This window comes from Eionea flava (assembly GCF_055393785.1).
On record NZ_AP036018.1, the window covers coordinates 1970800 to 2028470 of the forward strand.

Annotated in this window: 52 protein-coding genes and 1 pseudogene (2 of these 53 only partly in view); 17 read left to right on the forward strand and 36 right to left on the reverse strand. The window is 43.9% G+C overall.

Annotated elements, in window-relative coordinates; all coding sequences use genetic code 11:
• The 5 genes and pseudogenes from ACZ5O6_RS08605 to ACZ5O6_RS08625 all read right to left on the reverse strand — a co-directional run.
• Positions 1 to 98: the 5' end (the start) of a type I restriction endonuclease subunit R gene (locus tag ACZ5O6_RS08605; protein WP_447092573.1), read on the reverse strand. It extends 3160 nt beyond the left edge of the window; only the first 98 of its 3258 coding nucleotides appear in the window; it begins with the start codon at positions 96 to 98; its stop codon lies beyond the left edge, outside the window.
• A 34-nt stretch (positions 99 to 132) separates the two neighbouring features.
• Entirely contained in the window at positions 133 to 1140 is a 1008-nt protein-coding gene (gene rhuM, locus ACZ5O6_RS08610; RefSeq protein WP_447092574.1) for a RhuM family protein, read from the reverse strand.
• A gap of 37 nt (positions 1141 to 1177) precedes the next feature.
• Positions 1178 to 2554, reverse strand: a complete 1377-nt coding sequence (locus tag ACZ5O6_RS08615; RefSeq protein WP_447092575.1) for a restriction endonuclease subunit S — start codon at positions 2552 to 2554, stop codon at positions 1178 to 1180.
• Positions 2547 to 4277: a class I SAM-dependent DNA methyltransferase gene (locus ACZ5O6_RS08620; protein WP_447092576.1), complete on the reverse strand. Its 1731-nt coding sequence runs from the start codon at positions 4275 to 4277 to the stop codon at positions 2547 to 2549. Before ACZ5O6_RS08620 ends, ACZ5O6_RS08615 begins: the two co-directional genes overlap by 8 nt.
• A gap of 48 nt (positions 4278 to 4325) precedes the next feature.
• A pseudogene (locus ACZ5O6_RS08625) lies at positions 4326 to 4455 on the reverse strand (helix-turn-helix domain-containing protein).
• A 105-nt stretch (positions 4456 to 4560) separates the two neighbouring features.
• Here ACZ5O6_RS08625 and ACZ5O6_RS08630 point away from each other — a divergent pair.
• From ACZ5O6_RS08630 to ACZ5O6_RS08645, 4 genes are all read left to right on the forward strand, one after another.
• Positions 4561 to 4800, forward strand: coding sequence for a hypothetical protein (locus tag ACZ5O6_RS08630; protein ID WP_447092577.1), 240 nt, complete (start codon positions 4561 to 4563; stop codon positions 4798 to 4800).
• A 102-nt stretch (positions 4801 to 4902) separates the two neighbouring features.
• A complete protein-coding gene (trmB, locus tag ACZ5O6_RS08635) occupies positions 4903 to 5595 on the forward strand; it encodes a tRNA (guanine(46)-N(7))-methyltransferase TrmB (RefSeq protein WP_447092578.1) in 693 nt (230 codons plus the stop codon).
• The gene (locus tag ACZ5O6_RS08640; RefSeq protein ID WP_447092579.1) at positions 5595 to 5888 is read left to right on the forward strand and encodes a DUF3820 family protein; all 294 of its coding nucleotides are present in this window, start codon (positions 5595 to 5597) and stop codon (positions 5886 to 5888) included. Before trmB ends, ACZ5O6_RS08640 begins: the two co-directional genes overlap by 1 nt.
• Before the next feature lie 93 nt (positions 5889 to 5981).
• A complete protein-coding gene (locus ACZ5O6_RS08645; RefSeq protein WP_447092580.1) occupies positions 5982 to 6647 on the forward strand; it encodes an alpha/beta hydrolase in 666 nt (221 codons plus the stop codon).
• Between the two features lie 34 nt (positions 6648 to 6681).
• Here the strand turns inward: ACZ5O6_RS08645 and ACZ5O6_RS08650 are convergent, their stop codons facing one another.
• The 7 genes from ACZ5O6_RS08650 to ACZ5O6_RS08680 form a co-directional block, all read right to left on the reverse strand.
• Positions 6682 to 7998, reverse strand: a complete 1317-nt coding sequence (locus tag ACZ5O6_RS08650; protein ID WP_447092581.1) for a type II toxin-antitoxin system HipA family toxin — start codon at positions 7996 to 7998, stop codon at positions 6682 to 6684.
• Positions 7995 to 8405, reverse strand: coding sequence for a helix-turn-helix transcriptional regulator (locus ACZ5O6_RS08655; RefSeq protein ID WP_447092582.1), 411 nt, complete (start codon positions 8403 to 8405; stop codon positions 7995 to 7997). Before ACZ5O6_RS08655 ends, ACZ5O6_RS08650 begins: the two co-directional genes overlap by 4 nt.
• 167 nt (positions 8406 to 8572) lie before the next feature.
• Entirely contained in the window at positions 8573 to 9028 is a 456-nt protein-coding gene (locus ACZ5O6_RS08660; protein ID WP_447092583.1) for a YehS family protein, read from the reverse strand.
• Between the two features lie 61 nt (positions 9029 to 9089).
• Positions 9090 to 9980, reverse strand: a complete 891-nt coding sequence (locus ACZ5O6_RS08665) for a DMT family transporter (protein WP_447092584.1) — start codon at positions 9978 to 9980, stop codon at positions 9090 to 9092.
• 63 nt (positions 9981 to 10043) lie between these two features.
• Positions 10044 to 10583 carry a ribosomal protein S18-alanine N-acetyltransferase gene (gene rimI / locus ACZ5O6_RS08670; protein WP_447092585.1) on the reverse strand — a complete coding sequence of 180 codons (540 nt, stop codon included), beginning with the start codon at positions 10581 to 10583 and terminating at the stop codon, positions 10044 to 10046.
• Positions 10538 to 11500, reverse strand: a complete 963-nt coding sequence (locus tag ACZ5O6_RS08675) for a hypothetical protein (protein ID WP_447092586.1) — start codon at positions 11498 to 11500, stop codon at positions 10538 to 10540. The genes rimI and ACZ5O6_RS08675 overlap by 46 nt, the downstream gene beginning before the upstream one ends.
• Positions 11501 to 11528: 28 nt before the next feature.
• Complete coding sequence (locus ACZ5O6_RS08680; RefSeq protein WP_447092587.1) at positions 11529 to 12128, reverse strand: TIGR02444 family protein; 600 nt, start codon at positions 12126 to 12128, stop codon at positions 11529 to 11531.
• A gap of 98 nt (positions 12129 to 12226) precedes the next feature.
• Between ACZ5O6_RS08680 and ACZ5O6_RS08685 the strand changes: the two genes are divergently transcribed.
• On the forward strand, positions 12227 to 12718 hold the full coding sequence (locus tag ACZ5O6_RS08685) for a shikimate kinase (RefSeq protein WP_447092588.1): 492 nt from the start codon (positions 12227 to 12229) through the stop codon (positions 12716 to 12718).
• Between the two features lie 64 nt (positions 12719 to 12782).
• Positions 12783 to 14084, forward strand: a complete 1302-nt coding sequence (locus tag ACZ5O6_RS08690; RefSeq protein WP_447092589.1) for an OmpP1/FadL family transporter — start codon at positions 12783 to 12785, stop codon at positions 14082 to 14084.
• Here the strand turns inward: ACZ5O6_RS08690 and ACZ5O6_RS08695 are convergent, their stop codons facing one another.
• Complete coding sequence (locus ACZ5O6_RS08695) at positions 14085 to 16610, reverse strand: acyl-CoA dehydrogenase (RefSeq protein ID WP_447092590.1); 2526 nt, start codon at positions 16608 to 16610, stop codon at positions 14085 to 14087. It lies immediately after the preceding gene.
• A gap of 224 nt (positions 16611 to 16834) precedes the next feature.
• On the opposite strand from ACZ5O6_RS08695, the gene fadI reads away from it, so the two are divergent.
• The 3 genes from fadI to ACZ5O6_RS08710 all read left to right on the forward strand — a co-directional run bounded on the left by fadI (position 16835) and on the right by ACZ5O6_RS08710 (position 26127).
• The gene (gene fadI / locus ACZ5O6_RS08700) at positions 16835 to 18115 is read left to right on the forward strand and encodes an acetyl-CoA C-acyltransferase FadI (protein ID WP_447092591.1); all 1281 of its coding nucleotides are present in this window, start codon (positions 16835 to 16837) and stop codon (positions 18113 to 18115) included.
• A 69-nt stretch (positions 18116 to 18184) separates the two neighbouring features.
• Positions 18185 to 20233 carry a fatty acid oxidation complex subunit alpha FadJ gene (gene fadJ, locus ACZ5O6_RS08705; protein WP_447092592.1) on the forward strand — a complete coding sequence of 683 codons (2049 nt, stop codon included), beginning with the start codon at positions 18185 to 18187 and terminating at the stop codon, positions 20231 to 20233.
• Between the two features lie 161 nt (positions 20234 to 20394).
• Positions 20395 to 26127, forward strand: a complete 5733-nt coding sequence (locus ACZ5O6_RS08710) for a beta strand repeat-containing protein (protein ID WP_447092593.1) — start codon at positions 20395 to 20397, stop codon at positions 26125 to 26127.
• A gap of 30 nt (positions 26128 to 26157) precedes the next feature.
• Here the strand turns inward: ACZ5O6_RS08710 and arsN2 are convergent, their stop codons facing one another.
• The 3 genes from arsN2 to ACZ5O6_RS08725 all read right to left on the reverse strand — a co-directional run bounded on the left by arsN2 (position 26158) and on the right by ACZ5O6_RS08725 (position 27930).
• Positions 26158 to 26583: an arsenic resistance N-acetyltransferase ArsN2 gene (arsN2, locus tag ACZ5O6_RS08715; protein ID WP_447092594.1), complete on the reverse strand. Its 426-nt coding sequence runs from the start codon at positions 26581 to 26583 to the stop codon at positions 26158 to 26160.
• Positions 26584 to 26648: 65 nt separating this feature from the next.
• On the reverse strand, positions 26649 to 27455 hold the full coding sequence (gene nudC / locus ACZ5O6_RS08720) for an NAD(+) diphosphatase (RefSeq protein ID WP_447092595.1): 807 nt from the start codon (positions 27453 to 27455) through the stop codon (positions 26649 to 26651).
• Positions 27448 to 27930, reverse strand: coding sequence for an Lrp/AsnC family transcriptional regulator (locus ACZ5O6_RS08725; protein ID WP_447092596.1), 483 nt, complete (start codon positions 27928 to 27930; stop codon positions 27448 to 27450). The genes nudC and ACZ5O6_RS08725 overlap by 8 nt, the downstream gene beginning before the upstream one ends.
• A gap of 355 nt (positions 27931 to 28285) precedes the next feature.
• Here ACZ5O6_RS08725 and leuA point away from each other — a divergent pair, with 355 nt between their 5' ends.
• Complete coding sequence (gene leuA, locus ACZ5O6_RS08730) at positions 28286 to 29977, forward strand: 2-isopropylmalate synthase (protein WP_447092597.1); 1692 nt, start codon at positions 28286 to 28288, stop codon at positions 29975 to 29977.
• Between the two features lie 75 nt (positions 29978 to 30052).
• On the opposite strand, the gene ACZ5O6_RS08735 is transcribed toward leuA, so the two are convergent.
• The 10 genes from ACZ5O6_RS08735 to ACZ5O6_RS08780 all read right to left on the reverse strand — a co-directional run bounded on the left by ACZ5O6_RS08735 (position 30053) and on the right by ACZ5O6_RS08780 (position 40830).
• A complete protein-coding gene (locus ACZ5O6_RS08735) occupies positions 30053 to 30577 on the reverse strand; it encodes a GNAT family N-acetyltransferase (protein ID WP_447092598.1) in 525 nt (174 codons plus the stop codon).
• Between the two features lie 20 nt (positions 30578 to 30597).
• Entirely contained in the window at positions 30598 to 32259 is a 1662-nt protein-coding gene (locus ACZ5O6_RS08740; RefSeq protein ID WP_447092599.1) for a SulP family inorganic anion transporter, read from the reverse strand.
• 122 nt (positions 32260 to 32381) lie between these two features.
• Positions 32382 to 32771 (reverse strand): DoxX-like family protein, encoded by a 390-nt coding sequence (locus tag ACZ5O6_RS08745; protein ID WP_447092600.1) that lies wholly within the window; start codon positions 32769 to 32771, stop codon positions 32382 to 32384.
• Complete coding sequence (locus ACZ5O6_RS08750; protein ID WP_447092601.1) at positions 32761 to 33198, reverse strand: thiol-disulfide oxidoreductase DCC family protein; 438 nt, start codon at positions 33196 to 33198, stop codon at positions 32761 to 32763. The genes ACZ5O6_RS08745 and ACZ5O6_RS08750 overlap by 11 nt, the downstream gene beginning before the upstream one ends.
• Before the next feature lie 196 nt (positions 33199 to 33394).
• The gene (locus ACZ5O6_RS08755; RefSeq protein ID WP_447092602.1) at positions 33395 to 33592 is read right to left on the reverse strand and encodes a hypothetical protein; all 198 of its coding nucleotides are present in this window, start codon (positions 33590 to 33592) and stop codon (positions 33395 to 33397) included.
• A 153-nt stretch (positions 33593 to 33745) separates the two neighbouring features.
• Complete coding sequence (locus ACZ5O6_RS08760; RefSeq protein WP_447092603.1) at positions 33746 to 34444, reverse strand: hypothetical protein; 699 nt, start codon at positions 34442 to 34444, stop codon at positions 33746 to 33748.
• 288 nt (positions 34445 to 34732) lie between these two features.
• Positions 34733 to 35257, reverse strand: a complete 525-nt coding sequence (locus ACZ5O6_RS08765) for a hypothetical protein (protein ID WP_447092604.1) — start codon at positions 35255 to 35257, stop codon at positions 34733 to 34735.
• A 97-nt stretch (positions 35258 to 35354) separates the two neighbouring features.
• Complete coding sequence (locus tag ACZ5O6_RS08770) at positions 35355 to 36269, reverse strand: hypothetical protein (protein WP_447092605.1); 915 nt, start codon at positions 36267 to 36269, stop codon at positions 35355 to 35357.
• Between the two features lie 283 nt (positions 36270 to 36552).
• The gene (locus tag ACZ5O6_RS08775; protein ID WP_447092606.1) at positions 36553 to 36975 is read right to left on the reverse strand and encodes a hypothetical protein; all 423 of its coding nucleotides are present in this window, start codon (positions 36973 to 36975) and stop codon (positions 36553 to 36555) included.
• Positions 36976 to 37188: 213 nt separating this feature from the next.
• A complete protein-coding gene (locus ACZ5O6_RS08780; RefSeq protein WP_447092607.1) occupies positions 37189 to 40830 on the reverse strand; it encodes an acyl-[ACP]--phospholipid O-acyltransferase in 3642 nt (1213 codons plus the stop codon).
• A gap of 198 nt (positions 40831 to 41028) precedes the next feature.
• On the opposite strand from ACZ5O6_RS08780, the gene ACZ5O6_RS08785 reads away from it, so the two are divergent.
• Positions 41029 to 41766, forward strand: coding sequence for a helix-turn-helix domain-containing protein (locus tag ACZ5O6_RS08785; protein WP_447092608.1), 738 nt, complete (start codon positions 41029 to 41031; stop codon positions 41764 to 41766).
• A gap of 14 nt (positions 41767 to 41780) precedes the next feature.
• Here the strand turns inward: ACZ5O6_RS08785 and pdxH are convergent, their stop codons facing one another.
• The gene (gene pdxH / locus ACZ5O6_RS08790) at positions 41781 to 42422 is read right to left on the reverse strand and encodes a pyridoxamine 5'-phosphate oxidase (protein WP_447092609.1); all 642 of its coding nucleotides are present in this window, start codon (positions 42420 to 42422) and stop codon (positions 41781 to 41783) included.
• A gap of 293 nt (positions 42423 to 42715) precedes the next feature.
• On the opposite strand from pdxH, the gene ACZ5O6_RS08795 reads away from it, so the two are divergent.
• Genes ACZ5O6_RS08795 through ACZ5O6_RS08805 form a run of 3 tightly spaced genes read left to right on the forward strand, consistent with a single transcriptional unit; the run spans position 42716 to position 45921 of the window.
• Positions 42716 to 44446, forward strand: coding sequence for an ATP-binding protein (locus ACZ5O6_RS08795; RefSeq protein WP_447092610.1), 1731 nt, complete (start codon positions 42716 to 42718; stop codon positions 44444 to 44446).
• 24 nt (positions 44447 to 44470) lie between these two features.
• Positions 44471 to 45424, forward strand: a complete 954-nt coding sequence (locus tag ACZ5O6_RS08800) for a response regulator (RefSeq protein WP_447092611.1) — start codon at positions 44471 to 44473, stop codon at positions 45422 to 45424.
• A 41-nt stretch (positions 45425 to 45465) separates the two neighbouring features.
• On the forward strand, positions 45466 to 45921 hold the full coding sequence (locus tag ACZ5O6_RS08805; protein WP_447092612.1) for a YHS domain-containing (seleno)protein: 456 nt from the start codon (positions 45466 to 45468) through the stop codon (positions 45919 to 45921).
• Between the two features lie 433 nt (positions 45922 to 46354).
• On the opposite strand, the gene ACZ5O6_RS08810 is transcribed toward ACZ5O6_RS08805, so the two are convergent.
• The 9 genes from ACZ5O6_RS08810 to fabV form a co-directional block, all read right to left on the reverse strand.
• Positions 46355 to 47185: a class I SAM-dependent methyltransferase gene (locus tag ACZ5O6_RS08810; protein ID WP_447092613.1), complete on the reverse strand. Its 831-nt coding sequence runs from the start codon at positions 47183 to 47185 to the stop codon at positions 46355 to 46357.
• Positions 47186 to 47216: 31 nt separating this feature from the next.
• A complete protein-coding gene (locus tag ACZ5O6_RS08815) occupies positions 47217 to 47528 on the reverse strand; it encodes a PilZ domain-containing protein (protein WP_447092614.1) in 312 nt (103 codons plus the stop codon).
• Between the two features lie 125 nt (positions 47529 to 47653).
• On the reverse strand, positions 47654 to 48364 hold the full coding sequence (gene purC, locus ACZ5O6_RS08820) for a phosphoribosylaminoimidazolesuccinocarboxamide synthase (RefSeq protein WP_447092615.1): 711 nt from the start codon (positions 48362 to 48364) through the stop codon (positions 47654 to 47656).
• 58 nt (positions 48365 to 48422) lie between these two features.
• On the reverse strand, positions 48423 to 49262 hold the full coding sequence (locus ACZ5O6_RS08825; protein WP_447092616.1) for an MBL fold metallo-hydrolase: 840 nt from the start codon (positions 49260 to 49262) through the stop codon (positions 48423 to 48425).
• Positions 49263 to 49317: 55 nt separating this feature from the next.
• Entirely contained in the window at positions 49318 to 50481 is a 1164-nt protein-coding gene (bamC, locus tag ACZ5O6_RS08830; protein ID WP_464283502.1) for an outer membrane protein assembly factor BamC, read from the reverse strand.
• Positions 50482 to 50523: 42 nt separating this feature from the next.
• Positions 50524 to 51402, reverse strand: coding sequence for a 4-hydroxy-tetrahydrodipicolinate synthase (gene dapA, locus ACZ5O6_RS08835; RefSeq protein ID WP_447092618.1), 879 nt, complete (start codon positions 51400 to 51402; stop codon positions 50524 to 50526).
• A gap of 182 nt (positions 51403 to 51584) precedes the next feature.
• The gene (lpxL, locus tag ACZ5O6_RS08840; protein ID WP_447092619.1) at positions 51585 to 52553 is read right to left on the reverse strand and encodes an LpxL/LpxP family Kdo(2)-lipid IV(A) lauroyl/palmitoleoyl acyltransferase; all 969 of its coding nucleotides are present in this window, start codon (positions 52551 to 52553) and stop codon (positions 51585 to 51587) included.
• A gap of 115 nt (positions 52554 to 52668) precedes the next feature.
• Positions 52669 to 53718: an NADP(H)-dependent aldo-keto reductase gene (locus ACZ5O6_RS08845; protein ID WP_447092620.1), complete on the reverse strand. Its 1050-nt coding sequence runs from the start codon at positions 53716 to 53718 to the stop codon at positions 52669 to 52671.
• Positions 53719 to 53806: 88 nt separating this feature from the next.
• Positions 53807 to 55018 carry an enoyl-ACP reductase FabV gene (fabV, locus tag ACZ5O6_RS08850; protein ID WP_447092621.1) on the reverse strand — a complete coding sequence of 404 codons (1212 nt, stop codon included), beginning with the start codon at positions 55016 to 55018 and terminating at the stop codon, positions 53807 to 53809.
• Positions 55019 to 55334: 316 nt separating this feature from the next.
• On the opposite strand from fabV, the gene ACZ5O6_RS08855 reads away from it, so the two are divergent.
• The 3 genes in view from ACZ5O6_RS08855 to ACZ5O6_RS08865 are tightly spaced (each overlapping or abutting the next) and all read left to right on the forward strand, a layout consistent with a single transcriptional unit that may run on beyond the window.
• The gene (locus ACZ5O6_RS08855) at positions 55335 to 55970 is read left to right on the forward strand and encodes a MiaE family protein (RefSeq protein ID WP_447092622.1); all 636 of its coding nucleotides are present in this window, start codon (positions 55335 to 55337) and stop codon (positions 55968 to 55970) included.
• Positions 55970 to 57325, forward strand: coding sequence for a hypothetical protein (locus ACZ5O6_RS08860; RefSeq protein ID WP_447092623.1), 1356 nt, complete (start codon positions 55970 to 55972; stop codon positions 57323 to 57325). Before ACZ5O6_RS08855 ends, ACZ5O6_RS08860 begins: the two co-directional genes overlap by 1 nt.
• A protein-coding gene (locus tag ACZ5O6_RS08865; protein WP_447092624.1) for a sensor histidine kinase crosses the window boundary here: on the forward strand, positions 57306 to 57671 show its start. It continues 1824 nt past the right edge of the window; only the first 366 of its 2190 coding nucleotides appear in the window; it begins with the start codon at positions 57306 to 57308; its stop codon lies off the right edge, out of view. The genes ACZ5O6_RS08860 and ACZ5O6_RS08865 overlap by 20 nt, the downstream gene beginning before the upstream one ends.

The window sequence follows — 57671 nt, forward strand, 5'->3', positions numbered from 1 at the left end:
CTACCATCCGGCGCAATATCGTAGCCGCACACATAGTCGTAACCTATCGCTTGAAACCATTCGAGGCAAAGCTGTTCTAGTTGGTCTTCAGTGATCACGTTTTTTGCTCCTATCAGCGCGTTATTTCGTCTCTTACGCCAGCATATTCATAATTAAACGGATAAGTGTTTCTTTTTGATCGGGTTTAGATTCCGCCACTAACAGCGTTAAGGCCGCTAGGCCCGTATCGTTAATACAAGGATGGCCTTGTGCGTTATAGAGGCGCTGATTGCGATGCAAAAAATCCACGAATAAAAACGCACCACTGCGTTTATTGCCGTCAGTGAAGGGGTGATTTTTTACAACAAAGTACAGCAGATGGGCGGCTTTGCTTTCGATTGTTGGATAAGCGGCTTCACCAAAGACACTTTGATTAAGATTTCCCAACAGTGCACTGAGGCCATCACCGCGAGGCTTGGCAAATAATTCGGTGGTTTCGCCGCGGGCTATCAGGTTTTGCTTAAGTTGTGCCAGTGCCTCGCTGGCCTCTTGATGGCTGGGCAAATGACCACCAGCTTGGCCTGTGGGCTCGTTGAGCAAACCCTCATCGTAGCGCTGTAACCATAAAAAGGATTGAGTGTAGCGGCTCACAATATCCACTAAACCGCGCCCCGACTCCTGCGTAAGCTCTGGGCTTTGGGCCGCCTTATTGATTAACGCCAGAGCTTGTTGCAGTTCAGCGGCGTTTTGGTCGAAGCGTTGCTGATTAATGGTATAACCTTGTACCAAATAGTCACGTAAACGCTGAGTTGCCCATATTCTAAATTGCGTAGCACGGCTTGAATTCACACGATAGCCAACAGAAATAATGGCGTCTAAATTGTAATATTTAACGCGGCGTGTTTGCGTTTTATCACTTATGGCGCCATGCGTAGTGGTATGTTCCAAAACGGAACATACCACTGGCTCGTGCAATTCTTTCGATTTAAAGATATTCCCCAAATGCTTAGTAATTGCCGGTCGTTTAGTGCCGAATAGCTCAGCCATTTGCAATTGCGAAAGCCAAACAGTGTCTTGCTCTAGCGCCACCTCTAATTGCACTTGCCCATCTTCTGATTGAAATAGTTGAATAGCTGGCTGACGTTCAGTGTCATGTGTCATCGTGTCATTCCCTTAGTCTTTTGTATTGAGTCCTTGTTCATGCAGAGGCTTCCAGCTCTGCGGTATTGGCGTGGGTGGTGAGTTCGCCGGAGAGGAGTTTGGGTAGCAAGGCATCACGAATTTGTTCTAGCAATTTACTTTCGATACTTTTGCTATCAATTATCTTGTAATAACTACTCACGGTTTTGCCGAAGGCTTTTCTAGCAGCTAGTGTTGGTTTTACTATTGCCCATCCTGCTATAGATTTTTTATCTCCTCTTGGCATTTTCGCACCCTTAGAAGTTTTCATCATGAATTTAAAAAAACCATCTTGATACAGCAAGTTATATAAAAATTCGATTGAGTCATCATCAATAGCTTTAAAACCAAGTACATCGTTGGAGCGCCCCCCGCTAAAACGAGCCAGCCATATTTTCTTAAAATAAGGGCGGATATTAGAAACTAAGATATGACCTTTACTAAAATAAGGAACTGTTTTAGTTGTGGGAAGAGATGCTGCAACGGAGATACCTTTTTTTCCACTCAGCATATTTTCTGTTGAAACATAATTTTTTAGCGACAACTCAGTTACATTGACACTCCCATTAGTAAATGCAGCAATACTATCTAATGTCGAAACTTCCCAGCCTTCTGGGATTTCACCTAGCTCAGACTCTACAAGATTATCTGGAAAGAGTGCGGCGGTGGACTTGAGTTTTTCGAGTTGCTTATCACTTAGGCTGTTCAGCTCATCGACTCCTTTGCCTGCAATAGCGGCCATAGCAGCAAGCTCAGGGTCTTGACCATTTTCCTTTGCAGCGATTTTGGCACGGGTGGGTTCAAAATCCACAAACCAGCTTTTGAAGATAGCTTGGGCGATGGCTTCAAGGGTTTGGTTGGTTTGGCGGTTGAGTTGGATTTTGTCGTCGAGTGATTTCAAAATCTTTGATATTCTCTTCTGCTCTTCTAAAGGAGGTAATGGAATAGGCAACCCCTTTACCGTTGGTATATTTGTATAACCTTGCACTGAACCCGCATTGTGGTTTGCGTGATTAGCTTTAAATTGCTTACTGCTAACAACATAATACAGATACTCGGAATCCAGCTTTTCAGGATCAGGCCTTAAAACTCCAATTGAACTGGAAAAACCGAAATGGTCTTGCTCTTTATATAAATATGCATTTCCAAATGTACCTATGATTCCAAAAAGCACATCACCCGGCTGAGGTCGCCTTGTCGCTTTGCTATCCTTAGAAAATAATTTCTCAAAAGACTCCTCAGATATAAAATCCAGTTTATCTAGCTTTAAACTTCCTTGACCAATATTTTTTGAAGTTAAGTACGGTATCCCTGAATCAGTTCTTTTAACTTTACTATGCGCCCCATCACCAACAGAACACACATCGCCGATTGTTACCTCTTTGAACTCAGACATCAAAACCCAACCCCGACAAGTTATGCTTTATCTCTGCCTCTAGCCGATCAGACTCTTCAAGCTGATTCTTCAATTGCGCTGTTAGGCGCGCCATCTTTTCTGCAAAAGGTTCACCATCGTCTTCTTCGGCAGCAGCGCCTACATAACGACCGGGTGTAAGAACATAGTCGTGTTTGGCAATTTCGTCTAAGGTTGCCGATTTACAAAAGCCCGGTATGTTTTCATAGCCTTCGCCCATCGGGCCGCTCTCGTCCATCCCTGGACTACGCGGCACTTGGACTCCTGTCCGGCGCCAATTGTGAAAGACATCGGTCACTTTGTTCAGATCGTCTTCGGTAAAGTCTCGCAAAACTCGGTCTTTCATATACCCTAAATTTCGCGCATCGATAAACAATACCTCGCCTTTACGGTCACGTAGTTGTCTACCGCTTGCCGCCGTTCTAGCCCCTTTGTTTTTAGTTAGAAACCAGATACAGGCAGGGATTTGTGTATTGGTGAAAAGCTGCCCCGGCAGCGCCACCATGCATTCAATTAAATCTTCTTCAATTAGCTTTTTACGAATAGCACCTTCATTGTTCGTATTCGAGCTCATGGAACCATTAGACAGTAATAAGCCCATCGAGCCATTGGGCGCGAGGTGATAGAGCATATGTTGAAGCCACGCGAAGTTGGCATTGCCCGATGGCGGTGTGCCGTATTTCCAGCGAGGATCGTTTTCGCTGACGCCTGTGTCCCACTCTTTCATGTTGAAAGGCGGATTGGCCATCACGTAATCGGCGCGTAAATCGGGGTGCTGATCATTGATGTAGGTATTAGCCGGCTCTTTACCGAAGTTAAAATCAATGCCTCGTATGGCCATGTTCATGGCGGCCAGCTGCCAAGTGGTATGGTTGTATTCTTGGCCATAGATAGAGACTTCACCAATGCGGCCTTTGTGGGCGTCGATAAAAGATTCGGTTTGTACAAAGAAGCCACCGGAGCCCATAGCAGGATCGTATACCCGCCCTTTGAATGGCTCAAGCATTTGCACAATCAAACTAACAATAGATTTTGGCGTGTAGTACTGTCCACCTTTTTTACCTTCTGCCAAGGCGAACTGGCCGAGCATATATTCGTATACGTGCCCAAGAATATCTTTGGAGTTCAGGCTGGCATGGTTGAATGGGATCGTTGCGATTAGATCGATAAGTTCGCCTAGCTTGGCTTGATCGATTTGCAAGCGGGTGTATAGCTTATTCAGTACGCCTTTGAGTTTTTGGTTATCCGCTTCAATTTGCTCTAGAGCGTTGTCGATTAGATGCCCAACAGAGCTGAATTTTTTTGTACTGCCATCAGGTAACTTTAGCTCTGCGCCACCAATAACGGTTTTGTTGTTGTCTTGCAAAAATTGCCACCGCGCTGCCGCTGGCACCCAAAATACGTTTACCTCGGCGTAATAATCTCGTTGCTCAAGCTCGACCTTTAACTCTTCAGCATATTCTTCTGAATCTTTGCCGTCAAAGTCTTCTGGGTCTAAATAATAATCGTGGTCGGGGTTGGTAAATTGCGCTGTGAGTTCGTCTTGGCGAATTTTAAAGGCGTCGGAAACGTACTTTAAGAAAACAAGCCCCAGCACGGTATGTTTGTACTGAGATGCATCAAGGGTAGAGCGTAGCTTATCAGCGGCATTCCAGAGTTTTTTATCAAGCTCTGCTAAAAACTGTTGTTCTTCGTTATTGGTCATCTACTCTGTTCTCTTCTTTTATTCTTCTATCCATTGCAAAACATCCTCTCACTTAAAGCGCCAACTGCCACCCACTTTAAATCCGGGCAGCTTGCCTTCGGCGGCCAGTCGATACGCGGTTTTCTCTGCCCACATAAGAGTCAGCGACCTCTTTTAAGGTCAATATTTTATCAGCAATAGCGTATCCACCGTGAAACAGATGAGACAATAAGGGAAAGTTGAGGAACCAACAAGGTTATTAAGGCTTTTACTGCCGACTTTTCTGCATTAGGTGGCAGAAGGGATGGTTTGCACGCTATTCGATCAAAAAGCGTGGTCGCGGATGGGTGAACTTAAAGGGGTAAATTTTATGTGCGAGCTTGGAGGGGCGATAAAAGCGCTTATTGCACGCCGGTTGTTTCGCGCCAAGGCTTACCATCGCAGTGTAGATAATTGGGACAATCAGGCAGACAACCGCGACAAGGCGGGCGTGGGTGCGCGCTGGTGTTTTCACTATTGGACGATGCGGCGGCATTGGCGTTAGCTGGGTGCGCTGGAGTAATGGGCTTTTTCATGGCTGGCCTTTTATTCTTTGAGTGATAATGTAGACTGATACGCTTTTTCGTTGAAACAGTTCATTTTTATTATGAGTTTTACTCCCGCCAAGCCCGTCACATCGCCCCAACAAGGGCGGCATGAGAACCTAGAAACGACCGTTTGTAAGCATTTAACTAAGCGCTCACAAAAACCCATTGCGGAACATAACCGTACGGCGTTTGCGCACGCTCACACGCATTGGCAATCATTAGGACAGCCACTCGCCATACTCGACAGCGGCTGCGGTACGGGGGAAAGTACGCGTTACCTTGCCCATACGTATCCGGACCATTTGGTGATTGGCATTGATCGCTCACTGAAGCGACTCGAAAATAACGACAACCAAGCACTCCCCAAAAACAGCTTACTGCTGCGCGCTGAATGCACAGACTTCTGGCAATTAGCTGAACAAAACGGCTGGCACTTTGCCAAACACACGCTGTTCTACCCCAACCCTTACCCCAAACCTAAACACTTACAACGCCGCTGGCATGGAGATGCAGCATGGGCGAGTTTACTTACAATTAGTGAAGCGATTGAGTTACGTACTAACTGGTCAATTTATGCTGATGAGTTTTATCATGCGCTATTAATTAGCGAAAAACATCAAGCACGCTTTGACCGTATTCACATCAATACCTATACACCAGAGCAAACCGTCACCGCGTTTGAAAGAAAGTATCAAGCAAGCGGGCATACCTTATGGCAAGTAACAGCAACTACCGCGAAGGAGAGTCACTAATGGATCAACCCTCTGTCTTAACCCCAGAAAACCTTTACGCGCTGGTTACAGAAACGATGCCCTTTGGAAAATATCAAGGATTTCTATTGGCCGATTTACCCGAAGAATATTTATTGTGGTTTGATAAGCAAGGCTTCCCAACCGGCAAACTGGGCGAATGGCTACAACTGGCCTTAGTATTACATATTGATGGTAGCCGTGCAGTGCTTAAACCGCTGCGCGAAAAATACTCGCCCAACCATTCACCTCAGTATTCAACGCAAACACCCAAAAAACGTATTCAATTTGATTAAGCCGAAACACTCAACAAAACAAGTACGTTATAATTTACGCCATTTATTATAGACCATTACTAACTCCCTTTATTGACAGTAGACATTGTTTTTATGCCATCACTAAAATATCTCGAAATCGACACGCAACCCAATCCAACCGCCTCCGTTATCTGGCTGCATGGGCTAGGAGCCAGTGGACATGATTTTGAACCGATAGTACCTGAGTTAAGACTCCCCATGGGTGTTCGCTTTATTTTCCCTCATGCACCCAACCGTACGGTTACCGTGAATGGCGGCATGGTGATGCCGGCGTGGTATGACATTATTTCGATGAGTATTGATCGTGTGATTGACACCCAGCAAATTATGGAATCGTCGCAAGCAGTCGGTGAATTAATTGAGCAAGAAATTACACGTGGTATTCCTAGCGAGCGTATTTTTATTGCGGGTTTTTCACAAGGCGGTGCCGTGGCTTATGAGGCTGCGTTAAGCTACCCGAAAAAGCTCGGCGGATTAATTGCACTATCCACCTATTTTGCCACCAAAGAAACCATCGCAGCCAGTGAAAAAAACGCAGCACTTCCGATTTTTATTGGCCACGGCGAGGTTGATAATGTTGTCGATGAAGTATTAGGCCAACAAGCGATAAACGAATTAACCCTGCGCGGCTATCAACCGAAATATCACACCTACCCTATCGCTCATAGTGTTTGCATGGAAGAGATTACCGATATTTCCCTGTGGTTACAAAAACAATTGCAGGAAGAAAACACGTGATAAAAATTAAAAATAACGTCTATCAAAGAATTTATTAACACATAAACGATAAGCGGTGGTGTTTTGATATTTCATTTTGCCACTGCATATCGACACCTGCTTTTCCAGCAAATATTTTCCACGCACTCACCACATCAATAATCTCTTCAACGATGGCCTTTGCCCGCCCTCGCGCCAGAGCAATCGTTGCGGCACAATCATCAAAATCCTGCTGAACAAAGCCATCGCGCTTACCATTGAGTGTCATTTGGTGCTGGTTTGTCCATAGGCCATCGGGATTGTAACTATAAGTAATATCGTAGGCAGGCGATAATGACCATTGACCACGCTTATCCATTAAGAAGGCAATATTTTTTACGTGATCGTCTTGGTTTCTCGCCACTATATTAAACACCATACGGCGAAATTGTTGCTCAAGACTTTGCATCGGTAAACCAAGCTGGCGGATGGTGGCGAATGCTTGCTCGTAGCTATATGCGCCCGCTTGATTAAAGTCGTAATGGCAAAGTGCAGCCAATGTTTGCATGTGCCGCTTTTGATAACGGCCATTATGATTAACACGATCAAATCGCTGCGTCATAAAATGTTGTCGGCCACCTTCTTCAAACAACCGGCACTGACTCATTTCAATGCCCGCTGCCGTTGCCATTAGATAATAAGCATATTCAATAGCGCCAAAGCCTTTAGGATCGTTCAATTCTTTATCGCGATTATTGCTGACCCCATCAAACTTTAACAGCCAATAAGAGTAATCGGTATCTGCTTCTATTTGGCCTGAACGTACATCGTTGGTTTTTTCATTCCACGCAATAATCGCTTTGGCTCGTGCGCCACCGGCAGATGTGCCGACACGAAAAATATCTTGTAATCCAGCCGAGTCTTGATCTCCTCGAAAGGCAGTAGAAAACTGCTGTCGTTCTGACAATATAGTCGACGCTAAATCCACTAACTGATCGACCGCTAAAGCTCTCGATGGATCAGTCGATGGGCCCATGCTTGGTTTGACTTCAACCGCACCCATACCCCGCGAGCCGATATAACACAGGCGCTCAACTGGGTTAAAAGAGGCCGCACGCCGACCTTGCGTCGCCAACCACGCATCAATCAGTGCATGACCAAACTTGTCGGGTAATAAATCAGATAATAAACCGGGTAAACCATAGAACGCCGTTTTGTCTAGCTGAGGAAAGCGATACACGGTGTCGGATAAAGGCATCATGATGGGAGATACTTGAATGCCACTCGTTAAAAATGCTTTGTCGTATTCAAAAGCACCGTAACCGAGCGCATCATCCCAAGATATTGCACCAATGGAGGTTCCCCATAACACCACTTCGGCCACGGTATTCATTCATCACCCCACTGCCATTGCTGGTCTGGTCGTGGTTCATTGATCTCTCTCGTCGTAGATTCGCTGTTAGCGGGATTAGCGGTAATTGGTGGGTAACGGGTCGATGGATAAGCACGCTTGCGCACTTTCTTTGTAGCCGATTGTATTTTAAGTTGCTGCAATGGACTTATAGCCGGCTCAGGAAACACCTCCTCAAGTAAAGGGAGCTTACCCTGCACACGTAACACCCGAATCAAATTAGCCAGTTGTATCGACTCGCCAGACTCAAGACGCTCAATGGTGCGCTTAGACACACCCGCTTCTTCAGCTAAACGGGCTTGTGTCATATTTGCATCTAATCGATTATCCGCAATACGCCGACCAATCGATTGGAGAACCATTGCATCCGTATCATAGGATTCAAACATAAAAGCTCCTTATACCATGAAGCGACCTTAAATCGCCAGAAATGACGATAAAAATCAAAATAATGAATCAAGTCTACAAAAATGACGACAAACAGTCAAAGTAATCGACAGAAGTGACGCTAAATACTGCAAAAAACATCATAAACCGCCATTTTTGACGATAAAAGTCACGTTCGCATATAAACACTTAAGCCATTAAAAAACTTTTCTAACAAGCCATCATCACACGGAACAAAATGCTTATTCGAGGGTTTACGATATAGAGCAGATATTTCGTGACTAGACATCTCACAATCTGCAAGCATAAAAATATTATCTAAATCTCGGGCTTCTAATGTTAATGCGATACGTATTTTTTTAAGAATACCGTTATTATCAATAGATGCAGGAGGCGAAACCGGCTTCGGCGAAGGCCCACGGCGCTCGATGATCAATCCTTCTAGAAATTGAATAAAATGTGCGTCTTCGCATACCGTATATTCATCGTCACTTTGTGCCGCTAAAAACGGTTGAATATGTGCTGGTGATAACTGGCAGCCACCGGTTTGAAAACATTGAATCAACGCGGTATCTTCCGCAGAAAGAATAAAGCGCAAGCGACGTAGTATTTCGTTGTTATCCATTAAAACCCCTTACATGATATTAACTGCACTCTTATTTGCAGCTGCTCTTATTTACAGTTTCTTATTGACGATGCTTACTTGGAAGCATATTCACCATAGCGCCCACTAAAATAAGTACGGCGCCGATTACTGTCCACAGTGTTGGAATTTCGCTAAATATGACAATACCTAGCACCATCGCAAAGACAACCTGAAGATAAGAAAAGCTGGTCGCCTTGCCAGCACCCTCTGTCTTCATCGCTTTAGTCAGACCAATTTGACCCATCTGTGTAGTCACACCAACCAGTAATAGAAATAGCCATGTCCAGCCTTGCGGCATCACAATTTCATCTCCCAACAAGATCAAAGACAACGGCAAGGCAATGATGGGAAAATAAAAAATAATGACCGAGCTATCTTCAGTCGCATTTAATTTTCTTACCAATACGTAGGCAATCGCACTCCCTAATGCACCTGCAATTGCAGCCGCAATCGCCCAGAGTGGATAATGAGAAGTCACATAAGCGGATTCAAAAAATGCCAACAAAAAGTCTGGCTGTACAATCATTAACAAACCCAAAAAGCTACATGCAATACACGCCAACGTATTTTTATATACTTTTTCTTGTAGAAAAAAAACGGCGAGTAATGCGGTAAACATAGGATGCAAATATTGTAATACTGTTGCTTCTGCAAACGGCAAATGTGTGAGCGCGGTATAAACAAAGATCAGTGCAATAGCACCCACCGCACCACGAGCAAACAACAGGGCTTTACGTGTGCCCCACACTGAGAGTTTTTTTCGCCGCACATCAACATAGCTGATCAGGGCGGATATCAATGCGCGAGCCGCAACAATTTGTAATACTGGTATTCCCTGAGCATAAGACAATTTAACAAACACCCCCATCAAGGCGAAACCTAGAGCGCTCAATATCATATAGCGTGCGCTTAACGGGATAAGGGTGAACAAAAAGGCCTCCGGGGCGTAATAAAATATAAAAAGAAAAATGGTTTATTCGTGTAGGTCAGAACGCTACAGCGACAATGCTTTCGCCATAATTAATGCGTCTTCTCTTGAGTAATTATCGCCGTTATTACTAGGGTAATAATTAGCACGCACGCCTACTTCGTTAAAGCCCGACGCATCATATAGTGCAATAGCCGGTGAGTTAGAGCGACGAACTTCTAAAAATAAAGTGCTAATTGTTGCTTCAAAAGAATCACTAATGTAATCCAATAATAAAAGGCCAATACCTTGTCGTTGATACGCGGGGTTAACCGTAATATTCAGTAGTTCTGCTTCATCAACGACCGTAGACGTAATCGCATACGCCACTATCGTCTTGCTACACGTGGCTGATGTCAGCAGGTAACAATCATGATTGGAGCCAATACTGGATAAAAAACTTTGAGAAGACCATGGGTGATGTTGAGCAATCATTTCTATCGCTAACACTGCGTCAAGATCTGATTCTTGCATCGAACGTACACAATAACACGATTGGTTACGTGTATTAATCAAGCTAATCACGATGGTGTCGATGGCGTTAACAACACCTGTAAGGCCTGCCACATGATGCGTTTCTGCATGGGGTCATTTAGCATATCAACTAAACTGGGAGCAACAATGACATGACTATTATGATGCTCCCACGTGGATGATACCACCGAGCCTTTATGAGCCTCGTAAAAGTCGATAGCGGATAACTCACCACTGTCATTGCTGGCTGGTGTATTTTTTGGCGCAAGAGCAAACTGCGCTGCATGCTGCCCTAACAACAGCAATGCTTTTACGGGCGCCTTCGAATACTGCGCTGACACGTATGCTTGCACCATTGCTCTTGCCTCATCAACCTCACTTGTTTGCTCTACAATACCTGCCATTTTTTTACGCGTCGCTTGCTGGCTAAATAACGGCCAACGTAATAGTTCGCTTTTTGGTAATTGCACTAAAGGGTAACCAATACTACGCAAGATATTTTGCAGTAACTTATCCGTGGGTAACGCAGAGGCGGGCTGTCGAGAATCGATCACAATAAGTTCATCGCGAATACGCCACACATTTAGTGAGAAGCGCACGCCTTGAGCAACCGCTGATACTGCGGTATCAACACTCACGGGTTCCTTAACGATCGATTGAGGTTGAGCTGAAATATCGGCAACTGCAGCAGTGTCACTACGAGCTAGCGCTTCTGGTTGCAAGCTTGCTTTTTTCGGTTCATCGCTTGCCGGTTTAATGCCTAATGACTGCATAAGTTCATCAGCGACGGGTGCTATAGGCTTTGGTAACTGAGCTGAAGGTTCATCTGGCAGCAACGCCGGAGCAGAGGGCGATAAATCATCGACATCGGCGGTCGAAAAGGCCGCAGGCTCTCGTAATGCATCATCAGATAACAGTTGCGATGGTTGCGCATTTGGCAACACATAGCGCGGCATATAGTTTTCGATACCAAGCGCATCAAGGTACGTTAAGCGATGTTTTTCTAACATAAGCAGTCTGAGGATGTGATCGATGTAATCATACCCAATGACGTTCAACTTGGGCGAAGACGTCATCATACTGTATCAGAGGGTTTACTGCATGAATGATCGTTGCTAACGATGAAACGACAACAGCAGTCGATGACGAGCGGCTAGAATCAGCCGTCAAAAGATGGGGGATACAATGATGAATATTCATCACAACAGATTGAGTGGCGACGTTAACGCTAGCCCCCACCGAACAACTTGCCATAACTACCTGCTCTAACGCACCCAACAATGCCTTCTCAGCGGCAAGTTCAACATTTTTGACTTGCTCACGCACATGAGACCACTGGCTACACTCATGGCTATTGCCACTGCCATCGTCGAGATTGTTTGTATGCACCATTTTCATATCCCGCCGTAGCCGTCTTAACGGTTCAATACATCCCGACTCCCATTGTGCGGCACGGCTATATAAATGCTCAGCAACTTCAGGGCTTAGCACGATATTGTGTTTAGACACCCAGCAAGCCGTTAATAGTAGCGGTACATTAACGCCGTACTGGTCTTGTAGCGCTAAACAAGCACTTTTAACTGATGGTTCACTATAAAGTTTGCAGGCAAACGTCCATAAAGCTATCATTCGCGCCATATTTAAAGACTCTTAACACTCGAGAAAAATACTCTCGACAGATATAGCTTCAACAAAAGTCACACCTTTCAACAGTAATAAAAGTAGCCAAATGTAACATGAATATAATTCTTATCGGAATGCCTGGATCAGGGAAAAGCACCGTTGGTGTACAGCTCGCAAAAACACTAGGCCTAGATTTTATCGACACCGACATCCTGATTCAAACACAGGAAGGGCGACAACTACAAGATATTCAAGATAACGACGGACATGTTGTACTGCGCTCTATCGAAGAACAAGTCATACTTGGCTTACATGCTGATAATGTACTGATCTCTACCGGTGGCAGTGCCGTTTACAGCGATACAGCTATGCAGCATTTAAAGAAAATGGGCACAGTTATTTTTCTAGACGTTAGTGTAAAAGAACTTGAGAAGCGTATTAGCGGGCAAGGGCCTCGTGGCATCGCCTGCTCTGAAGGGCAAACGTTTAATGACATCTATGACGAAAGACTTCCCTTGTATCAACGCTATGCCGATATTACCCACAATAATGAAACCGCAATTAATATTGCAACATTGGTAGAGCAATTACCGCCACAACATTAACACTTGTAAACACACCGGTTGACCGATCACTATAAGGATATAAAAAGCACAAATTGACATCCTTATGATTAAAGAAGCTTCTACTGCTAACAACGTTAAAAACCGGCTTATTCAATGCTCTTTGATCGCTTATGGATACTTAACTCTTGCATTAACCTTAGGTATAAACACAGCGGTTCAAGCCGGTGGTTTTCAACTATCCGACCACAGCGTCACATCACTCGGCCGCTCTCACGCCGGCTATGGCAGCATGGGTGATGACGCCTCGGCAGCCTTTTTTAACCCTGCAGGTATGGCAATATTAACAGGTCAACAAGTACAGTTAGGGCTAGCCTTTATTCGCCCCACCAGTGAATTTACCGACATCGCAAGCACGGGAGCTAATACTGGCATTGATAATGATGGCGGACAAAACACCATTACCCCCAACGCATATTTTATTATGCCGATTAATCACCAGTGGCAATTCGGTTTAGCGCTGAACTCACCCTTTGCCACTTATACCGACTACGATGATAACTTTATTGGTCGTTTTAGTGGGCTTACCACCAAAATCACCACCATCAATCTCAACCCATCGCTTGCGTACGCAATCAGCGATTCTTTATTGATAGGTTTTGGAGTGAGTTACCAGACCTTAGATGCGACGCTCAGTGGTGCGGTTAGCCCAGCGGCAGATGATTCTACGCTTACTATCGAAGGCGACAGTGCCGCATGGGGGTATAATGCCGGGATCATGCTCACACTAGCTGATAACTCACGACTGGGGCTTAGCTACCGCTCTAAAGTGGACCACGACATTAAAGGGGCAGCGACGTTTGCCAACCTATCAGCAGCTGATGACGGCCGCTTTGATGCAACCGCAAAATTTACCGCACCAGATAGCGTATACCTTGGGTATACCAAGCCACTATCGGAACAATGGACGCTATCTTTGGGATATCGTTGGACTCGGTGGAGCCGATTTCAGGAGTTGAATGTTCTATTTCCCGATGGTGTTGCCAGTCAGAATTCATTACTGGTGACGCGCTGGAATGATTCGAGTACTTTTTCGTTAGGTGCGGATTACATACTCAGCCCCCGATGGACCCTGCGCACAGGTATCGCGTTTGATGAAACGCCAATTCCTGATGAGACCAGAACTGTGCGCACTGTCGATTCCGATCGACAGTGGTATAGCATGGGTGCCAGCTACCAACTCAACGAGCGCTTACAACTCGACATCGCCTACCGGTATATCGCCTTTGATAATGCGCCAGTTAACCAAGATATTACTCGTAACAACACATCAATTGGTCGGTTAATTGGTGAGTACAATGATGTCAATATTCACACCCTTGCTGCACAACTACACTACCGCTTTTAATCAACTCTCTTTAGACACCGACGGTTTAGTCTCTGCCTTTTTCTTAGGCGCGACTTTTCTTTGAGATGCTGTTTTCTTCGCCGCTGCTTTTTTAGCTACAGGCGCTGTACGCACAAGTTCTTTTTCTAAAAAGTGATCAACGTGAATAACATCCATAAGCTGCTTATCGTAGGCCATTAGCTCCTTCGCTTCTGCGGCAGTAATCACTCCAGCTTCTTTCGCTAAACTAATTTGCTGACTACCGATTGCTTTAGATATTTTTTTCGCTTTAATCGCAGCAAAAATTTTCTTAACGATCGGTTGTAAACGCGCATTTTCTAAAAACACATGATTAACTTGACCAGCTGGATTAATTGTTGAATTTTCAGAAAACACCTCTGCCAGATAGCGCTGACGCAATGGCGTATTGCGTGTAAATAATTCTGCCACCTGAGTATCTAAAGTATCTTTAGGCGCTGAAAAAGGCTTGCCCAGTGGGAATATTAACCAGCGCAATTTAAGTGCGACAAAGCGGTTAGGATAGTTCTGTAAAATTTCATCAACCGCCACTTGATACTCATTCGTTAAATGCGCCAAACTCCAATTCACCAAAGGGTATTCATCTTCAGGGCAGCCTTCATTTTCGTAGTGTTTTAACACCATGCTCGCCATATACAAATGACTAAGTAAGTCACCCAAGCGAGCCGACAACATCTCTTTGAATTTTAAGCTGGATTGCAACGACAGCATAGACACATCGGCGATAAGCGCGAAGTTAGCACTGAGACGATCAAGATCACGATAATGTTTTGCTAAACGTGCATGCCCAGGGTTTTTACTCAATAAACTACCCGCGATGCCCAACACAAATGAACGCACTGCATTGCCTATCGAAAAACCTATATGAGCAAAAAAAGTGTCGTCAAACTCGGCTACCGTTCTGTCACTCACAGGCTGCTTCGCCAACTGCATTTCTTTTAACACGTAGGGGTGGCTGCGTGTCGCCCCTTGGCCGAAGATCATAAGGTTACGCGTCATAATATTTGCGCCCTCGACCGTAATCAAAATTGGGATCGACATATATGGGTCGGCCACATAGTTTTTGGGGCCGGTCATAATAGACTTACCGCCATGAATATCCATCGCGTCGACCAAACATTGACGCGCCATTTCGGTCACGTGGTATTTCAAAATAGCCGATGGAACGCTAGGTTTTTCACCATAAGATAATGATTGAATCGTGTGGGCGCAGGCGGCATTTTCGATATAGCTGTAACCAGCGATTCTCGCCAACGGTTTTTGCACACCTTCAAATTTTGCAATCGGTAAACCAAACTGTTGACGCACAGCCGCGTATGCTGAGGTGCCCATTAGCATTTGCTTCGACATACCATTACCAATACTGGGCAAGGTAATACAGCGCCCAACCGATAGACAATTCACGAGCATCGTCCAGCCCATACCCGCCATATCCACACCACCAATAATATAATCCAGCGGGATAAATACATCTTTACCAAAGATAGGGCCATTAATAAACGCATCACCTATGGGTTTATGGCGACGCCCAATACGAATGCCCTTGGTTTTACGAGGAATCAATGCACAGGTAATACCGTAGTCATCTTTGTCACCAATAAGATGCTCAGGATCAGATAATTGAAACGCTAAACCAATCACTGAGGCCACAGGCGCAAGCGTAATGTAACGTTTTTCAAAGTTGAGCTTGATACCCACCACTTCTTCGCCGTTAAACTCGCCTTTGCAGACGATTCCTTGGTCAGGTAGTGATGTTGCATCAGAGCCCGCAAGTGGCCCCGTGAGCGCGAAACAGGGCACATCAACGCCTTTAGCAAGGCGCGGTAAATAATGATCTTTTTGTGCCTCGGTACCATATTTAATGAGTAATTCGCCCGGGCCTAGAGAGTTGGGCACACCAATAAAAATACTAATACAACCGCCTGTCACTGAAATACGGCTTAGCACTTCTGATTGCGCGGTACCCGAAAAACCTAAGCCCCCATACTCCTTAGGAATGATCATTCCCAAAAAGCCTTTATCTTTAATAAATTTGAGGGTTTCGGGAGGAATCACCGCAAGGTTGTGATTGATATTCCAGTTATCCATCATTCGGCATAGCTCAACCACTGGGCCGTCAAGAAAGGCTTGCTCTTCTTCAGTTAAGCTGGGCTTGGGGAGTGACAGCAATTTATTCCAGTTAGGCTTACCACTAAATAACTCACCATCCCACCACACGGTACCGGCATCAATGGCTTCTTGTTCTGTTTGGGAAATATCGGGCAAGACACTACGAAACCAATTAAAGATATGACGACTCATTAATTGTTGTCGTAACGATTTTTGGGCTAATAAGATAAAAACAATAGACACCGCCGCAAGTACCACAACAAATAGACTAGCGCCCGTAGTCACCCACTGAAGCACGGTCAGAGCCGATAGTAATAAACCAGTGGCCAATAATGAGTACTGAGCATAGGCACAGAAAAAAATAATGCCGATGGCAACCAGTAAGAACAATAATGTCATTTCATTCACTCCTAGCAGAGGTTAATTGGTATTAACGACGCTTTTTTTATTTATAATCTATACTAGAGACATATTACGGTATAAGAATAGACTATTAACTGCAAATTATCGTCGCTAAAAGCGTATAAACCATACATAAAGTAATGAGTATGTCGTCGTAAGACACTCTCAAAAACTAATAATAATTAAAACATTTCTATATCAACACTCAAAAGGAGTGAACCATGCCTGATCGCATCGCTGTAGTATCGGGGCTACGTACCCCTTTCGCCCGCCAAGGAACATTCTACCGTTCTATTAACGCTATTGATTTGGGCCGAATGGTGGTTAAGGAATTAATCGCACGCACAAATATCGATACGACTAGTGTTGATCAACTCATTTACGGACAAGTCGTCGCTTTACCCAAAGCGCCTAATATTGCAAGGGAAGTGGTGCTTGGCACACCGCTACCAGTGACTTGTGATGCTTATAGCGTATCGCGCGCTTGCGCAACGAGTTTTCAGTCGGTAGCTTCGGTTGTTGATGGAATTAAAACTAATGCGATAAAAATAGGGATTGCCGGTGGCGCTGATTCGTCTAGTGTTGTACCGATTTGTTTTAGCGATCGCTTCGCTATGAAGCTGGTTGCAGCCAATAAAGCGCGCTCTTTGGGAGCAAAACTTAAGGCGTTTAAAGGTACACGTCTCAGCGATTTACTCCCCACACCTCCGGCTATTGCAGAATACACCACCCAATTACGCATGGGAGATAGTGCAGAGCAAATGGCCAAAGACTTTGGCATTAGTCGCCGTGAACAAGATGAATTTACTTTACGTTCGCACCAGCTAGCAAATGCCGCCTGGGAAGAAGACAAGCTCACTGCAGAAGTGATCGCCGCTTACACGGAACCCTATAATAAAGCCTTTACACGCGATGAGAATATTCGCGCCGATTCAACACTCGATAAATTATCCTCACTCAAACCCGCTTTTGATCGAAAGCACGGAAGCGTGACTGCGGCCAATAGCACGCCACTCACCGATGGCGCATGTGCCTTGCTATTAATGAAAGAGTCCGTAGCAAAAGCATTGGGTTACGAGCCATTGGGTTATATCAAGCACTATGCCTTTACGGCGAACACCGTCGAAAAAGATTTATTAATGGGACCAACACAAGCCTCGTCTAAGGTACTTAAAAAAGCGCGAATGACACTCGACGATCTCACACTTATTGATATGCACGAGGCATTTGCGGCACAGACATTAGCCAATGTAAAAGCATTTGCTTCTAAGCAATACGCAAGCGATTATTTACAGCGTAAAAAAGCCTTAGGGGATATCGACATGAGCAAATTTAATGTTCTCGGCGGATCTCTTGCGTACGGCCATCCATTTGCGGCGACTGGCGGTCGAATCGTTACGCAAACACTGCACGAGTTAAAACGCCGCGGAGGCGGAACCGCATTAACCACGGCTTGTGCAGCGGGAGGTATTGGTGCAGCTATGATTTTAGAAGCTGAGTAACAAGCCAGATAAAATATAACGACAAGTGAATGAGCAGCAGCAACAAAAAACAAACACGGTAAGTATACGATGAGCACAAAAAACAAAAAGCCGGCGTTTTCGATCGTATTAGATCACGATGGCATTCTTACGATAACGATTGATGTACTGCATGAATCGATGAATGTACTGAACCAGCAGGTGATGGAAGAGTTTGATGTTCTGGTTAAAGATATTGATGCCAACGACGAAATACGTGCAGTGATTATTACTAGCGGAAAAAATAATAGCTTTATCGCTGGTGCAGACATTTCCATGCTACAAAAAGCACAAACAGCCAAAGAAGGAACTGCCATTGTCGAACAAGCACACCGTTTGTTACAAACGATTAGCCATAGCCAAAAACCTTATATAGCAGCGATCAATAATCTCTGCTTAGGTGCAGGCTACGAGCTATCTCTTGCCTGCCATTATCGTATTGCAAACGATAATCCAACCACCAAAATAGGTTTGCCCGAAGTAATGTTGGGTTTATTACCCGGAGCAACCGGCACCACTAAATTATCGCGGCTCATTGCCCTGCCCAATGCGCTTGATGTGATGCTTACCGGAAAACAGTTATCGACAAAACGTGCGTTACGATTGGGAATGATTGATGAAGTCGTACCAGCGAGTATATTACTCAGCGCGGCAAAAAAATCAGCCATTAAGCTAATCAACAACCACTACCAACGAAAGCCTTTACCTTGGTCACAACGTGTATTATCGCTACCCGGCATCAGCCATTTCATCCTCTATATGGTACGTAAAAAAGTGCTTACAAAAACACAGGGGCATTACCCTGCACCATTGGCGATACTTGATGTCATTCGGTATGGTTTGCATCGTCCTATCACTACAGCTTTAGCTTACGAGGCGAAAAAATTTGGTGAATTAACAGTCTCACCTCAAGCCAAAGCGTTAATCAATATTTATTTTTCAACCACCGAACTCAAAAAAGCAACATTTATCGAGACAATCACCCCCGCAAAAAAAACTAACGCCTTAGGTATTTTAGGTGGCGGGTTAATGGGTGCTGGCATCGCTACTATTTCTCTTGAAAAAACAGCGGCAACGGTCAGGATAAAAGATATTAGTCATGATGGCATGCTACGCGCTCAACGCCACATTAATGATTACTACAAACAACGCGTGAAGCGCAAAATAGTCACCGGAGAAATGGCTACGCAGCGAAAGAACCGATTATCGTCGACTTTAGATTATTCCGGTTTTTCAAACTGTGACATCGTCATTGAAGCAGTGTTTGAAGATATTAACATCAAGCAAAAAATGCTGGCAGAGATTGAATCACTCAACAATCCTAATACCATTTTTGCGAGTAACACTTCATCAATCCCCATCAAAGATATTGCCGCGAAAGCACAGCGACCTGAAAACGTTATCGGCATGCACTACTTTTCTCCCGTTGAAAAAATGCCATTACTCGAAATTATTAAGCACGAAGGCACATCTGATCAAACCATTGCAACCGCCGTTGAATTTGGCCGACAACAAGGCAAGACCGTCATTGTTGTTGATGATTGTGCAGGGTTTTACGTTAACCGTATTCTCGTGCCTTATATTAATGCCGCTATGCAGCTAGGCATGGAAGGCGTTGCGTTTGATAAGATTGATCGCGCGCTCACTCGCTTTGGCTTCCCCGTAGGGCCTATCAAATTATTAGACGAGGTGGGTATTGATATCGGTAGTAAAATACAGCCCATATTAGAAAAAGCGTTTGGCGAAAGAATGAAAAGCTGCGGCGTTCAGGAAATATTAATTAGCAACAATCGTTTGGGAAAAAAGGTAAAAAAAGGCTTTTACGATTATCAAGGAAAAGATAAAAACGCTATCGACCCTGAAGTTTATACCGAGCTTAACATTCAAAAGCAGGTTGATATGGATGAACAAATCATTGTCGAGCGTTGCCTATACCCTATGCTTAATGAGGCAGAACGATGTTTAGCGGATAGAGTTATCCAATGCGCTAGAGATGGTGATATTGGCGCAATATTTGGCATCGGATTTCCACCGTTTTTAGGCGGCCCCTTTCGATATATCGATACCTTACCTGCAGACTATGCCACTAAGATAAGTTGATAACATTCGCTAGAAGCTCATATTCTTTATCGCACAAAAAAATGATTTATATGCCAAAAAGGTATTACCTCTTTTACACATTATGGCGGATACTATGAATAAGCCATAAACCTACTTTTAGGTAAAAACGCTATTTAATCTCTCTACATCGGAGGGTGTGTATGATTCAGCAGACAACGGTCGGCTCGATTAGCAATATTCGAGGAGAAGGGATTTCCGTTATTATTCGTGCATCAGGTGAGTCTGTAAACGCTCAACTTGGGGATGAGCTTCTGCCTGGTGATACGCTTATTACTTCTAGTAATTCTTCCGTGATTGTGGCAATTAACAACCATTCCCCACTGGGTAATAGCCGTGGCTTTGCACTGGTCGGAGAAATTCAAACTGTCACTTTTGACGTTGCTTTATTTGATCGCATTGAATCTTTACTGCCCCAATCCTCGTTAAGTAACCTGATCCATATTGGTAAAACACCACCACCCGAATGGCTAAATATTTTTGCTGATAGCAACGAGCAAAATACCAATACCGTTATAGAAGAGCCGATTAATTTAGAAGAAGCTTTTAGCGCTCCGTCGGCAGGTATTCCCCCTTTAAATACCACAACAAATAACGGCTTGTTAGTAGAGAGTATAGTTAGCATTCGCAGTAATTTGCCAGAGACAATACCCGAAAATGCAAGTACCACTACAGAAAATAGCGCTATCGATGACATCGACAATGTAGAAAGTAACACTCAAGAAGATAGTAATAACGTGCTAACGAATCGTACAAACACAGCGACATTATTACCACCCACCATTGATACAGTTCCTTTTCCTAATATCACTGATATTACTAGTACCAATAATAACGAAGGCGAAGAACTCGTCTATTCCGTTACTCTTAGTAATGCATTTACGTCAGACATTAGTTTTAGCTTTGATCGTAGCGATGGTAGCGTATCGACGGCGGATACCAACAACACATTAACATTCAGCAATGGCGTAATATTAACGGGCAGTTCTATTAACGTACCGGCGGGTGTCAGTGAATTTACCGTTAGCGTTTCAACGATCGATGATAATCTTGAAGAAAATAATGAAACACTGGATATTGTTATTGATGGTGTACGTTCTACCGGCACCATTATTGATAATGATTTAACGCCAACCATAGCAACAATTAGTACTGCCAGTGCTACAGAAGGCGACGCGTTAGCTCACACAGTGACATTAAGTAATCCATCTATCAATAGCACAAGTTTTGCCTTTTCATTAACCGCTAATACTGCAGCAACGACCGACTTTACTAACACCCCCACCTTTAGCAACGGCGTCATCTTGGATAACGGTTTCATTACTGTGCCTGCCGGTGTCAGTAGTTTTACCGTGACGATTACGAGCATCGAAGATGGCGAAGATGAGAATGATGAAAGTATTGATCTTATTATTGGCGGTGTTAGTGCAACGTCGACAATTATCGACAATGATACAAGTGCTGTCATCGGTGGCAACGATACCGAAACACTCACGGAGGACCGGAATATTAATGCTAGCCAGCAACTGGTGGCTTCTGGCTCACTGACCATTGTCGACCCCGATGCGGGAGAAGCTCACTTTATTGGGACAGCCATCACTGGCACCTATGGCACATTAACCATTGATACAAGCGGCCACTGGACATACATCGCAGATAACAACCAAGGTGTCATTCAGACACTCACACCCAGCGATCAGTTAACAGAGACGCTAACAGTAGCCAGTATTGACGGAACGACACACGATATTACCGTGCTGATTAACGGCGTGAATATTACTGCCACTGACAATGCCTATACGAGCAATGAGAATAACGCGTTAGCCGGTAATGTTATCTTAAATAGTATCTCCGACAATGATGATGTACCCAATACCGGTAACATTATCACAACAGGATTAACACTCCATTACGATGCGGCCAGCGACACTAACAACAATGGCGTTTGGGAAAACACCAGCCCCACCCCACCCTCTACCGACTTCGTTTGGGATCTTGATCCGTCTGGAAACTTCACCCCTAATACCGTCACATCGGCACTCACCGGTATTACAGAGGCCTATCGTTTTAATGTAAACCCGGGCGACAGTACAGGCGCACAGTTCTCCGATTTATCGGGTGATGACGACTCGTTTGAAAGTATTGCCGGCAATCCCTCGAATAATTCAGCCTCTTTTGAATTATGGTTTCGCGCTGCGGATACCAGTGACCACGATGTTTTATTTGAAACCGGCGCCACAGGTGATGGTGTTGCTCTCAATATTAATGGCACTGTAGTTGAGTTTTTTGTAAAAGACGGCTCAGCCAATGTGTTATTGAATTATGATTTAGCGACTATTGGCGTTGACCCTACCAGTGAATTTGTTCAACTAGTGGGGGTTATCACTGTCGGTGGTACAGTGAGTTTATATGTCAACGGCACCCTTGCAAGCCAAGACACCAGCGGCGTTATTAATGACTGGGCAGGCAGTAATGATGGCGGTTTAGGCATTAACAATGAAGGCATTAATTTTAACTCTCCCACTGCCTTTGAAGGAGAAATTGCGAGCTTCAATTTTTATGAAACCGCATTGCCCAATGCCAGTGTTGCACACAACTATCAAGCCATTGCCGGGTTTAGTGTGACACAGGTAAATGGCACGCCTATCAGTTTAAATAGCCCCATCAGTTTAGATAATGGCAGCCTAATAATGGCGGCTGACGGTTCTTATCAATACACCCCCAACACAGGTTTTAAAGGGGTGGAAACATTTACCTATACCATTGGAAACAACAATGGAGAGACCGATACAGCGACCGTCTCGATCAATGTGATTAATCCCGATGCACCGGTCATTACGGTTGTCGCTAACGACCTAACAGAAGAGTCTGTCAGCGTGGGTGATGTTGTAGCTAATTTTACTGCTAGCGATCCGACGAACGACCCTCTGACTTTTCAAATTTTAAATAACAGCGATGGTTACTTTGCGCTAAACGGTAATACGGTTCAGCTCACCTCTGCCGGTGTTAGCGCCATCAATAATGACACACTGAACCTGTTAGATTTAGATATTACGGTTGAAGCCAGCGATGGCGCACTACAAACCAGCGCGACGGATAACAGCCAAATTACTCGCGTTAACGAAGCTCCAGCTATCAGTCTAACGGCGCTTGATATCACAGAAGAGATGATTAATAGCGGTGATGTCATCGCAACCTTTACCAGCAGTGACCCTGAGAACGATAGCCTCACTTATGCACTACTCAATAATAGTGACGGGTACTTTGTCATTAACGGAAACAATGTTGAACTAACCCCCACCGGCGTTACTGCCATCAATGATGACACCCTCGACTTAAGCAGTGTCACCATTACTGTCGAGGCCAGTGATGGCGATTTATCGGCCAGTGCCAGTGATACTAGTATCATTACACGGGATAATGACGATAATGCGCCAACCATCGCGGTGACTGCCGTAGACGTCACCGAAGAGGCTGTTAGTGTCGGCGATGTGATGGCCACCTTCACAGCCAATGATGTAGATGGGCAAACCCTTAGCTACCGTTTACTCAATAATAATGACGGTTATTTCACCCTTAACGGTACAAATGTAGAATTAACCGCTGCGGGTGTTAGCGCCATTAACGATGATAACTTGAACCTGAATAATCTAACGATCACCGTTGAAGCCAGCGACGGCGGCTTACAATCCAGTGCCAGCGATACCAGCATTATTACAAGAGTAAATGACGACGCACCAGTCATCAATGTTACTGCGGTTGATGTCACTGAAGAATCAGTCACCAATGGCGATACTATTGCCACGTTTACCGCTAGCGACCCTAACGGCGATTCGCTCACTTACCAATTACTGAATAACACGGACAATTATTTTGTCCTCAACGGTAATACCGTCGAACTAACTAGCGACGGAGTCAATGCTATCAATGATGATGTCCTCAACCTTAACAGCCTCAATATTACTGTCGAGGCCAATGATGGCACCTTCCAAACCAGTGCAAGCAGCAACAGTAATATCATACGTGTTAATGATAACGCCCCCACTATTGGCGGCATTAATTCTGCCGCAATTACCGAGGATACCAACCTCAATGGCGCAGGTAATATTATTGTCTCTGGCACGCTGACCATCAGTGATCTGGATGTAGGAGAAGACAGTTTTGTCGCCGCATCAGAGCTAACAGGCACCGGTAATTTTGGCACACTGAACATCGACACTGCAGGTAATTGGATTTATACCGCTGACAATAGCTCAAGCGCACTGCAGGCGCTTACCCCTAATGATACCGTTATTGATACTGTGACTGTCACAACCGCGGATGGCACATCTCAGGCTATCAATATTTCGGTTACAGGTACAAATATCACGGCATTAGATAATGATTACACGGTGAATGAAGAGAGTGCGATTACCGGCAACCTCATCAGTGACCAAAATACCGATAACGATGATACCTTGAGTAGCACCGCTGTTATCACCTCCGACCTATTACTGCACTACGACGCAGCGGCAGATAACAGCAATAATGGCACGTGGGAAAACACCAGTGCAACACCACCGTCAACCAACTATGCATGGAGTTTTACACCAGCGGGGAACGTGACACCACATACCGTTACATCTGCCCTACCCGGTATTACCGAGGCATATCGTTTTAATGTCAATCCCGGGGATATTACCGGTGCAGAATTTTCAGATTTATCTGGTGATGACGATTCTTTTTCTAATATACCGACCGACCCCACCAACGATTCGGCGACTTTTGAACTATGGTTTCGTGCGGCAGATATCAATGACCATGACGTCTTATTTGAAGTAGGAGCAACCGGTGACGGTGCCTCTCTTCGCATGAACGGTACCGTGGTTGAATTTTTTGTAAAAGACGGTAATGCTAATGTGCAATTGAGTTTCGACTTAGCCACAGTAAACATCGACCCCACCGAAGAATTTGTACAGGTGGCGGGTGTCATTACCGATAATGGTAACGTCGATTTATATATTAATGGCGCACTGGCGGCTCAAGACACCAGTGGCGTTATCTCTGACTGGGCAGGCAGTAATGATGCCGGTTTAGGCTTTAACAATGAAGGCATTAACTTTAACTCACCCACAGCCTTTGAAGGTGACATTGCGCTCTTTAATTTTTACGAATCCGCCTTATCAAGCAGCGACGTCCTTGATAATTATCAGTCGATTGCTGGATTCAGCATTAGCCAAGTTGATGGTAATACCATTAGCCTTAATACTCCCATCACGCTAAATAATGGCTCCATTATTATTGCCGGTGACGGCTCCTACCAATACACACCCAATACGGGTTTTAATGGACTTGAAACCTTCAGCTATACCATTGAAAACCATAATGGTGATACGGATACTGCTACCGTAACAATTAATGTTGCCAACCCTATTACGGGATCAACCAATGACAACACACTCAATGGAACCCTAGAAAACGATGTATTAAGTGGTGATATTGGCAACGATATACTGATTGGCAATGCAGGTATTGATATTCTTTTTGGTGGTATTGGTGCAGATACATTAACGGGCGGTACCGGCGGCGACACCTTCGTTTGGGCAAGTGGTGATGCAGATAATAGCACCGACCGCATTACCGACTTTTCTTTAGGCACTTACGGTGTCGGTGAATCTGATCGCCTCAATCTGAGTGATTTACTGCAAGGGGAAACACGAGACACATTATCGGATTATCTGAATGTTATCGATGATGGCACTGATGTTTCTATTACTGTTGATGTGAACGGTACTGGGGGCGACAATGATTTAACACTGGTTTTAGAAGGCTTAGGAACGGGCGTTATTAATCTACAAACACTCGTAGATAATCAACAAATTATGTTTGATCTATAAACGACACGACAAACACAATAACCTTATAGGCTAGACCTCTCTTCGCATAACCGTAGCCGACGATGGGCATAAAGAAGAAAACTGTTGTGTTTTTTGTATACTTCTAGGCACGTCACGTCTTTCTATAATAGTAAAATTCTTTTTTTCAAAATAATGACTCGCCGTTGTCGTCAGCAAATATACTTGTGTTATATCCGCCTCTTTCATTGCGTTTAATAACTCATTAATCAATAAACAAGCAATACCTTTTCCTTGTTCACTTTTTGAAACAACTATTGAGCGTATCAGACCTACCCCGTCGTAATACTCTGCACCTCCAACAGCAACAATACCGCCGACTTTTTCATGAACGATAAAATGTTGCAAATGTTCAGCGCAGTCATCGAAAGGCAATGAGTGCTCTTCTAACAATGCGACTATACGTGCTAAATCTTTTTCATTGGCTTTGCGCATCATATTTTTTATCCGTAATTGTTATATCTTTCACGAGCAACGCTCCCATTCTCTGAGGCATTAGTATATTAACGAGTAGACGCATTCGCTTTTTGCCTTTGAGCAACGAAAGCATTGATCATTACCCCAGACAGGCTATCTGACGAGGACACTTTAGGCAGCTTTGAGTAATGAAACCATTGCGCATCAGCAATCTCTTCATCATCAATAGTAATATCACCCGATAAGTACCGCGCAAAATAACCAATCATTAACTGATGTGGAAATGGCCAAGCTTGACTAGAAAAATAATCTAATCGATCGACTGTGAGGCCTACCTCTTCCATAACTTCTCGATGCACCGTTTGTTCAACAGTCTCACCCGCTTCAACAAAACCTGCGAGTGTTGAATAAAAGCCGCCGCGATGTTTTTCATGCTGGGCTAATAAACAGTAATCGCCATCAACAACTAAACACATCATACAAGGTAATATTTTGGGATAAAAATATAAGTCACAAGACGCGCAATGTAACGCACTCTCTTTAGAATGGAGTTTTGTTTTACGACCACATTGACCACAAAATTGATGCTGCTGATTCCAAGTAGTGAGTTGTAAAGCTCGGTTAATCATTTGATTGTCGGCATCGGAAAATTGGCTCATTAACGAACGAAAATGAACTCTATATTCAGGCTCAATGAATACGTTAACATCGGCAACAAAACAACGCCGGTTATCATAAATACCCACCTCAGTTACATGGCTATCATCTAACAGGGCAGAAAATGAAGGTGGTAACGATGCATATCTCAGCAAACCACTCAATATGTTGTCTCGATAAAATAGCTGCTGCTGATACAAAAAAACAATAACATCACTGACTTGCCAATTATTCATAGTCAATATTCTCTAAAGGTAGCGCGGTTGTCTTCACAATATCACGCATAACAAAGCTGGAGTGAACACCTGTTACACCTTTTAAACGCGTTAAACGACCCAGTAAAAAGTGTTGATAAGTTTCCATATCTTGTACGATGACTTTTAATTGGTAGTCGGAGGTAGAGCCTGTAATTAAAAGGCATTCGAGCACCTCAGGGTAGCTTTTTACGGCTTCTTCGAAGGCATTAAAGCGATCGGGTGTATGGCGATCCATACTAATACTAATAAGCGCGGTAAGCCGCAGCCCCAACAATTTGGCATTGAGTAATGTGACCGTTTGCCCAATGATACCGGCATCGGTTAACGCCTTCACTCGCCTTGAGCAAGGGGAAGGCGAGAGACCAATTTTCTCTGCAAGCTCTAAATTACTAATATTACCATTACGCTGTATTTCGGTGAGTATACGGCGATCCGTTCTATCTAAATTAATCATTGGAGCAGCTCAAAAAGTTAACATAATGCCAACATAAGACAATAAACGCCAAAAAACAAATAAATAATGGTGAATTATTGCAAAAAAATGTAAAAATAACGCAACATTTGCAATACATCACTTAACATCATTCACTATAATACTTAAGCTATTTAGCATCATGCGAAGAATACCCACATACCACTTTACCCAAGTGGCAGTGAAGGCAGAAGCCTTAAAGAACACCCTACAGGGTCAATTCTTTCAGCTGATCTACCCAACATCAGCCGGTCAGGAGAAACGAGAGTCGTCGATCCCCTCTCATTATTTCCACAGGTATTCGCATGAACACTACGCAATCCTATACGAGCTAATCATGAGTCAAGATACTAATACACCGCCCCAGCGCACTACGTTCAATCACAAAAAATATCGTGCCTTTCCAACGCTTCAAAAAGAAGATCGCCAATGGCCCTCTAAAACGATCGAAAAAGCGCCGCTATGGTGCGCTGTAGATCTACGCGATGGCAACCAAGCACTCATTGAACCAATGAATGTTGCTCAAAAACAGCGAATGTGGGCACTATTAGTTAAATTAGGGTTTAAGCATATAGAAATTGGCTTTCCATCGGCTTCACAGCCAGACTTTGATTTTTGCCGTTGGCTTATTGAAGAAAATCAGATTCCTGATGATGTGACGATTCAAGCGTTAACTCAAGCCCGTAGTGGGTTAATTGCTCGCACCTACGAAGCCTTAAAGGGCGCAAAGCAGGCGATTGTCCACGTCTATAACTCCACATCACCGGTACAACGCAAAAAAGTCTTTAACCTGGATAAAGAAGGCATCATTGACATCGCACGCAACGGCGCACAGTTAGTACTTGACCATGCCAATCAACATCCCGAAACACAGTGGACATTTGAATATTCTCCAGAAAGTTTTTCAAGTACAGAAATTGAATTCTCAATTGACGTTTGCAATGCCGTTATCGACGTTTGGAAACCAACACCCAACAATAAAGCAATTTTTAACTTACCCGCAACAGTAGAATGCGCGACCCCCAATGTTTTTGCTGACCAAATAGAAATGTTTTGCGACCAGATTAATGCTAGAGAATCTATCCTCGTGAGTTTACATACCCATAACGATAGAGGCTGTGGTGTTGCGGCCGCAGAGCTTGGTTTGATGGCCGGCGCAGACCGTATTGAAGGGACATTGATGGGCAACGGCGAGCGCACTGGCAATATGGATATTGTCACCATGGCCATGAATTTATATAGCCAAGGGATTGATCCCGAATTAGATTTATCCAACGCGGATGAAATTGTTCGTGTTGTTAGTGAGTGCACACAAATTGCAGCTCACCCACGCCACCCGTGGTTAGGAGAATTGGTATACACCGCATTCTCTGGCAGCCACCAGGATGCTATACGTAAGTGCTTAGCACAGCAGCCAGAAAACGAGCCATGGGATGTCGCTTATTTACCTATCGACCCTCGTGATTTAGGCCGTGATTATCAATCCGTAATTCGTGTGAATAGCCAATCAGGAAAAGGCGGCGTCGCTTATATATTAGAAAACGACTACGGCTTACAACTTCCACGCTGGCTACAAATAGAAGCCAGTCAAAAAGTACAAGCGCATGCTGAACAAGAATCAATAGAAGTCAGCCCAGAAAAAATTTGGGATATTATTCAGCGTTCGTTTATGACCGCTGAGCAAGGCTATAAACTTAGCAACTACCAATTAGAACGCAGTGCTGAACACGAAGCTATTAATGCGACATTGATAACAGCAAGCGATACCGAAATCACTATCAGCGGAAAAGGCGATGGCGCGCTATCAGCATTCTGCCAATCACTAGAAAGTGCATTAGCTCTCGACTTAGAAATTATCAATTATGATCAGCACGCTATCGGCTCAGGCACTGACGCAAGCGCCGTAGGTTATGTACAAGTAAAAATTAATGGTGAACGCTACTGCGGCATTTCAAAAGATAGAGATATTATCAGTGCTAACTTAAATGCTATTTTAGCCTGTGTTAACCAGTCTCAACATCTGAGCTAAACAACTCACGTTTCGCACAACTAGAGTGTTCTTATTACCTCTTTTGAGGCTGCCGTATTGGCATTTTGTTTTTGATTATGAGGGTTTAATCATTTTCACATGCTCAATACCATCTTCATCATAAGGTGATGAGGCGATTGAAAACCCTAGAATTTCATAAAAAGCCGTCAGGTGGTATTGAGCTGAAAGACTAACCATCGCATTAGGTGCTTTATGATAGATGCTCTTTAACGCATATTTCATCAGAGCACTTCCCACCCCCAAACGTCGGTAGGATGAAGCCACTGCTACTCGACCAATCACAACTTCATCAGATGCACTAGACTCCATTTGAGAATCGCTAAGAGGTTGAGAAGATAGAGGATTAGTCGACAAAATACGCAGGCAAGCACATAAGTTATCTCTATTCGTATCCCAGCCAATAATATGCCGTGCTGACCCATCTTTTGAATCTATATCGGAATAAATACACGATTGCTCAACGATAAATACTTCTTGGCGCAATTGTAATAGAGCCAATAAACGACGCACTGGCAGAGTGTCGATAGAATGAGCCGACCAATGGATGGCCGGCGAGTTTGCGCTTACTGAATCAACCACAGGGAAGCCACCACAGCGCCTTATACTTTGCGCTCATTAATATATTGCACCGCCGATGTGAGCGCTTCATGGCGTAATGAATAGGTGTGCTCGCTGGGCACTAAGTCAAGTATTTGAAATTTTTCGAGTTGCTCGCGTGTTCGCTCGTTCGGACATAACAGAAAAACATCGCACTGCGCATCTAAGGCATCTTTGATCGCATTTTCCAATGCCAGCCCCACGGTAATATCAATCATCGGGACATCGGTTAAATCCAAGATCATCACTTCATAATCGGCAACACTGGCGTGTTGACGTGAAATAGCTTTTGATACGCTAAAAATCATCGGGCCTGATAAATACAGAAACAACAGTTTGCCGTTCGCTTGATCAAGAATGTCTCGCTCACTGTCTGTCAGCGGCAAGTCTTTATCGCCCTCACCCGTATCACTGATCGAACGAACCGTACGCGTTTGCTCTCGACTTAAACGTTCAATAATCACGATATTAGAAATAAAGACACCTAAGCCTACCGCCACAATCAAATCAACAAAAACGGTCAGTAGCATCACGCCATACATAATCGCCATGTCTTTATAATTAATTTTGTGCGCGCGCTGAATAAAACTCCAATCGAGAATATTAAAGCCAACATAAACAGCGATGCCCGCCAGCACCGCCATTGGAATAGGCTCGGTTAAACCACCGGCAATCAATACGACTAACGCAAGTACCGTGGCACGAATAATACCCGACAAGGGCGAACGCGCACCCACTTGAATATTAGTCACCGTACCCATGGTGGCACCCGCACCGGGCAACGCACCAAAGAGACCAGAAATCATATTCGCGAAACCTTGGCCGCGTAACTCTTTATCGGAATCGTGCTCTTTACGCGTGAGTGAATCCCCAATTACCGCCGTTAACAAGGTATCAATACAACCCAATGTACCCAGCACTAAGGCGTCAATTACCATTGCCGTAAACACTTCCGGCTCAAAATGCGGCATCACTAATGACGGCAGGCCACCGGGGATTTCACCAATACGGCGAATGCTGTCGGTATCAAAAATAATCATCGACAGCAGTGTGACCGCAACCAATGCAATTAATTGTGGCGGTACGTATTTGCGGTATTTTTTAGGGAGATAAAAAAGAATTGCCAGTGTGAGTACGGCTAAAAACAACTCGTTGAGCTTAACGTTGGCGAGAATATCTGGCAGCGCCGAGAGCGTACCGGTGACTCCGCCAGGCGGTGCGGCTTGACCTAAAATGGGCGACAGTTGCAATAGAATAAGAATAACGCCGATCCCTGACATAAAACCGGAGACCACGCTATATGGCATCAACGTGACATACTTACCCAGCTTTAACGTGCCGAGTAATACTTGAAATGCACCGGCCATCATCACAATCGTAAAGGCCATTGCCAAACCGGTATCCGGGTATTTCGCCATCATGCCGGTTAATACCGCCGTCATGATCACCGTCATCGGGCCCGTCGGCTCAGAAATCAATGTGGAAGAGCCACCCCATAGTGCCGCAAAAAAGCCCACCATGATCGCGCCCCAAAGCCCCGCCTCGGCACCCGCGCCAGAAGCCACACCAAACGCCAAAGCCAACGGCAAAGAAATAACTGCCGTCGTCACCCCGCCGAAAACATCGCCTTTTAGATACATACCCTGAAAACGATCACGTAACAAAGCCTAACTCCTAGCCAGAAAATTGAGTGATTCTAACAAATGTTTAAGAGGGGTAGAACCGATATATTGTAGGATTGCTCAACAACCTAATCACAAGAAGTCGCTATTACGGTAAAAATCAATCACACCTTCTGTTGGCGATAAATCAGAAGAATGATGTAACAAAACCCTAAACCCATAATATTCGTCGTGACGGGGTTAAAAGCCTCCACTAAAAGCTGCGGGCTGGCAAAAGCCACATAAGCAAGTAATAACATCAAAGAGAAAGCCGCTATATACACAGGAAAAATCGATCGGTTTAATACGATAATAAAACACCCCAAAATGATTTCAGCAATACCGGCCAATGGAGAAAAAACCTCTGCTCGAAGAGCAAGACCACTCGCAGTCAATAACTCTATTTCTACTGCACTGAGCCATAACACTTTGGGCACCAAACCATGATAAACAAAGAGAAAGCCCAACAATAGGCGACTGACTAGCGCTATATGATTAAGTGCTCTACTGTTCATTTAAAAATCGAGCCTCATGATCGGCGGTGGGTAATAAACAAGTATCGTATCGGCCGAACAGACGATAACGATTCAGAGCAATACGATCATACAGCCAATCGCGTGCTGATTGCGGAATAATACGAAATAAACACAAGGCCTTCCACGGATAACCCAATGATTTTATCACGTTAAAAAACGCCTCACTTTTTTGAAAGCAACGTCCGCCCTCAACATAAAGCATCGTCTCATAATAGTCGGACGGAAAACCAAAGTGCCGCAATATCGCCTTACCTTCATCTGACTGCACATTGCACAAAGTAAACACATAGCAACGATCATACTTGATGATAAAACGACTCCACGCATGACAGAGTTTACAAACGCCATCAAAAAGAATGACTTTATCTTGAGGGTTTATGTGGGGTGGCTGGCTAGCGGTGTTCATACACTGATCCGTTAACGACAAGGTTTTAATTGTGTTGTGCTGGCATCAGCATATGGCTTTTTACATGTAGAATCCAATGCACCTTCTATTTAAAGGATCGTTATAGCTGAGAGAACTGTAATACCTGTGAGAAACGTCACACCTGCAAGAATCGTCATACCTGCAAGAATCCACTCTAATGCTTATCTGACCCCAGTTATTCAAAACTTCGGTCAATATGATTTTTATGGTTCAGCATCTCAATTAACAAATTTTTCACATTTTCTTCTGCTGGATCATAGCCTTGGGAGCCTTCATGGTGATGCTGAATTTTTAGCTTAATAATATCGAATACGAGCTTCAAAACAGCACCTAAAACCAATCCGATAATCCCGTAAATTTCTTTATCCATCATATCCTCCCAATTTTTATTTAATCCCAGCAGCAACGGGGAAATTAAAATCCAATCGATGTGTAATTAATGAAACCAAAATCATCAACCCCTAAAATTGTTAGTCACGATGTAGCTATTACCCGTACTCAGCTCTTAATTGGTTTCAATTTTTTCTTACTGACAATACGCCTGTGTTGGCGTCGAAGAAATCACGCTAACCGTTGCACCTTGTTTAATCACAAACTCAAACATGCCTTCTTCGTCGGTTGCCGGATTCCAATCATAGGTATAACCCAAGCGCGTCCAAGGGTAGCCATTGGGTGCTTGATACGCGACGGCACTTTGTCGGGCGTACCATGCTTGATGGCTTTCACTCACGCCCTCGCCAAAATTAGCACTGCATTCTGTCGCGGCTAAACTAGGATTAGCACAGGGGCGGAACATATCGCTAGTATCGACTTCTAGCACAATAAAATGGCGCTGCTCATTCATCTTAGGTGGCAAACCCAATAGCTGCTGTATGTGAGTATACAAAGCCGCAGACTCTTGAGGAAACGCCCGACATGCACTTTGCACCGCGCCATCTTGTGTCACCCACGTTTCACTCCAGCCCAATGTAACCTTACTACCCGGCACATAACTATCGGGGTAACTCGTCCACGTAACAAAGCGCGCACGCTCTTCTGTTATGGGCGCTACCGCCTTCACCTCATCAGGCTCAATCACCGCCGCATCTTCGATGGATTTTTTGTAGTATTGTGTTAATGCTTGATCCGCTGGTAATTGCGATTCAGCCGATACTGATAGAGTGATGGACAGTAAAAAAGTACCGAGAAGATAAGTAAATAGTTGGGTAGGATAGTTAGGTGTCATGCTCTGCTCTTTTGGATAGTGATAATGGTATGAATATTTTTCTAATAAGTTAAAACATTGGAATCAAAGTTATTTATTTTTACTAGTGGAATACTAGTTTTCAACGACTCTGACTCTCTTGATTTGACTCTCTTGATTCTCTGGCCCTGTTGATTCGGTGTTGCACGCATTGCATATCAGCGCCCAAACAATCTACTACGTTAATGTTTACCTGACTTTGGTTAATTCTTATCTGCCCACAATTATTCTCTCAATTATTCCCCTTGATTATCCGAGTGGAGCGCTTTGTTAGCCAATTGCCTGCAACCACTTGGAAGCCAAGACTATAATAGTTACCGACAGTAATAGACCATAAATCATGGTTCGCGTAGTATCCTGAAACCCTCTAGCCCGAGTATTTAGAATTTCCGCCTTTTTTATATACCTAATTGGCAATACTAGCTTTGACTGTGCATGAGTTTCTGGAAGCTCTTCGACCTCAAGGTACTTGGACAACTCGTTATCTTCTATTCTTTGCGCTACAAAGTCCGTAATAAATGAAACCGCAGCTGCAGCATAGGCTCCTCCAAGATCCTTCATGACGAGTTGGTTGGAAATATACCGATATACCAGAAAAGAAATTGTGATAACAAAAAATGTAAGAATAACTGCCGTTTCTATTTTGTGGTTATCAGGCAACTTTATTAGATTAATAAATCCTGATATGAATACAAAAAGAACTAACCCTGCCCAGGCAGACAATTCCTTGTGATTATGATAAGCCGTGTAGTGGGCCCTTGAATTTTCGTAGTACTTAATTAACTCATCTCTCACTATTTAAAACTCCATACTTATATTAGGGCTAACGCCGCGTTAAAGGGCGGCGCTTTTTGCCGTCCCAGCCGAAGGCGATTTAAACGCCTTGTTACATTTACAACTGCTCATAGTATGAGATCAACTCAGAACAGAAATTTTTACCTGCCGCATAAGCTCCAAATTTACCAAGCTCTTTTTTAAGAGTATTAACCCTTACTTTATGATTTCTGTTGTGCAGTGTATCAGGTAACCGCTTAATAAGGTTATGGAAAAAATATAGGGTTTGATACTCTCCTACATGGCTATTATGCAGATGCTTGTCTATGTCTTTTGCGACCCCATAGATTAAGCTTTGGTATTCAAGCGTTTTATCTCTTCGTAGCTTTTCAATTGGCATGATATCTATTGCATCATGATTTCTACTTTTATCAATATCTCTACCAAAAGAATGTCCAACTCTATTTCTGAGTTTTCTAATTTTTTCTAAATCCGAAATATTGTCCCGCAGCGTATCCGGCACCATTCCAAATATTCTTTCATAAGCTGAAACTCTGCTACCCCATTCACCCTTAGTACAAGCGATAATCTTTTCATCGAAATTGAAAGGCTGAGAGTTTCCATGTTTCAATATTGATGCGCCATCTATTTTTTGCGCAGCCCCATATAAAATCCCAATATCTGACTCAAGCGCCAGCTTAACAATTGTTGCAATATATGTTTCTAGATTAGAAGAGATAGCCATCACTGAATTTAAATTAACCCAGTTATCAAATGAATCGAATGATTCTGACCAGTTTTTTAGACTACCAAATGAACGGGAATGAGTGGGATCCTCAAATGAAAAATGTTTTTCTATTGGATCTTCCCAGTTTGCTGTTTCCCCTAATTTTTTATAAGAATAAGAATGCGCAGCAATATGTGAAATATACATTTTACTTAATTCACGATTATGCTTCTGGAAAACTTGGAATGTCCATGAATTAGGCTCCCTTGACTTCCATCTATCAAACTCAACCTGACTACGAGACACAATACTCCTTAGAAATGTAACATTATATTAGACATCAAACTAACACGTTGTTTAAAACCAAATCAACGCATCTCAACACGTCAAAGATACATTTATCCCCGAAAGCAATGATAGGTGACAAGCCCTCCCATTAACCACACGCCCGTCATTCCAAACTTAATTTGGAATCTGTGAATTTCTGCTAATTACAACACGATGCAGTTGCCCAGATATGGGGGTTATGACTTTGCAGTGGATTGATTCCGGATCAAGTCCGGAATGACGATGTGGGGATGGATGTCTCTTATGGCTTACCACTCGCTGCTTTATCTTCAACTCTCCCCAACGCCAATATATACACCACGGTATACACCGCGCTCACGCTTAAACCAGGCAGTACTGTCCATAACACTTCGGGGGTGCCTGTAATAACATTAACGCCAACGGAGGTCACGACGAGTAATGAAAAGCCCGTGATAAAAACAGATATATTTCGCCAATAAGTATGAATATTTGTACGATTGAGTGCGCTGAATAAATACTCTATTACAATGGCGAGCAGTAAGGTGACGGTAAAGCTGTAGCTACCTTGCGTAAGGCCTGCCACGGCGGCGCTATACCAGCCGTGGGAGAAGTTGATAAATAACGCCCAACCACCGTAGGCGAGAAAACCGGCGATAGGTGGCAACCATAGGCGTAGAGTTTTGTTATGAATCCATGTGGGCATTAGCAGTTCTCATTATTTTCTATATAGCTGTGGTGTAGTCTGATCTAAATTCCACTCATAGAACAGAAAAACAGGCGATTGCTTCAGCAACTCTCGGCAGCAGGGAAGCTGCCGCGAAGCTTATAGGATATATTGACAGCGTGTTGCTGAAGCAATCGCCTGTTTTTTTGTTCGACCTTTTAAAGTACACCATATATCACTAGTGGCTATCGTTTAGTCACTGATATTGGTGGCAGCAGGCGCCTGCGCTATTTTTTTTGCTTGCGCTATATCCATTTTACCCGAGCCCAGCTTAGGTAATTCATTGACTAATACCAAGGCGCTGGGAATCATTAATGGGTTGCATTGGTTATCGATCATTGCTTGGCGTATATCACTGATACTTATGGTGCTGTTCGCCTCATGCTCATCACTGCTATCAACCTTAGCTTGAGCAAGTAGCAACACAATGCGTTCACCTTTCTTCTGATCAGGTAGATTAACGGCGATTACATCTTGATTATCATTAGGGCTTTTAACAGTGTTGAGTGCGAGCACTTTTTTAACGGCTTGCTCTACGGCCGTTAGGCTGACCATTTCACCGCCAATTTTGGCAAAGCGAGAATAGCGATCCACAATGGTTAGATAACCTTCTTCATCGACAAACCCTTTATCTCCGGATACATACCAGCGCACACCGTCGATTATTTTTATGGCATCTGCAGTTTTTTCGGGTTGTTGTAAATACCCCTGCATCACTTGTACACCGCCAATCAATATCATACCTTGCTCGCCGGTGGGTAGCTCGTGAATCACGTCGTCATCAAGTACGCTCGGATTAACAATTTTAATGCTAGTGCCGGGTAATGGCATACCTACCGTACCTAGTTTTTGCCCTTGCTGTACACGGTAGCTACGTAAGTCGATAGCGTCGGGTAGATTCACGCTGGCAACCGGTGCGGTTTCAGTTGCACCGTAACCTTCGTAAATGGGTTTATTAAATTTCTTACCGAATGCATCGCGCACATCGGGCGATAATTTTTCTGCGCCAGAAACCACAATACGCAAGCTATCTAACATTAGCGGATGCACTTTATGATTACGGCAGTACAAACGTAAGAAGGTTGATGTACCACACAATAACGTCACACGATTTTTGGCGATGGCTTTTGCCACACCAAGTGCATCGGTTGGGTCGGCATGGCATACCAATGGTAAGCCTTCTAACAGTGGCATAAATTGCGTAACGGTAAGGCCAAAGGCATGAAACAAGGGTAACGATGCCATGACCACATCATCGTCTTGCGTGTTTAATACATCGGCCACTTGCTTCACATTGGCGATAATATTTTGATGGCTTAGTTGTACGCCTTTTGGTAAGCCTTCGCTACCACTTGAGAATAGAATTGCTGCAGTAGCATTGCTTGATACCGGCTTAACCCACAGCGCTTTAAGTAATGCAGCAGGCGCCGCTTTAACCAATAACCAACGAGCCAATAATTCTGTACGACTCATCGATTGCATTAACTCTTCGACATAGACTAACTCGACCTTATCTAATACCGATCCCAGCGGCATTCCTTTGTCGCTTAATTTTTTAAGGAAGCGTGCCGAAGTGTATACCGTTGTAATATCGGCTTGTGCTATAGCAGCAGCAATTGCCTCATTACTGGCGGTGTAGTTGAGATTAACAATGGTTTTGCCCGCTAATAACGTTGCCATATTGGTGAGCACACCACCCGCACTAGTGGGTAATAAGATGCCAATATTTTGTTGCTCTGACATATTTTTTGACGCTGCATTTTTCGAGCATTGCCCACTTATGCGCTTTGCCATTGCGCTTGCTACGGCTAGCGCTTTACTGGCCGATAATTGGCTACCCATTAAGGTGTCGGTAATCGCAGGCGCATTGGTTTTTGATTTAACGCGATCGACCCATGTAGCGGCGATACTTGAATGCGAATGAATGTGCGCATCCCACGCCTGTATGGACAAGTCAAAGACACGACGCTTTAACACGTCGGTGGGTGTTTCTTTTGGCATCGGCTCACCAAAGGCGATCATCACGTCGCGGGTGTAGCCGGTTGAGCGAGTATTTTTAATCCGCGAGGATGAGCGTGAAAACTGGCTACCCCATAAGCCGTGCAGATAAAAAGGAATAATACGAATAGGTGGCACGTTATCAGCCGTGTTATTTTCTACAGCATCTGCCGTTAATGCGATAGCGCGCTCATAACCTTTACGAAAAGTCGCCATATTACCCGTACGGCTTAGTGTGCCTTCGGGGAATAAACAAACCACTTTACCCGCGTCTAAAAGGCGCGCTATTTCTGCCAGTGCGGTTTTACTTTGAGCGCCCGACTGGATAGGAATACAACCCACTAATTTTAAAAACCATTGCAAATACCAACGATCATAAATTGATTTTTCCATCACAAAATGTACGGGGCGAGGACAAGCAATTTGAATAATCGCCCAATCCACAAAACTAATATGATTACCTAATAGTAATACGCCACCTTTTTGTGGGATGTTTTGCATGCCTTGCACATCGGTTTTGTAGTGGCGCGACATGACAAAACCTAGACCAAAGCGAATAAGGCTTTGCGGTAATTTAAGCACGGTATAAAAACCACCCACTAAGGCGATGACTGCAATTAATTGTAATAATTGTTGGCTGGCAATATCTGCTAGTGAAAACGCTACCGTCAGCGCTAAAAAACTTAACATAGCAATATTTTGAATAAGATTATTCGTCGCCAATGTTTTACCTAAATCACTATCTTTCGCGTGATATTGGATCAATGCATTAAGAGGGATAATAAATAAACCGCCCATCACACCTATCCATAAAAAATTAAGTGCAAGTGCAAACACAGAATCTAACAGGGGCAATACAAATAAACCAAGGGCTAAACCCATTGCCCCAATAGGAATAATGCCGGTTTCAATATAGTTTTTTGAGCAACGCCCCGCGATCAATGAACCAATGGCAATACCCACACCGGTTGCCGCTAAAATGCCCTGAATCACAATAGTATTCATCTCACCAAGGGAGGCTTTTGCAAACTCAGGAAAGGCCGCTAATAGTACCTGCCCTACCGACCAAAACATGGCCAAACCAATAATAGGGAGACGGATACTCGGATTACGTAATAACGCACGTAAAGCGCTTGTTTGACGATGCGAAGAATGCCTTTTTTTATTGTCTGTTTTAACCGTTTGCGTTTGATGGGCTTGCTCTTTTTCTTGCTCGTGTTGATCAACATTAGGTAAGCGATAAACCATAACCAGCTCAACCAAACTGCTCAACACCAGCAAGCCACCTAAAGGCACCATCGCCTGCAAAACATCACCTTTGCTTGTTAAGCCGTCAAAAAACCATACTTCAAATAAGATAGAAAAGATAAAAGTACCGGCCAAAATAGCGATAATGGCAATGGCTTGCACTAAGCCGTTAGCTTCGGCTAAATGCTGCTTGCCAAAAAAATCTTTAAGGTAGGCTAACTTCGCAGGTGAATAAAACGCCGATTGCACCGCTAATAACAATGTCATACCAAAGGCAAACCAAAACCAAGCCATCACATAACTGATACTAATTAATAGCGTAAGACCTACCGCTGCCCATGCTGATAAACGCATAACCTGATGCTTGGCAAGTCGATCAGAAACTTTACCGGCAGGGACAAACAATAGAATAAAAGGGAGTAATATCAACGCGTTGATAATCGCGGTCAAAATCACTAACTCACTGCCATCGTATAGTTTAAATAGCGTATTCTGAATGGTGATTTTATGGCCTAAATCAACAAAGGCGTTCAGAAAAACTGCCAGTAAAAAAGAGTAAGCGTAAGACGTTTTTAATAGGTGTTTCATGGGGGGTTCCTAGCAGGGTATCCTGTGATTATTGTTAGCAAGGCTTAGCATTGTCAATACAGTGCGTTAGGCCAATCATCACCTGCTTACACATCATTTAAAACCTTTACGTTAACTATCTATCTATGCGACACTAAAAGTATCAAAATACAGTACTTTTAAACATAATAACCATCGACAACAATTACCTCCCCTATTATGACCCAAACACCCGCACTCATTACCACGCTAAAAAAACAACTTAAAGCACGAGGAAAAACCTATGCGGACGTCGCCGACGCACTAGATATTAGCGAAGCATCGATTAAGCGCTTATTTACCTCTCAGTCGTTTAGCTTGCAGCGTTTAGAAGCCACTTGTCAGCTTATCGACCTACAGTTATCGGAGTTAGTGGCGCTAATGGAAAAAGAACAACCACAGCTCCATCAGCTCACGGTTGCTCAAGAAAAGGAGCTGGTTAACGATACCCTGTTATTAATGGTGGCGATTCAGGTGATGAATGGGCATAGCTTTGATGATTTATGCCAAACCATTGCGATTAGTGAAACGGACTGTGTGCGCAAGTTAGCGCAACTCGATCGTTTACGTATTATTGAATTATTGCCCAATAATCGTATTAAATTATTGATTGCCCCCAACTTTCGCTGGCAGGCCAACGGGCCAATACAGGGATTTTTTCAACGGCATGTTGAACAGGATTTTTTTCGCTCAACATTCACGAAAGACAATGAAAAGTTGATGGTACTTAATGGAGAGCTGGGAGAGTTTTCTCATCAAGAAATGCAACGAAAAATAGATAAACTCAGCAAAGAGTTTAATGCGCTCGCCATGCAAGATGCCCAACTGCCCCTATCGCAACGTAAGAATATCACCGTTGTGCTTGCCTCACGCGCATGGCAATTTAGCTTATTTGATGATTACCGCAAAAAGACGTAAAAGAAACACACCAATTAAGGCGCTAAACGTTCAATCACCCAGCGCTTATCATCCGCTTTTTGCGTGTATTGAAAACGATCATGCAAGCGGTGTTCACCGCCTTGCCAAAACTCGATCACTTTAGGTTCCACTCGATACCCACCCCAAAAATCGGGCAAAGGCGCATCACTTTCTGCATATTGCTTTTTAAGTGAATCAAACTTATCCAATAAATGCGCTCTTGATTGTATCACTTGGCTTTGCTCTGATGCCCATGCCGCTAACTGGCTTTCTTTGGGGCGCGATGCAAAGTAGCTGGCGACATCGTCTTCACTTAATAAGCTCGCGGTGCCTTGCACTCGCACCTGACGCTCTAATGGATACCAAGGAAAATGAAGGCTCACATTCGCATTAAGAGCGATAGCTCGCCCCTTAATACTTTGCTTGTTAGTAAAGAAGGTAAAACCTTGCTCATCGACCTGTTTTAATAAAACAATACGTTGATTGGGCACACCGTTATGATCGACTGTCGCCAATGTCATCGCCGTAGGGTCAGTTAAACCGGAAGCGATTGCCTGCTTTAGCCAATGCTCAAATTGAATAATAGGGTTGGCATTAATGTCTTTGCGGCGTAAACCACCCTGAATATATTCACGGCGATAATCTTGTAACTGCATAATTTTTACTCACACCTTGTATCAATGATCAATAGACGCGCTATGTAGACCTGAGCCTTTTCTAGATTGTCATGACTACCCAATAGCTAAAACATTGGCTAGTCATTTATGCCGTTAATATACGCCAAAATATCAGGCTTATCTTGATTTGCCACAAAAAATTTCTGTTTATCTCGATAACGAGAACTTATTACCCCGCAAATGGTCTAGTACTGCAGTGATAATGACTACGCCTTAATTACTATTATCTTTCGTATGTACTTTGACATCCACTCGTGACTTGCTGACAAACTATGAAAAAATACTCTATTGGTCTACTGATACTAATACTTATCGGCATGGGCTTAGCCTATGTAACCATTAAGCAAAACCTATTGCTCGATGACGATGTCTACTTAGAAACGACCGAGTCAGTAAGAAATCTCAAACTACTCGACAACCAAATCAACATTTTTTTGTTTAGCCTACGCTACGAAAACAACACTAATTATTCAACTATTGAAGAACGAGCCGTCGCACTATCAGAAGAGTTTGACAATCTACGTTACGAGGCACTATTTGAAGAAATTGAATCAAGCCCAGCACTAGATTCCGCCACTATTGCCTTTGAGAAAGAACTGAATGAAAAGCTCGACCATATTGAGGCGTTTATTGAGAGTCACCAAGCGCTCACTGAGGCTAACCAAGCATTTTTAACCGCATCAGATGTTAACTCGCCCATTAATCAAGTGGCAGAAAAACTCTCTCTACGACCAGAAATTATCAGTATTACAATTAATTTTTATCGCTATTTAGAGCAAAGTAATGATGAGAGTAAAAAACGCCTTAACGACGATACGGCATTTATTCAGGGCATGATAGAAAACTATAGCGAAGAAGAACAGGCCGTTATTTTTGACTATATTCGCACTCTATCGAATGTAATTATCACCACCGAACAAACACAAGCACATTTTCTACGGGCTTTTGAACAACAAACCGGAGCAACACTTAATCGCTTTGAAACCGCGTATGTTAATTATCACAATATCTTAATTGAAAAAGCCAATGCGCTGCGCAATGCCTTGGTGATATATGGTCTTATATTACTCGCGTTATTATTAATATTTGCTTATCTACTGCGCAAACAATATGCCAGCTTAGAGCAACAAGTGGCCGATAGAACCGAGGAGATTCAGCAAGCCTATGACGATTTACAAGAATCACAAGAGCAACTCATTCAATCTGAAAAAATGGCATCCCTTGGGGAAATGGTTGCAGGCGTCGCCCATGAAATCAATACACCATTAGGTTATGTCAACAGCAATATCGCCACTAGCACTGCCAATGTGGAAGACATAACACAGTTGCTGAATGACTTGGGCGAAGTTAACCATCAAGCACGACAATCCCCTCGTGACAAAAAGCAATTGTCCACTGCACTCTCGAAAACGTTGCGTGCCTATCAGCAGTATAAAGACGACGGTATTATTGAAGAGACCCACGAACTACTAACCGATAGCCAACATGGTATTGGTGAGATCTCTCAGTTAGTCATGAGCTTAAAAGATTTTTCACGACTTGACCGTCAATCGACGGCAGAAATTAATATTCATGATTCGATTGAAAGTGCGATTAAAATTGCGAGCAATCCCATTCGCGAACATAAGGTAATCATCGATAAGCAGTTTTCTGATGTCCCTACCTTAGTGTGTACACCATCAAAAATTAATCAATTATTTTTAAATATCATTACTAACGCCGCGCAAGCCATGAAATCACAAGGTGGCACGCTAACCATTACCACTCAACAGATTGACGACAATCTATCTATTCGCTTTACCGATGAAGGCGTGGGCATGGATAAAGAGACACTACATAAAATGTTTGATCCATTTTTCACCTCAAAACCCATTGGTGAAGGGACAGGTTTAGGCATGTCAATTGCTTACAAAATTGTGCAGGCGCATAATGGAAAAATTGACGTGCAATCGCAACCACAAGTAGGGACAACTATTAGTGTATTACTCCCTTTTAACCCTTAAGTTGGCAAATAGGCATAACCCGCAATGAGTAATGAAAAAAAATACAGTGTACTTTTTGTAGACGACGAAAAGCGGATATTAACCGCTCTACGCTCTATTTTTCGCCGCGAATATACGGTTTATATTGCTAATGGTGGTGAGGAAGCGCTCGCTATTTTGGCAGAAAATAAGATTGATGTAATTGTCAGCGACCAACGAATGCCTAATATGCTTGGGCACGAACTTCTCGCTAAAGTACACCAACGTTACCCTAAGACAATGCGTTTATTGCTTACTGGCTTTATGGACAAAGAAGCCATTATCAAAACCATTAACGAGGGCGAAATTTACCGTTTTATTAATAAGCCATGGCGCAATGATGACATCCATAAAACCATCGCAGAAGCGGCACTCGCGTCTGAATTTGATATTGTCGATAACATTGACCATGCCGCCACCAGCACGAAAGAAAAAAGTACGTTTTTAAGGGATATTGCGGGTAATAACCCCGATCAAGGCGTGGTTATGATGGGTAGCAGCCAAGAACTACGCAATCAAATCCGTCAGGTGTGCCGAGAACACGGCATCAATATTTATGGCACACAAAGTATTCCACAAGCGGTAGGCGTCGTTTCTGCGAAATCTGCTATTGGCGTTGCCATTATTGAGCTTCCCGTTAACGCTGATGAAGCGATGCAAACCATCAATGTTCTCAAAGAAAAGCGGCCAGAGCTTATTTCGATTGTACTAACCAATGAAACCGATGCTGAAACCGCCGTGGAATTAATTAACTCCGGGCAGGTTTTTCGTTATTTGGCTAAACCATTAGAAAATACAAAACTTGAACAGGTTATTGAGCAAGCATTTACTCGGCATAGTGTGATCAAAAACCATTCGGGCGCGAAACAACGTTTTAAAGTTGAAAAAACACGACGCTCATTAACGAGTAGTATCAAAGAACTTTTTTCTGCTTTTGGGCGTACGACTAACCACACATAGCCGAGCGACACGGCAAGCCGTAAGAACATAGGTTAAGCACAATGAAATCATTAACAGGTATTATTAAGTTTGGACTTTTTTTTCTACTGCTATTTAGCTTCTCTGCAACAGCGACAGAACCTATTTATACCGGTGGGTCGGCAAAAGCTGCTATTAGAGGTTACGATACGGTCGCTTACTTTACCGAAGGTAAAGCCGTAAAAGGGAATAAAGAGATTAGCTATGAATATTTGGGCGCTACTTGGTGGTTCTCGTCTGAAGAACACCGCCAGCTATTTATTGATTCGCCCGAAGCTTATGCTCCTCAATATGGTGGTTACTGCGCTTATGCGGTATCGCGCAATACAACAGCGTCGATCAAACCTAAAGTGTTTAATATACACAAAGGTAAACTTTACCTAAATTATAATAAAGGGGTACAAAAGCGTTGGCTAAAAAATAAAGAAGAACGTATTAGCAACGCAGACAATTATTGGCCCGAATTAGTTAATGAGTGATCGAGGAATACAACAATTAATTAGGGGAATTCTGATTAAGCCCGACCGTCATATCGGACTTGATCCCATAACTGTCCGGAATAAAATGACAATTAATGCTGCAATAGTCGATAAAACGCGGATTATTGCTGAATAGACACTTAATATTTAAACGATCGTCATACCTGCGAAAGCAGGTATCTAAAATCCCGCTGAATAGTAGCGTGACTGAGTCAAGAACTGAGAAATACCCATAAAATAGCGGTTTTTATATCATGTAGCACAGTCAGCCAATTGCAATTAGAGATACCTGCTTTCGCAGGTATGACGGCTGGGATAGTATTCCGGACAGTTATGGGACTTGATCCGGTATCCCTTTAATATAAACGCTTACTAGATTCCAGTTTTCACCGGAATGACTTGTTCAGAGATTCCTTAGATCAAATCAACGCGGCTACGGTATTTTTTTAAACGTATAAACATCAAAGCGCGTCGATTTACCCTCAAAAACAAGATTAGGCGCAGGCAACGCTAACTCGGGATACTGCGTATGTATAGCGGGTGCTTTACGCGGTCGCTTCACTACAACACGGTACTGTGCAGAGGCCAATGCCAACGCCAACACTTTACCCGCATCATCATCACGCCCTACCAATGTATGAAAAGCTTTCATGCTTTTGTTAACGGCCGCTTTACTGGTACGCTCAGGAAACATAGGATCAAAATAGATGACATCTACCGGGTCTGTTAGCCCCTGCAGATATTCACTACTTTGGGCATAGTGGCAGCACATCCGTGATAGCACATGCTGTACCTCTGGGTCTTGGCTTAAATGAGCCCTCTCTAAGCCATCATTGAGCAGTGTATGTACAATCGCTGAACGCTCAATTAATGTGACATGACAACCCAGCGTGGCTAGCACAAAGCCATCTTGACCTAAGCCCGCCGTAATATCTAATACAGCAGGGCGAGAAGCTCCTTTCACCCCCACGGCTTTGGCGATCATTTGTCCTTTACCACCACCAAATTGACGACGATGGGCATTCTCCCCCGCCACAAAATCGACCATAATTGGCCCCGCCGCTTTTTTACCCGTCGCTTGCAAACAAATACCTTGCGTTGTGACATGTAATACAAAATTGTCGGTACTTAATACGGCTGGCGATTGGGGCAATAAGGGATAATCGAGTTGCTGAGCAAGGTTTTGCGCTTGAGCAAGGCACTCAACGTCATAGCAAATACCTACAATAGAGGTGACGTCTGAGGCATTAGGATGGATTGACAAAATAGGTGATGGGATAGGTTAAGAAAATCGTTTAGGCAAACATTAAGCCAATGGTATTACGCTGCTGGTACATCACTTTCATCGTAACAGGCTCTTGGTTAACCGCACCTGCCACTTTAATAAAACGTACCTGTACTTCGGTGCCGACAGGGGGAATCGTCTGGCTATCTAATTGAACCGATGCACCACCATCGGAAATATCTTGTGTAGACCCAATCATCGCGCCGATTGACGGATGCGATATTTCGACGCGTATCGCCGCAGCCTTACGCTCGAATCGGCGGCGATCATCAATCATGTTGCTGTTAGATGGATCGTTACTAATACCCGAAATGAATGTCATGATTGCCTAAAGAGTTACTTATTAAAGTGATTGGTACGCAGAATCATCAAAAGATTTCCTGCTGTCTATTATTAATTTAGGCTTTATTTGGCAATAAAGCAAATATAGCGCTTGATTCTATCGATTTAAAAAGACAAACCTAAACGCTGACCGACCATTTCATAAGACTCAATGACATTGCCCAGCCCTTGGCGAAAGCGGTCTTTATCTAATTTTTCGCGAGTATCTTTGTCCCACAAACGACAGCCATCGGGAGAGAACTCATCACCTAAAATGACTTCACCATGATATAGGCCAAACTCAAGTTTTGAGTCAACAAGCAACATATTGCCTTCTAAAAATAGCGCTTTTAGCACTTCATTGACTTTAAATGTGAGTGTTTTCATAACGGCGAGCTGTTCTGCAGTTGCCCAGCCAAATGACTCAATATGGTAATCATTGATCATCGGGTCGCCAAGTTCATCATTTTTGAGGAAGAATTCAAAAGTAGGCGGCGTCAAATCGATGCCTTCTTCAACACCTAAGCGACGGCACAATGAGCCTGCCGCGATATTACGTACAACACACTCCACTGGAATCATGTCCATTTTTTTCACCAAACATTCATCGTCTGATAAAAGCTTTTCAAAATGCGTAGGAATACCGGCGGCTTCTAGCTTCTCCATAATAAAGGCATTGAACTTATTGTTGACCATACCTTTACGATCAAGTTGCTCGATGATTTTTCCATCAAACGCCGACGTATCATTACGAAAATGTAACACCAACAAATCATCATTATCAGTGGTATAGACTGACTTGGCTTTACCGGCGTAGAGTTCTTGACGTTTTTCCATCGTAATTACCTAATATCTTTCTAGTGTATTTTGTGTATGTGATTGAGCGTACAGCGACTTAAATAGCAACTGGGGATACTGCGTGTTCCGCCTCGGCAAGCGCGCCATTATACGGAGACAAGCTTAACCAATCAAAACCTTCATCTTGGCAAGCATAAACGACGTTATTGATCGGCGCTGGAAGATCACCAAACACCTGCTGTACGAGATCAACACTGTTATTTTGCTGACTAATATGTGCCACCACCAAGTGTTCGAGTTTTTGTCGATCAACAGAAGCTAAAAATCGCGCCGCTTGCTGGTTACTCAAGTGTCCCCAAGCCCCGCCTACACGCTGCTTTAAAGATAACGGATAAGCACCTGATGCTAGCATTGCGGGGTCATGATTAGCTTCTAAAATTAATGCGTCGCATGATTGATAATGCATTTCTACATGAGGGCTGACATTACCCAGATCGGTGAGAATACCTAAACGTTTGTTGCCACACTCGATAATGTATTGCGCTGGTTCGCTCGCATCATGGGGAACCGCGACTGGGGTAATCTTAAATTGATTAACCTCAAAAGCTTCATAGTGATGAATAATCGATACCGTCGATAGCTCACCCGCTTTTTTACTACGCTGTGTGCCCGCTGTCATATATACCGGCAGTTTATATTTACGCGCTAATGGCCCAACACCTTTAATGTGATCGCCGTGCTCATGAGTCACCAACACAGCATCTAATTGTTCAGGTTTCAGGCCGATACGAGCCAAGCGTCGCTCAGTTTCTTTAAGGGTAAAACCGCAATCAATTAACACCGTTGTACTGGTAGAAGAGTCGCCGTCATTAATACTGCGCACGACGGTTCCATTGCCTTTACTGCCACTACCCAGAGAAGAAAATGCTATTGGCACGCGCGGTTCTCACAAACTTGTTGTCTGTTACACATATTGCGCTCGGATGAACTCATTAATAAAGCAGCTTTTTAACAGTATCCAGCAACGCTTTCGCTTCAGAAGAAGGTAAAGGGCGGCCATAGCCATCGCGGATAAACAAGTGCTGTTTATTACTGTTAACAGATCGAAGTACTAACATATAGCCGGGAACATTAGATAATGTTTTTACTGTGTTGCGCTCTTGAACACTGGGAAAAAGTTGCGCAACCGCTGTCTCATTAGGGAGTTTGGCTAATACTTCCTCTAAAGGGTATGAGCTCTCATTTTTCAAAAATTGCACCGTCGCAAGATCATAGATAAAACCTACGACTTTATTTGTTAGCGTCTTTTTTTCTTGCGTGTCATCTTCATCAAAATAAATAACGCCCGCGGCTTGATCATAATCATAAGTCACAAACTGGCTATCGTTGAGACTATTCAACAAGACATTATAGGCACGTTCTTGACTGACCAAGAGCTCAACAATAGGCTCACCATTCACACTATTTGATGTACTCTTAGGAGGAAAGCTAATCGCGCTGGCAATTAAGGAATCGCCTTGAGAAGGCTGGTTCGAAATTACCTTGGCAATATCTTTCAACAACCAAGCTTCATGGGACGAGCTCTCTGACTTTTTCGGCCATTCCGTTGCCGGAGGTATCGATGTTCTATCCGTTCCTTTAATGTTAACGGCATGAATCTCCGTTAACTCTGGCTGAAATCCTGCTTCTAAACGTAGCTGGTAGCGGTAGGATTCACCAAAGTTAGCACCCTCACTGATCCAGTCAGTTTCTATCACTGCAGTATTAACATCTTGCTCAAGACTCAGTATGCGCCGCGATTGTAAAAAAATAAGGAGCTGCGACCACGTCGCTGACGCTTCTTTAGGAACGACTAACCACGATTTATTTTGAAAGGTTTGTACACGCGGCTCAGTGATTGATTGACGCGATGCCAACGTCGGCGGCAAGGGCTCTGCAAACTCGCCTGTCGCTAAACGCCCATCGCTTTCGGGAATCGTGTAAATCTGACCCAGCGCTTCTTTATCTAGATTATCTGGTACTACAACCGGGGGAAGTGTTTTTGAATCAAGATAGGCATCATTGCTTGAACACGCTGACAATAAAAATGCCGTAGCGAAGCCAATAATCATTCCTTTCGACAAGCGACACATTGTTAAAGTAGTTATAACTGACAAGTGAATTCCCATAACATTAATAATTAATAGATTAGCGGTTGTTTAGTTAAGCAATTCAAGGCTGTTCATCGCACTCAGCAATGCTGGCTGACAAGCTTCAGACAAGGGTGTTAGCGGTAAGCGAATACCTGAAGAAATTCGTCCCATTTTGTAGAGCGCCCATTTAACAGGAATCGGGTTAGCCTCGCTAAATAATGCATTATGCAAAGGCATCAACTCTTCCTGCAACGCCACTGATTGCGATTGCTCACCCAGCAGACTCACTCGACATAATTCCGACATTTTTTGCGGTGCAATATTAGCCGTCACAGAGATATTGCCTTTAGCACCGAGTAAGATAAGCTGATTCGCCGTTTCGTCATCGCCTGACAGTACCAAAAAATCAGCCGGCACCTGCTCAATTAATGCTTTACCTCGAACCATATCACCCGTCGCATCTTTGATACCAATAATATTGGGGTGACTCACTAAACGCAGCACCGTTTCGTTGCTCATATCAGTAATGGTTCGGCCTGGAACGTTATACAATATTTGCGGTACGTCCACAGAATTAGCTATATGTAAAAAGTGCTGATACAAACCTTCTTGCGTGGGTTTATTGTAGTAAGGCACAACTAACAGGCAGGCATCAACGCCGAGTTTTTTAGCGGCTGCCGTTAGTTCAACTGCCTCACTGGTAGAGTTCGCCCCAGTACCGGCAATGACTGGAATACGGCCATTCACTTGTTTCACAACCGCATCAACAACACGTAAATGTTCATCAACTGACAAGGTAGCCGACTCGCCCGTGGTGCCAACGGCAACAATACCATCTGTTTTATTATCAAGGTGAAATTGCACTAATGCGGTTAACGCATCCCAATCAATGCCATTATCGGCGGTCATTGGGGTGACCAGTGCAACCAAACTACCTTGAATCATAGCGTTACTATTCGCCATTAGAGAACTCCAAAAAACCAGTAAAAACCGTTGTTTTTATTCTGAAAAATTAATGTGACATGTTACTGACGCTAGCACGCTTATACAAGCCAAATCCGCTTAAACACGGCTTCAATCAAGCAATTTCGTTTAGGAACAAAGAAGATGAAACCTCACGAGGCTCATTACTTAGAATACAGGCGGGCTTTATTCGGCGGGCGTGTTTTAAAACGGCGATGAACCCACAAATACTCTTCAGGATTGGCACGAATACAACGCTCAAAGTGTTGATTTAAAACCCGTAAATCCGCTGAATTATCACCCGATGGAATAGTCTCAAAAGCGGGTAAAAATTCGATTTCATAACCACTAAAATCAGGTAATCGGCGATACGCAATACCTACCATCGGCACATTGGCCATCGCCGCTAAACGCGGAGGCGCAGAAACCATAGCGGCATCAATACCAAACCACGGCACAAACTCACTGACTTTGGCGCCATAATCTTGATCTGCGGCATACCACAACCAATCGCCCCGCTTCATTGCTTTGACCATGCCTCTAACATCACGACGATCGATAGCCGTCGACGCTCCGTTATGCCGCTCTCGACCATATTGCTGCACAAAGTCATACACCGGATTATTATGTGGCCGATAAGACATCGACATATTAAATAAACGATTGATCGCCACGTTGGTAATTTCTAAGGTATTAAAGTGCATAGCCATAATCAATGCCCCTTGAGGCTTTCCTGACGATTTAGCACCTACATTGCCTGTCGTGGACTGCTGTAGCGCATGCCAGCAATCAACTCCCTTTACCACAAAGCGTTTACGCAAACGCCAATAAGGCATAAACCAAGCAATGCCGGTTTCAAAAACCGTCATGCCGTTGGCTTCAAAATGCTTTTTAACCAGCCGGTTGCGTTGCTCAATGGAGTACTCAGGGAAACATAATTCGATATTACGTTCTGCAACATATCGGCGCGTAGCCATCAAATGGTAAAGAAGCCGCCCCAATCCACGCCCCATCCACATTTGCAACCGAAAAGGCAGTTGAGCTAGCACTGCAGACAACCCAAGCAACACCCATGTTAGCCAATAGCGTGGGTGCAATAAAGAAAGGGAAAACGAGGTGGAGCGATCTGGCATTAAAAAATCTCTGAACAAGTCATTCCGGTGCAAACCGGAATCTAGTAAGCGCTTGAATTATAGGGATGCAGGATCAAACCCAGCATGATAACAAAGGAGCTTAATGAGAAACTCCTTAAGGCGCAGGATTACAATACCGCTGATGAATACTGGCAATATCGGTGAGTATCTCATCAGTGAATGTCACATCAACGCTGCGTAGATTCGTCGCTAATTGCTCTAACGTCGTTGCACCAATAATAGTAGACGTCACAAACTGCTGCTGATTCACAAAGGCCAGTGCAAATTCACTAGGATCAATTTGATGCTCACGAGCTAAATCAACGTAGGCATCTGCTGCCGCTTTCGCATAAGAGTTGGTATAACGTGTAAAACGATCATAAAGCGCTAGTCTTGATCCTTCGGGCAATACACCACCGTAATATTTGCCTGACAACATACCAAACGCTAACGGAGAATAGGCAAGTAGGCCGATATGCTCCCGCAGTGACATTTCGGCCAAACCAATTTCATAGGTGCGATTCAGTAAATTATAAGGGTTTTGAATCGTCACGGGATACGGCAAACCCAGCTTATCCGCTACACGACACACCTCCATCACTCCCCATGGGGTTTCGTTGGATAGTCCATAGTGACGAATTTTTCCGGCTTTTAGCAATTCACCTAAAGCGGTGATGGTTTCCTCTAAAGGGATAATATCTTCATCTTGTTCTAGCGATACACATCCCAGACGCCCAAAAAAGTTCGTCTTCCGGTCGGGCCAGTGGATTTGATAAAGGTCGACATAGTCAGTTTGTAAACGACGCAGGGAATCATCAATCGCTTGCTTAATTTGTAAACCGCTCGGCCGCGGGCCACCACGGATATACTCAAAGCCTGGGTTTAATGTGCCATTACCCGTAACCTTGGTGGCAAGAATGACTTTATCCCTCACACCACGATCAGCTAACCAACGACCAACGATTGCCTCCGACTCACCATAAGTTTCCGCCTTAGGAGGCACTGGATACATTTCGGCAACATCAATCGTATTTACCCCATGTGCCAACGCATAGTCCATCTGCTCAAAGGCTTCGGCTTGCGTATTTTGCTCACCATACGTCATGGTGCCCAAGGTGATTTCACTCACATTGATGTCGGTGTTGCCTAACGGTCGATATTGCACCACTCTCTCCTAATGCTTAACGCACTCTATGTTTGGCGGAACACTGGCACGCTCTACCACTGGATAGCCCGCACAGTTTCTACAAGCATTAGCTAACGGATAAAAAGTCAGCGTCAACTAATGGCGAGGTGTCTGCTGCGTAATCCACGCCATCAACGCCAAAGCCAAATAAGCGAAGAAATTCTGCTTGATACAATGCAAAATCTGATAAGTCGTTCAAGTTTTCAGTAGTCACTTGTGGCCAGATTGTTTCAACTTTTGCTTGAATCGCTGGATCCAACTCTAGTTCATCCACACGAAAACGCTGATCATCATCTAAACGCGGGCTACTGGTATATAGACACTCCGTAAACAAGCGCTGCAGTTGCTCTATACAACCTTCATGCGTGCCCTCTTCTTGCATGACTTTAAATAAGATCGCAAGGTACAGTGGCATCACGGGTATCGCTGAGCTGGCCTGAGTCACCACGGCTTTTAATACACTCACGTGTGCCGAACCACCGATTGGCGATAACTGATTACGCAACTCACCAGCGGCACGATCTAAATCTTCTTTGGCTTTACCGATCGTTGCATGTCCATAGATTGGCCACGTCAGTTTTTCACCTAGATAGGTATAAGCGACAGTTTGTGCGTTATCGCTCAGTAAATCAGCGCCTACTAATGCATCAATCCATAGCTGCCAATCTTCGCCACCCATCACTTTTACTGTCGTCGCGATTTCTTCATCGCTAGCTGGCTCAACGGTAACTTCACCAACGACTTGGGTATCCGTATTCAAATTTTTAGCCGTATAACTATCGCCAATCGGCTTTAGAGTCGACGTATAAACATCACCCGTCACAGGGTCTTGTCGACGAGGGGAAGCCAAGCTATAAACCACAAGATCGATTTTGCCCATATCCGCTTTAATTTGCTCGATCACCTGCGTTTTACATGCGGTGGAAAACGCATCACCATTAAAACTTTTCGCATATAAGCCTGCTGCTTTCGCTGCCGACTCAAAAGCGGCTGAATTATAGTATCCCGCAGAGCCGGTTTTACGTTCAGTAGGCGGTTTTTCAAAAAACACACCCATTGTTGCTGCACCATAACCAAAGGCTGCGGTAATACGCGATGCCAAACCGTAACCCGTAGATGCACCAATAACGAGTACATTTTTTGGCGCTGATTTATCACCTGCTATCTCATAAGGCGCTTTTGATTGAATAAACTCAATTTGCTGCTGAACATTAGCCGTACACCCCTGAGGATGAGCATTGGTACAAATAAAACCACGAACTTTGGGCGAAATAACCATGAAAAACCTTACCTTGTAATAAAATACGAAGTTTACGTATTGTCGAAAGCGACGTTATCGAAGCAGCCTAGGCGGTTGCAACGTAAGAAGCGCCTCATTAACTAACGATTAAAAATAACGGCGCATTATAAACGGATGCATGAGCCTTGGCTAACTCTCATAGATAATCCACATAGTTTACTAACCCTGTGTAATAGCCCTGTCATCACTAACGATGGTATCTAAAACAACAGTCACCGGTGAAAGTCTAGCGACAACGCAAGCGTTAACGATATAATCGAGTCACATTCATTGATCATTTTCAGTAGCCATCATTATGAGCACCTCTGTCGCTAACAACCTTTCAAAACAAAATTCAAAACCAAGTATTGACCCTGATTTATTTAACTTACGGGCGGATACCCCTCAAACGTGGGTCGATACCGTATTAAGCCACTTTGACCACTTTTTAAATGACCATGCACAAGCCGAGAAAAAAGCATCGGGCATGGCCATGTCGATGGTTTCACACTATCCCGACAAACCCGACATTGTGAAAGCGATGATCGACTTAGCCATTGAAGAACTAGCGCACTTTCGTGAAGTGATCAAACTGATGCATAGCAAGCAGCAGTATTTGGGCCGCGATGAAAAAGACCCTTACGTTAACGCGCTACGCAAAACCATGCGCGACGGAACAGAGCACTATCTATTGGATCGATTATTGATTGCGGGAATTATTGAAGCGAGAGGCTGTGAACGTTTTGGACTCATTGCCCAACATCATCCCGATGCGGAGCTACGGCAGTTCTACCAATTGATTACAGACTCAGAAGCCAAACATCACTTATTATTTATTGAGTTGGCTAGTCATTACTTCCCTGTCCCAACCATTGAAACACGCCTTGATGAGCTGTTAACTATTGAAGCCGAAATTGTTAGACAGCTTCCCATACGTGCAGCACTGCATTAATGCAGCAAAACACCCAACACCCGCCCCACTCTCCTTTTCGCCAGAAAGCGTTAAACGGCTATTTACAAAAATACGCCGAACCTGAACACTGTATCGCAACGCACACCTGTTTTAAGGCACAGGCAAGCTATTCACACTGTTTAGTTATTCCCGCTTTTAATGAAACACGCGATTTCGTTACACGCATAAATACATTTAATGGTATTAGCGGCCGACTGTTACTTATCATCATTATCAACCAACCTGATAACGTGATTGATCAGCAAAAAAACCAAAGCCTATGGGACTATTTTTGCCAGCTTGATGATGATCATAAAGAGCAACAACCCTACTCCATTAACAACTCATCAAACACAGCATTTTTATTTAAATCACTAAGCACTAACAGTGACTGCTTAGTCATCGACCGATTTACGCAAGCTATTCCACGAAAAAAAGGCGTTGGCCTTGCAAGAAAAATAGGCGGGGATATTGCCTGCCAGCTTATCTACCAACAAACATTACAAAGCCATTGGATACATTACTCTGATGCCGACACCCATTGGCCATCAACTTATTTTGATGCCACAGCGACATTACCCAGCCACTACAGCGCAGCCGTTTACCCTTACAAACACGCACCCTCTGGCGATACATTACTGGATAATGCAACTCAACAATATGAAGCGAGCCTGCACTACTATGTTGATCAACTGAAGCAAGCAAACTCTCCTTATGCCTATCACACACTTGGGAGCTGCATCGCAACTAATGCCTATCATTACAGTCAGGTGCGTGGCTTTCCTAAACGGTCAGGAGGCGAAGACTTTTATTTGCTCAACAAGCTCGCCAAAGTCGGCTCTATTTTTTCATTAGAAAAACCCACGCTGCTAATTGATTCACGCCTATCCCAACGCGTACCTTTTGGTACCGGGCCTGCGGTTGAAAAAATAATAGACACTTACCGAAAAAATGAACAAGAGACGACGAAAGCACGCTTATCGATTAAACCCATGCCAAGAATAGATTATCACCCTCAGTGCTTTGCTGAGCTGGCATCGTTGCTCCAACACTTCAACCACCTTTATGACTACAAAAGCGCTCAAAGCAACACCGAAAAACCAAGCTATGCTCAATGGCTTAATGTACTCAGCCCTGCTTTACAGCAAGCGTTGCATCATATTGGTGTAGACGTGTTATTCCGACATATCAGTAAACAAACTAACAGCCCACAGCAATGCATCCAACACTGCCATTATTGGCTCGATGGTTTCAAAACACTTAAACTTATTCACCTGCTTACAGAGACTTACCCTAAAACAATAGTTCCGAGTATAGGAATAGAGAACAACACTGATGACGCTGATCTTTCGTAAAAACTTACATGGGCTCACATGGTTTATTGCCAGCTTATGCGTTAGCACTCTTCTCAGCGTGCTGCTTTATCTTTCTCTGATTATTCAATCACAAAATGAAAGCGAAGCCACGACGAAAATTTATCAGCAGTCTATCGCCGCATCTATTAGCCAGTATGAATACTTACCCGCATTGATGGCTAGTGAATCATTATTTGTTAACGCTTTGCTTTACTCATCTAACAATCGTTTGGTCGTCAATCAGCGATTACAGTTTATTACTGCACGGGCTGGTGCCGATGTGGCCTATATTATGAATCGATCAGGAGAGGTCATTGCAACCAGTAATTACAAGCAGCCCAGTAGT

Excerpts from the sequence above, each read along its gene's own strand:
- rhuM (WP_447092574.1), bottom strand. The coding sequence starts at position 1,140 with ATGACACATGACACTGAACGTCAGCCAGCTATTCAACTATTTCAATCA.
- ACZ5O6_RS08615 (WP_447092575.1), bottom strand. The coding sequence starts at position 2,554 with ATGTCTGAGTTCAAAGAGGTAACAATCGGCGATGTGTGTTCTGTTGGT.
- ACZ5O6_RS08620 (WP_447092576.1), bottom strand. The coding sequence starts at position 4,277 with ATGACCAATAACGAAGAACAACAGTTTTTAGCAGAGCTTGATAAAAAA.
- ACZ5O6_RS08630 (WP_447092577.1), top strand. The coding sequence starts at position 4,561 with ATGGTTTGCACGCTATTCGATCAAAAAGCGTGGTCGCGGATGGGTGAA.
- trmB (WP_447092578.1), top strand. The coding sequence starts at position 4,903 with ATGAGTTTTACTCCCGCCAAGCCCGTCACATCGCCCCAACAAGGGCGG.
- ACZ5O6_RS08640 (WP_447092579.1), top strand. The coding sequence starts at position 5,595 with ATGGATCAACCCTCTGTCTTAACCCCAGAAAACCTTTACGCGCTGGTT.
- ACZ5O6_RS08645 (WP_447092580.1), top strand. The coding sequence starts at position 5,982 with ATGCCATCACTAAAATATCTCGAAATCGACACGCAACCCAATCCAACC.
- ACZ5O6_RS08650 (WP_447092581.1), bottom strand. The coding sequence starts at position 7,998 with ATGAATACCGTGGCCGAAGTGGTGTTATGGGGAACCTCCATTGGTGCA.
- ACZ5O6_RS08655 (WP_447092582.1), bottom strand. The coding sequence starts at position 8,405 with ATGTTTGAATCCTATGATACGGATGCAATGGTTCTCCAATCGATTGGT.
- ACZ5O6_RS08660 (WP_447092583.1), bottom strand. The coding sequence starts at position 9,028 with ATGGATAACAACGAAATACTACGTCGCTTGCGCTTTATTCTTTCTGCG.
- ACZ5O6_RS08675 (WP_447092586.1), bottom strand. The coding sequence starts at position 11,500 with ATGTTAGAAAAACATCGCTTAACGTACCTTGATGCGCTTGGTATCGAA.
- ACZ5O6_RS08680 (WP_447092587.1), bottom strand. The coding sequence starts at position 12,128 with ATGGCGCGAATGATAGCTTTATGGACGTTTGCCTGCAAACTTTATAGT.
- ACZ5O6_RS08685 (WP_447092588.1), top strand. The coding sequence starts at position 12,227 with ATGAATATAATTCTTATCGGAATGCCTGGATCAGGGAAAAGCACCGTT.
- ACZ5O6_RS08690 (WP_447092589.1), top strand. The coding sequence starts at position 12,783 with ATGATTAAAGAAGCTTCTACTGCTAACAACGTTAAAAACCGGCTTATT.
- ACZ5O6_RS08695 (WP_447092590.1), bottom strand. The coding sequence starts at position 16,610 with ATGACATTATTGTTCTTACTGGTTGCCATCGGCATTATTTTTTTCTGT.
- fadI (WP_447092591.1), top strand. The coding sequence starts at position 16,835 with ATGCCTGATCGCATCGCTGTAGTATCGGGGCTACGTACCCCTTTCGCC.
- fadJ (WP_447092592.1), top strand. The coding sequence starts at position 18,185 with ATGAGCACAAAAAACAAAAAGCCGGCGTTTTCGATCGTATTAGATCAC.
- ACZ5O6_RS08710 (WP_447092593.1), top strand. The coding sequence starts at position 20,395 with ATGATTCAGCAGACAACGGTCGGCTCGATTAGCAATATTCGAGGAGAA.
- arsN2 (WP_447092594.1), bottom strand. The coding sequence starts at position 26,583 with ATGATGCGCAAAGCCAATGAAAAAGATTTAGCACGTATAGTCGCATTG.
- nudC (WP_447092595.1), bottom strand. The coding sequence starts at position 27,455 with ATGAATAATTGGCAAGTCAGTGATGTTATTGTTTTTTTGTATCAGCAG.
- ACZ5O6_RS08725 (WP_447092596.1), bottom strand. The coding sequence starts at position 27,930 with ATGATTAATTTAGATAGAACGGATCGCCGTATACTCACCGAAATACAG.
- leuA (WP_447092597.1), top strand. The coding sequence starts at position 28,286 with ATGAGTCAAGATACTAATACACCGCCCCAGCGCACTACGTTCAATCAC.
- ACZ5O6_RS08745 (WP_447092600.1), bottom strand. The coding sequence starts at position 32,771 with ATGAACAGTAGAGCACTTAATCATATAGCGCTAGTCAGTCGCCTATTG.
- ACZ5O6_RS08750 (WP_447092601.1), bottom strand. The coding sequence starts at position 33,198 with ATGAACACCGCTAGCCAGCCACCCCACATAAACCCTCAAGATAAAGTC.
- ACZ5O6_RS08755 (WP_447092602.1), bottom strand. The coding sequence starts at position 33,592 with ATGATGGATAAAGAAATTTACGGGATTATCGGATTGGTTTTAGGTGCT.
- ACZ5O6_RS08760 (WP_447092603.1), bottom strand. The coding sequence starts at position 34,444 with ATGACACCTAACTATCCTACCCAACTATTTACTTATCTTCTCGGTACT.
- ACZ5O6_RS08775 (WP_447092606.1), bottom strand. The coding sequence starts at position 36,975 with ATGCCCACATGGATTCATAACAAAACTCTACGCCTATGGTTGCCACCT.
- ACZ5O6_RS08780 (WP_447092607.1), bottom strand. The coding sequence starts at position 40,830 with ATGAAACACCTATTAAAAACGTCTTACGCTTACTCTTTTTTACTGGCA.
- ACZ5O6_RS08785 (WP_447092608.1), top strand. The coding sequence starts at position 41,029 with ATGACCCAAACACCCGCACTCATTACCACGCTAAAAAAACAACTTAAA.
- pdxH (WP_447092609.1), bottom strand. The coding sequence starts at position 42,422 with ATGCAGTTACAAGATTATCGCCGTGAATATATTCAGGGTGGTTTACGC.
- ACZ5O6_RS08795 (WP_447092610.1), top strand. The coding sequence starts at position 42,716 with ATGAAAAAATACTCTATTGGTCTACTGATACTAATACTTATCGGCATG.
- ACZ5O6_RS08800 (WP_447092611.1), top strand. The coding sequence starts at position 44,471 with ATGAGTAATGAAAAAAAATACAGTGTACTTTTTGTAGACGACGAAAAG.
- ACZ5O6_RS08805 (WP_447092612.1), top strand. The coding sequence starts at position 45,466 with ATGAAATCATTAACAGGTATTATTAAGTTTGGACTTTTTTTTCTACTG.
- ACZ5O6_RS08815 (WP_447092614.1), bottom strand. The coding sequence starts at position 47,528 with ATGACATTCATTTCGGGTATTAGTAACGATCCATCTAACAGCAACATG.
- purC (WP_447092615.1), bottom strand. The coding sequence starts at position 48,364 with ATGGAAAAACGTCAAGAACTCTACGCCGGTAAAGCCAAGTCAGTCTAT.
- dapA (WP_447092618.1), bottom strand. The coding sequence starts at position 51,402 with ATGATTCAAGGTAGTTTGGTTGCACTGGTCACCCCAATGACCGCCGAT.
- lpxL (WP_447092619.1), bottom strand. The coding sequence starts at position 52,553 with ATGCCAGATCGCTCCACCTCGTTTTCCCTTTCTTTATTGCACCCACGC.
- fabV (WP_447092621.1), bottom strand. The coding sequence starts at position 55,018 with ATGGTTATTTCGCCCAAAGTTCGTGGTTTTATTTGTACCAATGCTCAT.
- ACZ5O6_RS08855 (WP_447092622.1), top strand. The coding sequence starts at position 55,335 with ATGAGCACCTCTGTCGCTAACAACCTTTCAAAACAAAATTCAAAACCA.
- ACZ5O6_RS08860 (WP_447092623.1), top strand. The coding sequence starts at position 55,970 with ATGCAGCAAAACACCCAACACCCGCCCCACTCTCCTTTTCGCCAGAAA.